At 71.7% G+C, this 55,822-nt stretch carries 52 protein-coding genes and 1 pseudogene (1 of these 53 cut by a window edge); 23 read left to right on the top strand and 30 right to left on the bottom strand.

Annotation, left to right across the window (positions count from 1 at the left end; translation table 11 throughout):
* Together LCH29_RS29180 and LCH29_RS29175 are read left to right on the top strand one after the other, a co-directional pair.
* Nucleotides 1-700, top strand: partial view of a hypothetical protein gene (locus tag LCH29_RS29180; RefSeq protein ID WP_446464682.1) — the 3' portion only. 380 nt of this gene lie to the left of the window's left edge; the window shows 700 of its 1,080 coding nt (coding positions 381-1,080); its start codon lies off the left edge, out of view; its stop codon occupies nt 698-700.
* 229 nt (nt 701-929) lie between these two features.
* On the top strand, nt 930-1,238 hold the full coding sequence (locus tag LCH29_RS29175) for a hypothetical protein (RefSeq protein WP_446464681.1): 309 nt from the start codon (nt 930-932) through the stop codon (nt 1,236-1,238).
* A 47-nt stretch (nt 1,239-1,285) separates the two neighbouring features.
* On the opposite strand, the gene LCH29_RS29170 is transcribed toward LCH29_RS29175, so the two are convergent.
* The gene (locus tag LCH29_RS29170) at nt 1,286-2,284 is read right to left on the bottom strand and encodes a Gfo/Idh/MocA family protein (protein WP_446464680.1); all 999 of its coding nucleotides are present in this window, start codon (nt 2,282-2,284) and stop codon (nt 1,286-1,288) included.
* A gap of 84 nt (nt 2,285-2,368) precedes the next feature.
* On the opposite strand from LCH29_RS29170, the gene LCH29_RS29165 reads away from it, so the two are divergent.
* Both LCH29_RS29165 and LCH29_RS29160 read left to right on the top strand, forming a co-directional pair.
* The gene (locus LCH29_RS29165) at nt 2,369-3,697 is read left to right on the top strand and encodes a multidrug effflux MFS transporter (RefSeq protein WP_446464679.1); all 1,329 of its coding nucleotides are present in this window, start codon (nt 2,369-2,371) and stop codon (nt 3,695-3,697) included.
* Complete coding sequence (locus LCH29_RS29160) at nt 3,658-4,740, top strand: serine hydrolase domain-containing protein (RefSeq protein WP_446464678.1); 1,083 nt, start codon at nt 3,658-3,660, stop codon at nt 4,738-4,740. Before LCH29_RS29165 ends, LCH29_RS29160 begins: the two co-directional genes overlap by 40 nt.
* 1 nt (nt 4,741) lies before the next feature.
* On the opposite strand, the gene LCH29_RS29155 is transcribed toward LCH29_RS29160, so the two are convergent.
* Nucleotides 4,742-5,764, bottom strand: a complete 1,023-nt coding sequence (locus LCH29_RS29155; protein ID WP_446464677.1) for a small ribosomal subunit Rsm22 family protein — start codon at nt 5,762-5,764, stop codon at nt 4,742-4,744.
* An 86-nt stretch (nt 5,765-5,850) separates the two neighbouring features.
* Here LCH29_RS29155 and LCH29_RS29150 point away from each other — a divergent pair, with 86 nt between their 5' ends.
* Entirely contained in the window at nt 5,851-6,477 is a 627-nt protein-coding gene (locus LCH29_RS29150; RefSeq protein ID WP_446464676.1) for a TetR/AcrR family transcriptional regulator, read from the top strand.
* Here the strand turns inward: LCH29_RS29150 and LCH29_RS29145 are convergent.
* The gene (locus LCH29_RS29145) at nt 6,464-7,351 is read right to left on the bottom strand and encodes a glycerophosphodiester phosphodiesterase (RefSeq protein WP_446464675.1); all 888 of its coding nucleotides are present in this window, start codon (nt 7,349-7,351) and stop codon (nt 6,464-6,466) included. The genes LCH29_RS29150 and LCH29_RS29145 overlap by 14 nt on opposite strands.
* 169 nt (nt 7,352-7,520) lie before the next feature.
* Between LCH29_RS29145 and LCH29_RS29140 the strand changes: the two genes are divergently transcribed.
* Nucleotides 7,521-8,258 (top strand): bifunctional DNA primase/polymerase, encoded by a 738-nt coding sequence (locus LCH29_RS29140; protein WP_446464674.1) that lies wholly within the window; start codon nt 7,521-7,523, stop codon nt 8,256-8,258.
* Between the two features lie 128 nt (nt 8,259-8,386).
* Here the strand turns inward: LCH29_RS29140 and LCH29_RS29135 are convergent, their stop codons facing one another.
* The 6 genes from LCH29_RS29135 to map all read right to left on the bottom strand — a co-directional run bounded on the left by LCH29_RS29135 (nt 8,387) and on the right by map (nt 14,482).
* Nucleotides 8,387-9,295 carry a hypothetical protein gene (locus LCH29_RS29135; protein ID WP_446464746.1) on the bottom strand — a complete coding sequence of 303 codons (909 nt, stop codon included), beginning with the start codon at nt 9,293-9,295 and terminating at the stop codon, nt 8,387-8,389.
* Nucleotides 9,246-10,217 carry an iron uptake transporter permease EfeU gene (gene efeU, locus LCH29_RS29130; RefSeq protein ID WP_446464673.1) on the bottom strand — a complete coding sequence of 324 codons (972 nt, stop codon included), beginning with the start codon at nt 10,215-10,217 and terminating at the stop codon, nt 9,246-9,248. The genes LCH29_RS29135 and efeU overlap by 50 nt, the downstream gene beginning before the upstream one ends.
* A gap of 31 nt (nt 10,218-10,248) precedes the next feature.
* Nucleotides 10,249-11,523, bottom strand: a complete 1,275-nt coding sequence (gene efeB / locus LCH29_RS29125; RefSeq protein ID WP_446464672.1) for an iron uptake transporter deferrochelatase/peroxidase subunit — start codon at nt 11,521-11,523, stop codon at nt 10,249-10,251.
* 10 nt (nt 11,524-11,533) lie between these two features.
* A complete protein-coding gene (gene efeO, locus LCH29_RS29120; RefSeq protein WP_446464671.1) occupies nt 11,534-12,667 on the bottom strand; it encodes an iron uptake system protein EfeO in 1,134 nt (377 codons plus the stop codon).
* A gap of 225 nt (nt 12,668-12,892) precedes the next feature.
* Nucleotides 12,893-13,552, bottom strand: coding sequence for a biliverdin-producing heme oxygenase (locus LCH29_RS29115; protein ID WP_446464670.1), 660 nt, complete (start codon nt 13,550-13,552; stop codon nt 12,893-12,895).
* Between the two features lie 72 nt (nt 13,553-13,624).
* Nucleotides 13,625-14,482: a type I methionyl aminopeptidase gene (gene map, locus LCH29_RS29110; RefSeq protein ID WP_446464669.1), complete on the bottom strand. Its 858-nt coding sequence runs from the start codon at nt 14,480-14,482 to the stop codon at nt 13,625-13,627.
* An 81-nt stretch (nt 14,483-14,563) separates the two neighbouring features.
* On the opposite strand from map, the gene LCH29_RS29105 reads away from it, so the two are divergent.
* Nucleotides 14,564-14,806, top strand: a complete 243-nt coding sequence (locus tag LCH29_RS29105; RefSeq protein WP_446464668.1) for a hypothetical protein — start codon at nt 14,564-14,566, stop codon at nt 14,804-14,806.
* A 72-nt stretch (nt 14,807-14,878) separates the two neighbouring features.
* Here LCH29_RS29105 and LCH29_RS29100 read toward each other — a convergent pair.
* The 3 genes and pseudogenes from LCH29_RS29100 to LCH29_RS29090 all read right to left on the bottom strand — a co-directional run.
* Nucleotides 14,879-15,049, bottom strand: a pseudogene (locus tag LCH29_RS29100) (DUF4037 domain-containing protein); the annotation flags it as partial.
* Between the two features lie 68 nt (nt 15,050-15,117).
* Nucleotides 15,118-15,576 (bottom strand): GNAT family N-acetyltransferase, encoded by a 459-nt coding sequence (locus LCH29_RS29095; RefSeq protein ID WP_446464667.1) that lies wholly within the window; start codon nt 15,574-15,576, stop codon nt 15,118-15,120.
* A 10-nt stretch (nt 15,577-15,586) separates the two neighbouring features.
* On the bottom strand, nt 15,587-16,900 hold the full coding sequence (locus LCH29_RS29090) for an MFS transporter (RefSeq protein WP_446464666.1): 1,314 nt from the start codon (nt 16,898-16,900) through the stop codon (nt 15,587-15,589).
* 125 nt (nt 16,901-17,025) lie between these two features.
* Between LCH29_RS29090 and LCH29_RS29085 the strand changes: the two genes are divergently transcribed.
* On the top strand, nt 17,026-18,030 hold the full coding sequence (locus LCH29_RS29085) for an aldo/keto reductase (RefSeq protein WP_446464665.1): 1,005 nt from the start codon (nt 17,026-17,028) through the stop codon (nt 18,028-18,030).
* Between the two features lie 30 nt (nt 18,031-18,060).
* Here the strand turns inward: LCH29_RS29085 and LCH29_RS29080 are convergent, their stop codons facing one another.
* Nucleotides 18,061-18,669 (bottom strand): hypothetical protein, encoded by a 609-nt coding sequence (locus tag LCH29_RS29080; RefSeq protein ID WP_446464664.1) that lies wholly within the window; start codon nt 18,667-18,669, stop codon nt 18,061-18,063.
* Nucleotides 18,670-18,893: 224 nt separating this feature from the next.
* On the opposite strand from LCH29_RS29080, the gene LCH29_RS29075 reads away from it, so the two are divergent.
* The 6 genes from LCH29_RS29075 to LCH29_RS29050 all read left to right on the top strand — a co-directional run bounded on the left by LCH29_RS29075 (nt 18,894) and on the right by LCH29_RS29050 (nt 24,805).
* Nucleotides 18,894-20,003: a sialidase family protein gene (locus tag LCH29_RS29075; RefSeq protein WP_446464663.1), complete on the top strand. Its 1,110-nt coding sequence runs from the start codon at nt 18,894-18,896 to the stop codon at nt 20,001-20,003.
* Nucleotides 20,000-21,346, top strand: coding sequence for an ABC transporter substrate-binding protein (locus LCH29_RS29070; RefSeq protein WP_446464662.1), 1,347 nt, complete (start codon nt 20,000-20,002; stop codon nt 21,344-21,346). The genes LCH29_RS29075 and LCH29_RS29070 overlap by 4 nt, the downstream gene beginning before the upstream one ends.
* 44 nt (nt 21,347-21,390) lie before the next feature.
* On the top strand, nt 21,391-22,311 hold the full coding sequence (locus LCH29_RS29065; RefSeq protein WP_446464661.1) for a carbohydrate ABC transporter permease: 921 nt from the start codon (nt 21,391-21,393) through the stop codon (nt 22,309-22,311).
* Nucleotides 22,312-22,778: 467 nt separating this feature from the next.
* Entirely contained in the window at nt 22,779-23,732 is a 954-nt protein-coding gene (locus LCH29_RS29060; RefSeq protein ID WP_446464745.1) for a carbohydrate ABC transporter permease, read from the top strand.
* A 24-nt stretch (nt 23,733-23,756) separates the two neighbouring features.
* The gene (gene npdG / locus LCH29_RS29055) at nt 23,757-24,494 is read left to right on the top strand and encodes an NADPH-dependent F420 reductase (protein ID WP_446464660.1); all 738 of its coding nucleotides are present in this window, start codon (nt 23,757-23,759) and stop codon (nt 24,492-24,494) included.
* Nucleotides 24,495-24,628: 134 nt separating this feature from the next.
* Nucleotides 24,629-24,805 (top strand): hypothetical protein, encoded by a 177-nt coding sequence (locus LCH29_RS29050; RefSeq protein WP_446464659.1) that lies wholly within the window; start codon nt 24,629-24,631, stop codon nt 24,803-24,805.
* A 162-nt stretch (nt 24,806-24,967) separates the two neighbouring features.
* Here LCH29_RS29050 and LCH29_RS29045 read toward each other — a convergent pair whose 3' ends face one another.
* The gene (locus LCH29_RS29045) at nt 24,968-25,765 is read right to left on the bottom strand and encodes a site-2 protease family protein (RefSeq protein ID WP_446464658.1); all 798 of its coding nucleotides are present in this window, start codon (nt 25,763-25,765) and stop codon (nt 24,968-24,970) included.
* Nucleotides 25,766-25,918: 153 nt separating this feature from the next.
* Between LCH29_RS29045 and LCH29_RS29040 the strand changes: the two genes are divergently transcribed.
* Together LCH29_RS29040 and LCH29_RS29035 are read left to right on the top strand one after the other, a co-directional pair.
* Entirely contained in the window at nt 25,919-26,473 is a 555-nt protein-coding gene (locus LCH29_RS29040) for a Uma2 family endonuclease (protein WP_446464657.1), read from the top strand.
* A 43-nt stretch (nt 26,474-26,516) separates the two neighbouring features.
* Nucleotides 26,517-29,909: a BTAD domain-containing putative transcriptional regulator gene (locus tag LCH29_RS29035; RefSeq protein ID WP_446464656.1), complete on the top strand. Its 3,393-nt coding sequence runs from the start codon at nt 26,517-26,519 to the stop codon at nt 29,907-29,909.
* 9 nt (nt 29,910-29,918) lie between these two features.
* Here the strand turns inward: LCH29_RS29035 and LCH29_RS29030 are convergent, their stop codons facing one another.
* From LCH29_RS29030 to panB, 4 genes are all read right to left on the bottom strand, one after another.
* The gene (locus LCH29_RS29030; RefSeq protein WP_446464655.1) at nt 29,919-30,743 is read right to left on the bottom strand and encodes an ABC transporter permease; all 825 of its coding nucleotides are present in this window, start codon (nt 30,741-30,743) and stop codon (nt 29,919-29,921) included.
* Nucleotides 30,740-30,862 (bottom strand): hypothetical protein, encoded by a 123-nt coding sequence (locus LCH29_RS29025; protein ID WP_446464654.1) that lies wholly within the window; start codon nt 30,860-30,862, stop codon nt 30,740-30,742. Before LCH29_RS29025 ends, LCH29_RS29030 begins: the two co-directional genes overlap by 4 nt.
* A complete protein-coding gene (locus tag LCH29_RS29020) occupies nt 30,859-31,881 on the bottom strand; it encodes an ATP-binding cassette domain-containing protein (protein ID WP_446464653.1) in 1,023 nt (340 codons plus the stop codon). Before LCH29_RS29020 ends, LCH29_RS29025 begins: the two co-directional genes overlap by 4 nt.
* Before the next feature lie 117 nt (nt 31,882-31,998).
* Nucleotides 31,999-32,877: a 3-methyl-2-oxobutanoate hydroxymethyltransferase gene (panB, locus tag LCH29_RS29015; RefSeq protein ID WP_446464652.1), complete on the bottom strand. Its 879-nt coding sequence runs from the start codon at nt 32,875-32,877 to the stop codon at nt 31,999-32,001.
* A 202-nt stretch (nt 32,878-33,079) separates the two neighbouring features.
* Between panB and LCH29_RS29010 the strand changes: the two genes are divergently transcribed.
* The 4 genes from LCH29_RS29010 (at nt 33,080) to LCH29_RS28995 (ending at nt 37,928) form a co-directional block, all read left to right on the top strand.
* Nucleotides 33,080-34,675 (top strand): MFS transporter, encoded by a 1,596-nt coding sequence (locus LCH29_RS29010; protein ID WP_446464651.1) that lies wholly within the window; start codon nt 33,080-33,082, stop codon nt 34,673-34,675.
* Nucleotides 34,672-35,340 (top strand): TetR/AcrR family transcriptional regulator, encoded by a 669-nt coding sequence (locus LCH29_RS29005; protein WP_446464650.1) that lies wholly within the window; start codon nt 34,672-34,674, stop codon nt 35,338-35,340. Before LCH29_RS29010 ends, LCH29_RS29005 begins: the two co-directional genes overlap by 4 nt.
* 216 nt (nt 35,341-35,556) lie before the next feature.
* Complete coding sequence (locus LCH29_RS29000; RefSeq protein WP_446464649.1) at nt 35,557-36,582, top strand: endonuclease/exonuclease/phosphatase family protein; 1,026 nt, start codon at nt 35,557-35,559, stop codon at nt 36,580-36,582.
* Between the two features lie 140 nt (nt 36,583-36,722).
* A complete protein-coding gene (locus LCH29_RS28995; RefSeq protein ID WP_446464648.1) occupies nt 36,723-37,928 on the top strand; it encodes an MFS transporter in 1,206 nt (401 codons plus the stop codon).
* Between the two features lie 63 nt (nt 37,929-37,991).
* Here the strand turns inward: LCH29_RS28995 and LCH29_RS28990 are convergent, their stop codons facing one another.
* Complete coding sequence (locus LCH29_RS28990) at nt 37,992-38,924, bottom strand: NADP-dependent oxidoreductase (protein WP_446464647.1); 933 nt, start codon at nt 38,922-38,924, stop codon at nt 37,992-37,994.
* Between the two features lie 59 nt (nt 38,925-38,983).
* Between LCH29_RS28990 and LCH29_RS28985 the strand changes: the two genes are divergently transcribed.
* A complete protein-coding gene (locus LCH29_RS28985; RefSeq protein WP_446464646.1) occupies nt 38,984-39,625 on the top strand; it encodes a TetR/AcrR family transcriptional regulator in 642 nt (213 codons plus the stop codon).
* Between the two features lie 10 nt (nt 39,626-39,635).
* Nucleotides 39,636-40,418 carry an alpha/beta fold hydrolase gene (locus tag LCH29_RS28980; protein WP_446464645.1) on the top strand — a complete coding sequence of 261 codons (783 nt, stop codon included), beginning with the start codon at nt 39,636-39,638 and terminating at the stop codon, nt 40,416-40,418.
* 5 nt (nt 40,419-40,423) lie between these two features.
* Here LCH29_RS28980 and LCH29_RS28975 read toward each other — a convergent pair whose 3' ends face one another.
* The 4 genes from LCH29_RS28975 to LCH29_RS28960 all read right to left on the bottom strand — a co-directional run bounded on the left by LCH29_RS28975 (nt 40,424) and on the right by LCH29_RS28960 (nt 45,890).
* Complete coding sequence (locus LCH29_RS28975) at nt 40,424-41,569, bottom strand: RNA polymerase sigma factor (protein WP_446464644.1); 1,146 nt, start codon at nt 41,567-41,569, stop codon at nt 40,424-40,426.
* A complete protein-coding gene (locus LCH29_RS28970) occupies nt 41,562-41,984 on the bottom strand; it encodes a YciI family protein (RefSeq protein WP_446464643.1) in 423 nt (140 codons plus the stop codon). Before LCH29_RS28970 ends, LCH29_RS28975 begins: the two co-directional genes overlap by 8 nt.
* Before the next feature lie 433 nt (nt 41,985-42,417).
* Nucleotides 42,418-44,178 (bottom strand): NAD+ synthase, encoded by a 1,761-nt coding sequence (locus LCH29_RS28965; protein WP_446464642.1) that lies wholly within the window; start codon nt 44,176-44,178, stop codon nt 42,418-42,420.
* 110 nt (nt 44,179-44,288) lie between these two features.
* Entirely contained in the window at nt 44,289-45,890 is a 1,602-nt protein-coding gene (locus LCH29_RS28960; protein WP_446464641.1) for a multicopper oxidase family protein, read from the bottom strand.
* A gap of 434 nt (nt 45,891-46,324) precedes the next feature.
* On the opposite strand from LCH29_RS28960, the gene glnA reads away from it, so the two are divergent.
* Nucleotides 46,325-47,686 (top strand): type I glutamate--ammonia ligase, encoded by a 1,362-nt coding sequence (glnA, locus tag LCH29_RS28955; RefSeq protein ID WP_009718478.1) that lies wholly within the window; start codon nt 46,325-46,327, stop codon nt 47,684-47,686.
* Between the two features lie 75 nt (nt 47,687-47,761).
* Here glnA and LCH29_RS28950 read toward each other — a convergent pair whose 3' ends face one another.
* From LCH29_RS28950 to LCH29_RS28920, 7 genes are all read right to left on the bottom strand, one after another.
* Nucleotides 47,762-49,027, bottom strand: coding sequence for a tyrosine-type recombinase/integrase (locus tag LCH29_RS28950; RefSeq protein ID WP_446464640.1), 1,266 nt, complete (start codon nt 49,025-49,027; stop codon nt 47,762-47,764).
* A gap of 88 nt (nt 49,028-49,115) precedes the next feature.
* Nucleotides 49,116-49,343 (bottom strand): helix-turn-helix domain-containing protein, encoded by a 228-nt coding sequence (locus LCH29_RS28945; protein WP_446464639.1) that lies wholly within the window; start codon nt 49,341-49,343, stop codon nt 49,116-49,118.
* A 473-nt stretch (nt 49,344-49,816) separates the two neighbouring features.
* Nucleotides 49,817-51,292 (bottom strand): ATP-binding protein, encoded by a 1,476-nt coding sequence (locus tag LCH29_RS28940; protein ID WP_446464638.1) that lies wholly within the window; start codon nt 51,290-51,292, stop codon nt 49,817-49,819.
* Nucleotides 51,293-51,294: 2 nt separating this feature from the next.
* Nucleotides 51,295-52,170: a DNA primase gene (locus LCH29_RS28935; RefSeq protein WP_446464637.1), complete on the bottom strand. Its 876-nt coding sequence runs from the start codon at nt 52,168-52,170 to the stop codon at nt 51,295-51,297.
* 90 nt (nt 52,171-52,260) lie between these two features.
* Entirely contained in the window at nt 52,261-53,058 is a 798-nt protein-coding gene (locus tag LCH29_RS28930) for a deazapurine DNA modification protein DpdA family protein (RefSeq protein WP_446464636.1), read from the bottom strand.
* Between the two features lie 14 nt (nt 53,059-53,072).
* On the bottom strand, nt 53,073-53,384 hold the full coding sequence (locus LCH29_RS28925) for a hypothetical protein (RefSeq protein WP_446464635.1): 312 nt from the start codon (nt 53,382-53,384) through the stop codon (nt 53,073-53,075).
* Between the two features lie 229 nt (nt 53,385-53,613).
* Entirely contained in the window at nt 53,614-55,770 is a 2,157-nt protein-coding gene (locus tag LCH29_RS28920; protein WP_446464634.1) for a hypothetical protein, read from the bottom strand.
* Nucleotides 55,771-55,822: the final 52 nt, after the last annotated feature.

Raw genomic sequence — 55,822 nt, 5'->3', positions numbered from 1 at the left:
TGGACCCGAGCGGTTCTCACGCCTGGTCGCAGCGCATCTCCTGGACCTCGGATACAGCGCGAGCCACCTGCTCGCGTGGGCGAAGAGGCTCTACGTCGACCGCGCGGACATCACCCGTATCGCTGATAGTGCTGCTGCCCTCGCGCGGACGGCTCGTGAACCGTTCGAAGTTCTCGTAGCCCTGTCCGGGGTGCCTCAGCGCGAGCTGGCCGAGCCGCTGCCGAACTGGCTGCCCAAGGGGAAAGTGGTGGCCTGGTTACGGGAGCACGGACACGACACCGCCGGCGTGCGGCCGGGTGGTGGCTTCTTGTACCGGTTCAGCGCGCGGGATGCCCACGGCGCGGCTGAGCAGGCGCGACAGATGGTGGAGCGGATGGTTGCCCGCTCCTCGTTTCTGCGCCGCCACCGGGGTGGGATCACGCCGCTTCCCTTCATATGGGTAGCCGGACATTCGCAGCCGATCCCGTTCACGCCACCGGCCCGTGGCGCCGATGTGCTGACGCTCGTCAACGAAGGTCACCTATACCGCGTCAGTGGCTCACGCAGCCGTATCGACGATGCGCTTGAACTGGCCGCTCCCATCAACCAGGGAAGCTTTCGGCCCCGCGGTCGCCGGTGCGTGGGCAGCCATCGAGGCGCTTCTGTCGCATCCCGACGATCCGCAGGAGACAGAGCGGTCCGGGAAGGCCATTGCTGCTGATCGACTGGCAGCGATCATCGCCTGCTCCTGGCCACGAGCCGAACTCACGGCTCTGGCCCATCGCCACAAACCCCAGCAATCCGATGACCTCGCCAGGCGACTCGCCGCATGCGGGACAAACCTCGAACGGGCATCGTGTGTGTCCGAAGTGCTGCGTGCGTCCGGCGGTAGAGCTCTGGATTTCTCGGGCGCACGTACCAAGCACAGCGACCGTCCAGCAGCGGAACGTATGGTCGCCCTGCTGATGGAACCTCGTCGTGTCCTCGGGGAAGTGATGAGCACTTATCGCATCGCACTACGACGCCTCTACCGCACCCGTAACATCGTGCTGCACGGGGGATCCACCCAAGGTGTCGCCCTGCACGCTTCCCTTCGGACAGCCGCACCGCTGGTCGGCGCAGGGCTCGACCGGATCGTCCATGCCGATCAGGTCCATCAGGCCACGCCACTTGATCTGGCCGCTCGTGCAGAGGTGGCGCTTCGGCTCGTCGGTGGAGAGACAGGCGTGTCGGTTGTCAGCCTTCTCGAGCCCGCGTAGTCGGGAGAAATCCCGGGCCACCGCGGCACAGAGCCAATGAAACGCCTTCAGCCCTCGCTCGGGTAGCGGACGCCGATCCTGGATCGGGCCGTGTCCAGGGTGCGCATCACGGCCAGGGTGCCCGACAGGGGGACGAGGGGGGATTCGCGTTCGTTCGCGCGCAGGCAGCGCATCACCTCGGCTGCCTCGCGCTGGTAGGCGCGCAGGCCGTCCGGGGCCGTGAACTCCTCCGGGTCGTGGCCCGGGCGGTGCAGGACGAAGTGGTCGGGGTGGAAGAAGCCGCGGGGGAACTCGATGCGGCCCGCGGAGCCCGTCACCGCCGCCGACCTGGGCGTATCGGCGGTGAGGGAGCAGCCGAGGAGGGCCACCGCGCCGGTGTCCCAGCCCAGCAGGAGGCCCGTGTTCACGTCCACGCCCTCCGGGGACAGTTCGGCGCGGGCCTGGACGTCCGACGGCTCGCCCAGCAACAGATGGGCGAAGGACACCGGGTAGACGCCGAGGTCGAGCAGGGCGCCGCCGCCCTGGGCCGGGTCGCGCAGGCGGTGGGTGGGGGCGATGGGGCCGGGGAGGCCGAAGTCGGCGTGGACCGCGCGGACCTCGCCGATCGCGCCGTCCCGGACGAGGGCGGTCATGCGCCGGACGACCGGATCGCAGTACGTCCACATCGCCTCCATCAGGAAGCGGTCGCGGGTCCGGGCGAGGGCGACCAGCTCGTCCGCCTCGCGTGCGTTCAGGGTGAACGCCTTCTCGCAGAGCACCGCCCGGCCCGCCTCCAGGCAGAGGCCGGCGGCGGTGCGGTGGGCCGCGTGCGGGGTAGCGACGTATATCACGTCGAGTTCCTCGTCGGCGGCCAGCTCGGCCCAGCTGCCGTAGGAGCGGGGTATCCCGAACCGTTCCGCGAACCGCTTCGCGGCCTCCGGGCTGCGCGAGCCCACCGCCATGACCTGCGCGTCTTCCATCTCCAGCAGATCTTCGGTGAACGACGCGGCGATCCCGCCGGTCGCCAGGATCCCCCACCGCACGGGCTCGCTCTTCGGTCCGGGCATCCGCACCCCTGGCTTATTCGGTCGTGAGCACTCCAATTCTGCTGAGAGCATAGACAACGATTCAACGACTCATGGAAGGCAAGCATGCAGCAGCCCGGCCTCACGGCCGCCGCTCCCGACCGGTCCCACAGACCCGACCCCTCTTCTCTCTCCTCCGCCGCCGCGCCCCAGGCCACCGCTCCGTCGACCGCGCAGCGCCGCGCGAGCCTCCTCGTCACCTTCGTCCTCGGCGGGCTCACCGCTCTCCCCGCCCTCTCGATGGACATGTACCTCCCGGCCCTGCCGGAGGTCACCGACGCGCTCCACAGCTCCGCCGCCACCGCCCAGCTCACCCTCACCGCCTGCCTGATGGGCATGGCGCTCGGCCAGCTCGTCGTCGGCCCGATGAGCGACAAGTGGGGCCGCCGCCGTCCCCTCCTCATCGGCATGGTGATCTACGTCATCGCCACCGCCATCTGCGCCTTCGCGCCCACCGCCGGGACGCTCATCGGCTTCCGGCTGCTCCAGGGGCTCGCCGGGTCGGCCGGGATCGTGATCGCCCGTGCCGTCGTCCGCGACCTGTACGACGGCATCGCGATGGCCCGCTTCTTCTCCACCCTGATGCTGATCTCCGGGGTCGCGCCCATCGCCGCGCCCGTGATCGGCGGCCAGATCCTGCGCTTCACCGACTGGCGCGGCGTGTTCGTCGTCCTGACGGTGATCGGCGCCCTGCTCACCCTCGTCGTCTGGCGCTTCCTGCGCGAGACCCTGCCCCCGGAGCGCCGCCACGACGGCGGGCTCGGTGAGACGCTGCGGACGGTGCGCGGGCTGCTCGCCGACCGCGTCTTCACCGGCTACATGCTCGCGGGCAGCTTCGCCTTCGCGGCCCTCTTCGCCTATGTCTCCGGTTCGTCGTTCGTCGTCCAGGAGATCTACGGCGCCTCGCCGCAGACCTTCAGCCTGCTCTTCGGGCTCAACTCGATCGGCCTCATCGGCATGGGCCAGGTCAACGGCCGGATCCTCGTCGGCCGCGTCAGCATGGACAAGGTGCTCGGCGTGGGGCTGACGACGATCGCCGTCGCGGCGACCGCGCTGCTGGCCCTGTCCGCCGGGGTCTTCGGCGACGTCGGTCTCGTACCGGTCGCGGCCTGCCTGTTCGTGCTGATGTCGTCGATGGGCCTGGCCATGCCGAACACCAACGCCCAGGCGCTGATGCGCACCCCGCACGCCGCCGGTTCCGCGTCCGCGCTGCTCGGCACCTCCACCTTCCTGCTCGGGGCCGTCGCCTCGCCGCTGGTGGGGATCGCGGGCGAGACCACGGCCGTGCCGATGGCCGTCGTCCAGCTGGTGTGCGCGCTGGCCGCCATGGGCTGCTTCGTGGGACTCTGCCGCCCGTGGCAGCGACGCACCCAGCAGAGCGTGACGGTGGCCTGACCCGGCTCGTACGCACCGTGGAGGCGCTCCCCGAGGGGGAGCGCCCCTGGTGCGCGGGCGCGGTGGTGACCGCCGGGACGAGCGCCGGGCCCCTCGCGGGAGGGGCCTTCGGCTGGGCGGTGCGGTACGCCGCGTACGACCGCGAGCTGCCGCGCGCGCAGTGGGTCCCGGCGCACGCCGATACGGTCTTCGACCTCGCCTCGCTGACGAAGCTGTTCACCGCGATCGTGGCGGTGGGCTCGCTGGAGCGCGGGGAGATCGCGCTGGACGCCCCGGTCGCCCGTTACGCCCCCGAGTGCACGGCCGCCGCCGACCACGGCATCACGGTGCGGCAGCTGCTCACCCACCGGTCCGGGCTGATCCCGGAGCTGCCGCTGTACGAGTACGACGGGGACGAGGCGCGCTGGGCGCGGCTGTACGCCGAACCGCCCGCCACCCCACCCGGCGCCGCCCGCCGCTACTCCGACCTCAACCTGCTGCTGATGCAGCGGGTGCTGGAGCGGGCGACCGGCGGCTCGCTGGACGGCCTCGTGCAGGACCGCGTCACCGGCCCGCTGGGCATGGCCTCCACCCGCTTCCGCCCGCCCCGCGCCTGGCTGCCGCGCATCGCCGCGACCGAGGACCAGCGGCGCCCCTGGGGCAAGCTCGACCGGGGCATGCTGCGGGGCGTGGTGCACGACGAGAACGCGTACGCGCTCGGCGGCGTCGCGGGCCACGCCGGGCTCTTCTCGACCGCGGCCGACCTGGCGGCGCTGTGCCGCGCGCTGCTCGCGGGCGGCGGGCCGGTGCTCTCGCCCGCCTCGGTGGACCTGATGCTGGCCGCGCCCGGGCTGGGCTTCGAGGTCGACCAGCCGTGGTTCATGGGCGAGTTGGCGGGCGCGGGGGCGGCCGGGCACACCGGGTTCACGGGCACCAGCCTGGTGCTGGACCGCGCCCGGGACTGCTACCTGATCCTGCTGGCCAACACGGTCCACCCCCGCCGCCGCCCCGGCGACAGCGCGCCGCGCGCGGCGGCGGCCACCGCCCTGGCCCGAGCGCTGTGAATCACTCTTCCTCGGGCGGCGGCCAGGTGTCGCCCCAGGCGGTGTCGCGGGCGGCGCGGTAGAGGGGGCCGTGGCGCTTGGTGAGGGTGCGGCGGGTGAGGCCTTCGTCGGGGGTGCACAGGTCCAGGAGGACCTGGCCCTTGCGGGTCTGGGGGTGGCGGGTGACGCGCGACGCGGGCGTCCCACCAGGCACCGGGGCGGCGAAGCGGCTCGCCGCGACGTACGCGAACTTCTCGTCCTCGTGCCCCAGCGAACCCCCCTTCACCTGGCGGTGCAGCGACGAACGGCTCACCCGCGCCGCGAAGTGGCACCAGTCGGCGCCCGGTTCGATGGGGCAGGCGTCGCTGTGCGGGCAGGGGGCCAGGATGTGGAGGCCCGCCGCCACGAGCTGGTCGCGGGCCTCGCGGACGCGCAGATAGCCGTCGGGGGTGCCGGGTTCGACGAGGACCACCGCCTGGGCCGTCCGGGCCGCCTCGCCGACGACCGCGCGGCGGTCGGACGGGGTGAGTTCGCCCAGGACGTAGGAGACGGTGACGAGGTCCGTCGCGTCGGGGAGGGTGAGGTCCGCGGTGAGGGCGCGGCGCTGCCAGCGGGCGTCGCGCAGCGGGGCGGCGGGGGACTGCCGGGTCAGCTCGCGGCCGAGGGCGAGGGCGGGTTCGGCCCAGTCCAGGACGGTGGTGCTGTGCGCCCCGTCCGGCCACGCGGCGGCCACGGCCCAGCTCGCCGCGCCCGTACCGCCGCCGATGTCGAGGTGCGTGGCGGGCGCCCAGTCGGGGGCGCGCTCGCGGAGGGCGTCGAGGGCGGCGCGTACGGCCTCGAACGTCGCGGGCATCCGGTACGCGGCGTACGCGGCCACATCGGAGCGGTCGCGCAGCACGGGCGCCTCGGTCGGGGTGCGGCCCCGGTAGTTGGCGATCAGCCGGTCGACCGCCTGGGCCGCCTGGCGGGGCGGCAGTCCGTCGAGGAGCCCGGCGAGCGCGGTGCGCAGCGTCTCGGCGGTGGGGGCGGCGTGCGGGGCGTGCATTCCGTGGATTCTACGGGGTGGGCGGCGGGGAAAGGGCAGGAGACGATGCGTATCGTCTAGCAGGCGCCTTCGCTACATTGACCGGCATGGCCGGAAAAGCAGTTCCCAACGCGACCCGCCGCAGTGAGCGTTCGCACCGCGCGATCCTCGACGCCGCGCTCGAACTCGTCGCCGAAGTGGGCTATCCCAGACTCACCATCGAGGCCATCGCCGCCCGCGCCGGGGTCGGCAAGCAGACGATCTACCGATGGTGGCCCTCCAAGGCGGCCGTCCTGCTGGACGCCTTCGTCGCCCTCGGCGAGCGGGCCGCGCAGGAGGCGGAGGGGCCGGAGAGCGAGGCGCCGTACGCGTTCCCCGACACCGGCGACCTGGAGGCCGACCTCAAGTTCGTGCTGCGCGCGACGGTGGACGAGCTGCTGTCGCCCACGTACGACCTGCCCTACCGGGCGCTGGCCGCCGAGGGCATCGTGAACCCGGAGATCGCCGCGGAGTTCGTCAGCCGGGTCATGGAGCCGTCGGTCCAGCTCTACGTGGAGCGGCTGCGCGCCGCCCAGCGGGCCGGACAGGTCGCGGCGGACCTCGATCCGCGGGTCGCCATGGAGCTGGTCACCGGCCCGGTCACGGCCCGCTGGCTGCTGCGGACGCTGCCGCTCACGCATGCGTACGCGGATGCCGTGGTCGAGATGGCGCTGCGCGGCCTCAGCCCCCGCTGAGCGGCACCCGGACGGGGGTGGTGATCATCAGGCTCGGCGCGTCGGTGATGATCCCGTCGCACCCCAGCTGCACCATCCGGTCGCGCTGCCCGGGGGTGTTGACGGTGTGCGCCCACACATGGGGCACACCGGAGGCCACGGCCCGCCGTATGTCCGCGTCCCGCGCCCGGTAGTCGACGTCCAGCAGGTCCACGACCCCGCGCCACTCGCCCGGGCGGTCGTGGCGCATCTGCCGGGCGGACCGCCACAGCTGGGCCAGCAGCCCCATCCGGTGGGCCTCGCGGGCGACGTCCGGGTGGTTGGAGTTCACGTAGACCGAGCGGGTCAGGCCCCGGTCGCGGATCATGCGGGCCAGCTCGGGCAGCCCGGCCGGGTCCTTCGTCTCGACCATGAGCGTGGTGCGGCCGCCGAGCCGGTCCAGCGCCTCGGCCACCGTCGGCGGCCGCTCGGGCTTCCAGACGCCGCGCAGGGCGGGGGCGGGGCGAAGGCGTACGGCGCGCCACTGGGCGGCGGTCAGCGCGTTCACGGGCCCGGCCTGGGACGTCGTACGGTCCAGCGTCGCGTCGTGCATGACGACGAGCGTGCCGTCGCGCAGGGAGCGGATGTCGAAGTCGAGGACCTGGGCGTCCTTGCGGGTCAGGGCGGTGGTCAGCCCGGCCATGCTGTTCTCGGGCACTTCGAGGGCGCCGCCGCGGTGGGCCGTGTAGATGATCCGCGGGGGTGCGGGGACGGGGGCGGGCTGATCGCCGAGGTGTCGTTCCGGCAGGTGCGCGGTGGGGGAGGTGGCCGGGCGAGGGGTGGGGTAGGCCAGGACGGCCGCCGGTATGGAAAGGGTGAGGACCGCCACACCGGTCAGAAAATACCTGGTGATCATAAAGGGAACGCTAGGGGTGCTCGTTCGGTTATGTCCTGATATCGGCACCCGGACGTGGGTCCCGTCGTCACCCCGGATGCGGACAGCGGTCACCTCGGGAGCAGGATGGTGGCAGCATTGATCGGGTACCGGCGGTACCGCCGGTCGCGGCGGTGAAGCGAGGCGATAGATGGAACGCAAGAGCAGGTTCACCCAGTGGCTGCGCCGGTCGAGAAGCGCGACGGGCGGCGATACCGGCTCGGGGGCGGGCGCCGCGAGCGCCCGCGAGGACCTGCTCATGGCCGCGGCCGCCGCCGGATTCCCGCTCGCGCCCGCCGCGTACCCCTCCGGCTACGGCTGTTCCTGCGACCGCATCGGCTGTCCGACCCCCGCCCGGCACCCCGTCTCCTTCGCCTGGGCGACCCAGGCCTCGGCCGACCCGGAGAAGGTGCGGCACTGGCTGCGCGCCGATCCGCAGGCCAACTTCATCACCGCCACCGGCCTCGTCCACGATGTGCTCGACGTTCCCGTCGAGGCGGGGCGGCAGGCCCTGGAGCGGCTGGGGGCCTCGGACGTCGAGGTCGGGCCGATCGCGACCAGCGGCGGGGATCTTCGGCAGGGGCGGATGCTGTTCTTCACGGCGACGCGCGGCACGCCGGAGGACGAGGACGAGTGGTGGCCGTGCGAGCTGGACTGCCATCCCGAGACGATGGACGAGCATCCGGGGCTGCGGTGGCACTGCCGTGGCAGCTATGTGCTCGTGCCGCCGGCCCGGTTGCCGGGGGATGGGCGGGTGGCGTGGCTCCTCGGGCCGGAGCGGCCGTTGCCGGATCCATTGACGCTGTTGGAGGCGTTGACGGATGCCGGTCGCGTGCTCGCGGGGGCGGAGGAGGAGCACGAGGGTGCGGCTTGGCCGATAGGGCGCTGAGGTTTCGTTGCCGGGTGCGGGCCGGTGGCCGGTTTGTGCCCACCCGTTCCTCCCCCAGCTACCGCTGGGAGGTGCCCCCTCCGCGGGACGATTGCCCACAAACCGGCGGAACCGCTGCCCACAACCCGTTATTCGCCCTTCGCGCCCGTTACGCCTTCCAGGCGGTTCAGGAAGACCACCTTTGGGTCGGCCGCGTCCTTCGCCGGGACGCGGACGGCCGACTCGGCGACCCGGGTCAGCGTCACCGCCCGCTTCGCCTCGCCCGTCATCAGCGCCTTGACCTGCGGGTCCGGGTTGGGCCGGAAGCCCTTCGCCATGGTCTGCTTCTGGCGGTGGTGCGAGGTGAAGAAGACCACCGCGCCGCCGTCCTCCGTCCGCAGGCCCACCGGCGCCTCGGCGCCGCCACCGGCCGCCGCGGTGTCGATGTACTGCGTCCAGAACTTCGGCGTCTTCTTGAACTTGTCCCGCGAGTCCCGGAGCCCCGTCGTCGCCGAACCGTCCGCGAACGTGTCGCCCTTACCCGTCATCAGGTAGTCGGCGTAGTCGCGGCTCAGCTTGTCCGGCCGGACCGCGAGCCGGGGTGCCGGGCCCGCGGCCTCGACGGGCTTGGCCCAGCCGTCCTTGTCGGTCGCGAAGGCCGGTACCTCGTCCTGGCTGAGAATGGACAGGTACGCGGCCTTCCACGGGTCGTCGGCGCCCTGGCGGGTGAAGACGACCAGCCACCGGTTGGAGTCCCGGTTGCTGTCGGTGTCCGCCACGAAGAACTTCGGCCACCCGATCTGCCGGGGGATGTGGAAGGTCGCGTCCGACAGCTTCAGCGCCGGGTAGTTCGGGTTGCCCTGCGGGGAGTTGGCGTGCTGGGCCTTGAGGTCGGCCCTGCTGATGGCCTCCAGCGGGCCGGTCTCCACCTCGCTCGCCACGGACGGATCCAGCTCGCGGTACGCCTTGTTGTACGTGGCGGTGAACTCCTTGAGCGCCTCGGCGGCCTCAGCCTTGTCCACCGACGGGATGTTCTCCCGCTCGCCGTGCACCGTCATGCACCCCGTCAGCGTCATCCCCAGCGCCAGCACCGCCGCTGCGCTCGGAAGGACGGACGGCCGGCGGGGTGACCTGCGTGTCATGGGGCTGCGGCTCCTTCGGGGCTGCGTTGGACGGCGCCACCCTACCCGGGGCGAAGAAGAAGGTCAGCGTGGGGACCAGATACAGCAGCCACACTGTGACCTGGAGCCACGTGGGATCGGGCTGGAAGTTGAAGACGCCCTTGAGCAGCGTGCCGTACCAGGTGTCCGGCGCGATCGTGGAGCTGATGTCGAACGCCTGGGAGTGCAACCCCGGAAGCCAGTTCGCCTCCTGGAGGTCGTGGAAGCCGTACGCGAGGACGCCCGCCGCCACCACGACCAGCATGCCGCCCGTCCAGGTGAAGAACTTCGCCAGGTTGATCCGCAGCGCTCCGCGGTAGAACAGCCAGCCCAGCAGCACCGCGGTGACCAGGCCCAGGGCCACTCCGATCAGCGGGTCCGCCGAGCCGCCGTTGCTCGCCCGCACCGCGGCCCACACGAACAGGGCGGTCTCCAGGCCCTCCCGGCCCACCGCCAGGAACGCCGTGGCCACCAGCGCGCCGGTGCCCATGGCGAGCGCCGCGTCCAGCCGCCCGTGCAGCTCGTGCTTGAGGTGGCGGGCGGTGCGCCGCATCCAGAACACCATCCAGGTCACCAGGCCGACCGCGATGATGGACAGCGAGCCGCCCAGCGCCTCCTGCGCCTCGAACGTCAGCTCCTGGGTCCCGAACTCCAGTACCGCGCCGAAGGACAGGGCCAGCGCGACCGCCGCGCCGATGCCCAGCCACACCGGCCGCAGCGCGTCCCGGCGGCCGGTCTTGACCAGGTAGGCGACCAGGATGCACACGATCAGGCTGGCTTCGAGCCCTTCGCGCAGCCCGATCAGGTAGTTGCCGAACACGGGGTTCGCCTTCCTCTCGTTCTCGGTCCGGTCAGGTGAACAGCGCCCGGCCCCACCAGTCGTCCGCGTCCCGGACGCCCGGCGGGATGGCGAACAGCGCCGAACCCACGTGCTGGATGTACTCGTTGAGCGCGTCGGTGCGCGCCAGCCGCCGCTGGAGCGGTACGAAGCCTTCGCGCACGTCGTGCTGGTATGCGAGGAAGAACAGTCCCGCGTCCAGCCGCCCCAGACCGTCCGTACCGTCGGTGAAGGAGTAGCCGCGGCGCAGGATGCGGACGCCGCCGTTGGAGTCCGGGTGGGCGAGGCGGACGTGCGCGTCGGGCAGCATCGCCTTGAGGTTGGGCGTATCGCGCTCGTGCTGCTTGCCGTACGGCGCGCCCTCGCCCTTGTCCCGCCCGAACACGTCCTCCTGCTCCTTGAGCGAGGTGCGGTCCCAGGTCTCGATGTGCATGCGGATGCGGCGCGCCACCAGGTACGAGCCGCCCGCCAGCCAGGCCGGGCCCGCCTTCTCGCTCACCCACACGTGCTTCTTCAGGGCGTCGGCGTCGGTGCCGGAGATGTTCCGGGTGCCGTCCTTGAAACCCATCATGTTGCGCGGCGTCTGCGCGTCCGGGGTGGTCGAGGACGTCTTGCCGAAGCCCAGCTGCGACCAGCGGACGGCGACCTTGCCCATGCCGATGCGGGCCAGGTTGCGGATCGCGTGCACGGCCACCTGCGGGTCGTCGGCGCACGCCTGCACGCACAGGTCGCCGTCGCTGCGGGCCGCGTCGAGGTCGTCGCCGGGGAAGACGGGCAGGTCGATCAGCGCCTCGGGGCGGCGCCCCGCGATCCCGAACCGGTCCTTGCCCTTCTTGTCCTTGAAGAGGGTGGGGCCGACCCCGAAGGTGAGGGTGAGCCGGGACGGCTTGAGTCCCAGCGCCTCCCCGGTGTCGTCCGGCGGCGCCTCGATCAGGTCGCTGACCGCGCCGTCGCCGACCGCGTGCCCCTGCGTCATGCGGGCCGCCGCCTTCGTCCACTCCTTGAGCAGATCGATCAGCTCGGCGCGGTCGTCGGTGGTGACGTCGAAGGCCGCGAAGTGCAGCCGGTCCTGGACGGCGGTGGCGATGCCCGCCTGGTGCGCCCCGTGGAACGGGACGGCGCCGCCGCTGTCGCCCACCGGCCGGGCGTCGTCGCCGGTACCGCCGAGCGCGGCGGCCGTGCCCCCGGCGGCCGCGGCGCCGAGCGCGAGCCCGGCACCGCCCCAGCCGATGAGGGCGCGGCGCGAGGGGGAAGGTGCGTTGGTGGAGGGCGCGGCCTCGTCGGTCATGACCTGCCCCTCACTTCGCGACGACGGCGGCGGCGAGCTTGGACAGCGGCTCGGCCAGCGCGTTGACCGCGTCCGACAGCTCCTTGCGCTTGCTCTCCGAGACGGTGTCGTACGAAACGAAGCCGTCGCCCTCGCGGTACCGGTCCAACTGCTTCTTCACCGCGGCGAACTGCTTGTCCAGGTCCTTGGCCAGTGCCGGGTCGTTCTTCCCGGCCACGGACTTGAGCAGCTGGTACGAGGTCTCGGCGCCCTCGACGTTGGCCTCGAAGTCCACCAGGTCGGTGTGGCTGTAGCGCTCCTCCTCGCCGGTGACCTTGCCGGTCTGCACCTCGTCCAGCAGCTCCTTGGCGCCGTTCGCCATGCCGGTGGGGGTGATCTCGGCCGTGCCGACCCGCTTCCGCCAGTCCTTCAGGTCCTTGATCAGCTGGTCGGCGAGGTCATGGTCGGCCTTGGTGATCTTCTTCGTCTGCCACAGCGACTTCTCCAGCCGGTGCCAGCCCGTCCACTTCTGGCCCTTCTCCAGCCCGTCCTCGCGCACATCGACCTTCGGGTCGATGTCGCCGAAGGACTCGGCGACCGGCTCGGTGCGCTCCCAGCCGATGCGGGAGGGCGCGTACGCCTTCTTGGCGGCCTCCAGGTCGTCCTTCTTGACCGCGTCGGCGAACGCCTGGGCCTTCGGCAGCGTCTCGTCGGCCTGCTTCTGCGCGTACGCGCGGTACGCGGCCACCGCCTTGTCCAGCTTCGGATCCCGCTCGGCCGCCGCGCCCTTCCCGGTCGCGGACACCTTCTGGCGGATGCCGTGGCCCTTCATCCCGGGCTTGCAGGCGATCTCGTACGAACCGGACTTCACCTCGGCGTTGATCACGGCCTTGGTGCCGGGCCCGATGTTCTCCCGCTCGGTGACGATCCGGTCGCCGGGGGCGTAGACGTAGACCTCGGTGACCTTGGAGCCCTTGTTCTCCACCGCGAGCTTCACGTGTCCGGCCGGGAACGAGGTCTTGGAAACCTTGCACGCACTGTCCGACGCCGTGACCTGCACCGCGTCGGAGTCCTTGGCGTCGGTCTTCTCGGCGCAGCCGGCGACGGCGGTGACCGTCGTCAGCGCCGATATCGCGGCGACGAAGGAGGTGCGGGCGGCTCTCATACGGGCTCCAGACGTGGCTCGGGGCATGGCGGGCCCATCGGGGCAGGGTGCGTCAATGCCCCGATAAGGCGGACCTAACTTAACTGAGCCTTGCCTGTGTGGCGGCCGGGTAATTCCAAGAATCTCTTTGCGAATGGCAAAGATTCGGCCAATTGGCCGGTTCGCATTATGAGGGCGTTATAGAGACGTGACGTCCCGGGGTGCCCGGGCGTCCTGGGGCCCCGCTCAGGCGCTGAGCGGGAAGCGGCGGCCCAGGTCGCGGAGGATCGCGGTGTTGAGGCCGTACGCGTGCTTGCACTCGTCGACCACGCGCTGCTTCTCCAGGTCGTCCACCGGCAGGGCGTCCAGGAGGGCGCGGTAGTCGCGCTTGAAGGAGGCGGGGTTGGGGATCGACTCGAAGACGTAGAACCGCACCCCGTCGCCCTTGCGGTCGAAGCCCCACGTCTTCTCGGCCATCCCGCGGACGATCTGGCCGCCGGAGAGGTCGCCCATATAGCGGGTGTAGTGGTGGGCGACCAGCCCGGCGGGCCAGTCCCGCACGCACTCCGCTATGCGGTCCGCGTACTCCGCCGTGGCGGGCAGCGGCTCCAGGCCGGAGCGCCAGCGCGGGCCGCCGAGGTGGGTCAGGTCGCGCTCCAGCTCCTCCGTACGGGCCAGGTCGAGCCGTAGGAACGGGCCCGCGACCGGGTCTTCGGCGAGGTGGCCGGGGGTGGACTCCAGGGCCCGGTACACGAACCAGAGCTGCTCCGTGTACTGCCGGTACGCGTCCACGCCCAGCCGCCCGCCGAGCAGGTCCCCCATGAAGGCCGACCCGGCGACCTGGGTGTGCTGCTCGTGCGAGGCGGCGCGGAGGAGCGCGGAGAACGGCGTGGGCGTGGCGTCCAAGACGGCCTCCGGGGTGGGTTGGGGCGACCTGACCCCACCCTTTCCCGACGCCCTGTCGGCAAAACCTCCGGTTCAGGGAAGCGTCAGGATCTCCGCTCCGGTGTCCGTCACCACCAGTGTGTGCTCGAACTGAGCCGTCCGCTTGCGGTCCTTGGTGACGACCGTCCAGCCGTCCTCCCACATGTCGTACTCGTACGTGCCGAGCGTCAGCATCGGCTCGATCGTGAACGTCATGCCGGGCTTGATCTCGGTCGTGTGGTGCGGGCTGTCGTAGTGCGGCACGATCAGGCCGGAGTGGAACGAGGTATTGACGCCGTGGCCCGTGAAGTCGCGGACCACGCCGTAGCCGAAGCGCTTGGCGTACGACTCGATGACCCGGCCGATGATGTTGATCTTCCGGCCCGGCTTGACGGCCTTGATCGCACGGTTGAGCGACTCCCGCGTCCGCTCCACCAGCAGCCGCGACTCCTCGTCCACGTCGCCGCACAGGTAGGTGGCGTTGTTGTCGCCGTGCACGCCGTGGATGAAGGCCGTGACGTCGAGGTTCACGATGTCGCCGTCGCGCAGGACGGTGGTGTCCGGGATGCCGTGGCAGATGACCTCGTTGACCGAGGAGCACAGCGACTTCGGGAAGCCGCGGTAGCCGAGCGTCGACGGATACGCGCCGTGGTCGCACATGTACTCGTGCGCGACCCGGTCCAGCTCGTCCGTCGTCACCCCCGGCGCGATCAGCTTCGCGGCCTCCTCCATCGCCCGCGCGGCGATCCGCCCCGCGATCCGCATGCGCTCGATCGTTTCGGCGTCCTGCACCTCGGGCCCCTCATACGGCGCGGGGCCCTCCTTCCCGACGTACTCGGGCCGCGGGATCGAGGCGGGGACGGGGCGGGTGGGGGAGATGCTCCCCGGAACAAGGAGTGACTGGCCAGACATATCAGCGAGTGTATCGGCGCCGGATCGGGCACCATGGCCGCGAGGAAGACCGCGGCGTGAGCTATCGAGACGGAGGCCGGGATGGCGCTGTTCAGGAAGGGTCCCGTCGGAAAGCCGGGCGAGTGGTACTACTGCGTCAAGCACCACAAGGTCGAAGAGGGCCCCGAATGCCGGGCGGCCGACCGCCTGGGCCCGTACGGCACCCCCGAGGAGGCCGCCCGCGCCCTCGAAACGGCCCAGGAGCGGAACGCCCAGTGGCAGAACGACCCCCGCTGGCAGGACGACGCCCCGAGCGACGACGCCCCGCGGGGCGGCACGCCCTAGGCGTGATTGCCGACGCCGCCTTCAGGGTGCCGAGTCGGTTCCTGGCAGCGGGGGCCGAGCGCCGACAGTTGCGTGGTCGGCGGAGCGGGCGGTATCGAATCCGAGGACCTCCGAGTCGCTGCCGAGGCGGGCGGCGGAGTGCGTCGTCCCGGGGGCGGCCTCGTCCAGCAAAGGCCGCACGGCTTCGAGGTAGAAGCGGCGGGAGAGCTCCAGCCCGGGGACGAAGGGCGGCGGCGTGGTCATGCTGGGGAGGGTGCCGCATCGGCGTCCGGTCGGTCGAAGGCTTTTACGCGTCCGGCGGGCGGCGTTGATCATTCGTCGGGTACGCCCAAGGCCGGTGTACGCACCATGAACACGTCCACCGGGTCCTCGCTCTCCAGGGCGAATCCGTGCCGTTCGTACAGCCGCCTGGCCGGACTGCCCTGGAGCACGTTCAGCCGGACCAGGGTGCCGTCGCGGTCACACCGCTCCAGGAGTCGGCGCAGCACGGCCGTACCGATGCCGCTCCCCTGGAGGTGCGGGGCCAGGTAGAAGTGCTCCAGCCAGTGGGCGTCCTCGGCCGGGCGCAGCGACACGCAGCCGGCGAACGCGCCGCCCACCTCGATCACCCAGGTGTGCGCGGGAACGAACCCGTTCCGCAGGCGCTGCCGCACGCGCTGCTCCTCGTAGCGCCCGAGTCGTTCCAGATCCGCCCGCAGCACCACGGCCCGCAGCTCGGCCACCGCCTCGACGTCCGCCACCGACGCCGGTCGCATCTCCCAGTCCGCCATGATCGTCAGACTACGGGTGGGGCGCGGCCGCGCGGACGGCTCTCGCGTGCTCGTCCGTACGCGCGTCGTACGCCATCAGGCGGGGGAGTGCCAGGGCCAGGAGGGCGACCGATGCCACGCAGGCCAGCCCGCCCGACCAGACAGCGGCCCGGGCGCCGGTGAGACCGGCCGTGGTGCCCGCGCGGACCTGGCCCAGTTGGGGGCCGGTGGCGTACGAGAGCAGTTCGATGCCCGCCAGGCGGCCCCGGAACTTGTGGGGGATCGTCTGGTTCCAGATCGTGGCGCGGAACAGTCCGCTCACCATGTCGCCGCCGCCCGCCACCGCCAGGCACAGCAGGACCAGCCAGACGTTCGACAGCCACCCGGCGGCGGCCATCGCCAGACCCCAGACCGCCGCGCCCAGGACCACCATCCGGCCGTGGCGGTGGATGCGGGACGTCCAGCCGCTGGTCGCGCTGACCGCCACCGAGCCGACCGAGCCCGCCGCGTACATCAGGCCGAGCGCCCAGGGGGCGTCCAGGTCGTCGGCGAGGAAGGGGAAGATCGCGTTCGGGAAGGCGAAGAACATCGCGGCCATGTCCACCGCGTACGTCCCCAGCAGCTCCTTGCGCCGCCAGGCGTACCGCGCGCCCTCGCCGATCGCCCGCAGCGACGGCGGATCGGCGTCATGGGCGGGCGGGGCCGGGGTGAGGCCGAGCGAGAGGACGAGGGAGGCGATGAAGGTCAGCAGGTCGAGGCCGTAGGCGAGCGGCAGGCCCGCGTACGCGACGACCACACCGGCGAGCGAGGGGCCCGCGATGGCCGACAGCTGCCAGCGCATCGAGTTCAGCGCGGCCGCGGCGGTGAGCTGGTCGTGCGGGACGATACGGGCCACGACCGCGTCGATGGCCGGGCGCTGGAGCCCCATCAGCGCGCTGGTCAGCGCGGCGACCACGTACAGCGGCCACAGCATGGGGTCCGGCAGCAGGCTGTTGACCAGCAGCAGGACGGAGAGCAGCCCGAGCCCGGCCTCCGTAGCGAGGATCAGCTTCCGGCGGTCGACGGCGTCGGCGAGCGCCCCGCCGTACAGGCCGAAGACGATCAGCGGAACCAGCTCCACCGCCCCGATCGCCCCCACCGCCACTGCGGAGCCGGTCAGCTCCTTGATCTGGAGCGGCAGCGCCACCATCGTCAGGAAGCTGCCGAAGGCGGTCACCAGGCCCGCCGTCCACATGAGGCGGAAGTCGCGGGAGGAGCGCCAGGGCGCGAGGTCCGGCAGCAGCGCTCGGGTGCGCCTCCGCGGGGGTTCCGGCGGGGTGGGGTCGTCCTCGGCGGTCACGGTCATGAGTGCACATGCTCCGGCCGCGCCGACGCGCACGGCAACCGAATTACGCCCCGCGGACGGGGCCTTGCCCTTGACCTTGAGCGCACTCCAATTGCCAGGGTCGGGCGACGACGGAAGGAGTGCGGATGGAAACGCGTCAGCTGGGGCGTTCGGGACCCGCCGTGTCCCGATTCGCCTTCGGGACGATGACGTTCGGCGGGGACACGGACGAGGCGGCGGCCCACGAGATGCTCGACGTGTACGTCGAGGCGGGCGGCACGCTGATCGATACGGCCGACCTCTACGGGAGCGGTGCGTCGGAGCGCATCGTCGGCCGGTGGCTGAGCGCCCGGCCGGGCGTGCGCGAGCGCGTCCTGCTCGCGACCAAGGGCCGCTTCGGGTTTCCCGGCGCGAGCCTGACCCCGGCGTACCTGCGCACCGCGCTGGACGCCAGCCTCTCCCGGCTCGGCGTCGATCGGGTCGACCTCTACCAGGTGCACGGCCCGGACGACGAGCACCGGGTCGACGAGATCGTCGAGTTCCTCGCCGAGATCGTCACCGCGGGCAAGGCCCGCCACGTCGGCGTGAGCAACTTCGCCGGATGGCAGGTCGCCAAGCTCGCGCGGCTGCTGGGGGAGCGGGGCGGCCCGCCGCTGGTCTCCCAGCAGATCCAGTACAGCCTGCTGGCCCGTGCGGTGGAGTGGGAGGTCGTTCCGGCCGGTGTCGACGCCGGGCTGGGCACGTTGCTGTACGGCCCGCTGGGGCAGGGGTGGCTCACCGGCAAGTACCGGCGCGACCAGCGTCCACCGGCCGGTACCCGGGTCGCCCGGGCCGAGGACGTGACGAGCGAGGCGTGGCACCGGCGGAACACCGAAGAGGTGTGGTCGGTCATCGACGTGCTCCGCGACGTCGCGCACGCGCACGGCGTGACGCCAGGTCAGGCGGCCCTGGCGTGGGCCGCCGACCGCCCGGGCGTCACCGCGCCGATCGTCGGCGCGCGGACCGTGGCGCAGCTGCGCGAGTCGCTCGCCGCGGCCGCGCTGCACCTCGGGGAGGAAGCGACGGCCCGTCTCACCGAGGCCAGCGCGCCGCCGACGCCGAACTACCCGTACGGGATGCTCGAACGGATCGCGGGCTGGCACGGCGGATAGCGGCGGCGACGCCGCGGGAAAGAACCGCGCTCACCAGCCCGGTGGGGGTGGGGACGTCAGTTGGTCGGCCAGGCGGGCCAGGCGGTCGCGGATGCGGCGGCGGCCGGGGCGTGGGGGCAGGGTGTTCTCCCCGGCGGCCGCGCTGACCAGGTGCTGGACCGTGTCGAGGTCGAGGTCGGCGCCCTCGGGGGCGGACAGCGCGTCGTGGGACAGGGCGTGCAGTTCGGGGTCGCCGCCGTCGAGGGCGAGGACGGTGGCGCCGCCGCGGCGGGCGTCGTTGACGCGCTCCAGCAGCCCGGCGCCCGGGTCGCCGGGGGTGACGACGAGGAGGGTCTCGCCGCGTCCCGCCGCCTCCAGGCGGCCCAGGCCGACCGACAGGTGGGCCGGGACCGCGCGGCCCGACGGGACCCGGTGGCGGACCAGGGTGGGGGACAGCTCGGGCAGGCCGGACCAGGCGGCCTCGTCGTCGAGGTGGGCGGCCAGGTGCCAGGGTTCGTACTCGGCGCTGCCCACGAGCAGCAGCCCGCCCTCGCGCGAGCCGACCGAGGCCCGCAGGGAGCCCGCGAAGCGGCGGGTGGACTGCAACCACTCGGTTCCGGCGAGCACTTCGCGCAGCAGCGCGACCCGTACGGCGTCCATGCGTCCGGATCCTGCCGTGCCCGAGGGGCGGTTACCGGGGAAATAGGGGGCACTCACCCCTTTGAGGGCATGCGCGGCGCGCCGCGGCGACAACTGTTCATTGCGCCGTCTCTTGACGCTCTGTGAGGCAAACCCTATGGTCGCCGGACACAAGGGACGTCCTACGTCCCATTTGGTCCGGCTGAGCACTCGATCGATTGCAACGGCGCATCGGGAGGGTCCGCATGGCACGCCCGTACGAGGTTTCGGTCCCGTTCCGGGCCGGGACCGGGGGATACGCGAGCTACCGGATTCCGGCGGTGGTGGTGACGCACGCCGGGACGCTGCTGGCCTTCGCCGAGGGGCGGGTGGGGTCGTCCGCCGATCACGGGGACATCGACCTGGTGCTGAAGCGGTCCGCCGACGGGGGCCGGACCTGGGGCGCGCCCCAGGTCGTCGCCCGGAACGGCGACGGAACGGCCGGGAACCCCGCGCCCGTCGTGCTGGAGGACGGCGCCCACGCGGGCCGGGTCGTGCTGGTGCACGTCCGCAGCGCCGCCGCCGCGACCGAGGACCGGATCCGCCGCGGCGAGGTGTCCGCGGAGGACGGGCGGCGGGTGTGGCTGACGTACAGCGACGACGACGGCGTGAGCTGGAGCGCGGCCCGCGAGATCACCGCGCAGACGAAGCGCCCGGAGTGGCGCTGGTACGCCACCACCCCGGGGCATGCGCTGCGGTTATGCCACGGCGACCACGCGGGCCGGATCGTCGTACCGGCCAACCACTCCCTCCCGCCGACGGTCCCCGGCGACGTCGGCACCGAGGGCCGGTACAACGGCGGGCACGACCTGCTGAGCGACGACGACGGCGAGACCTGGCGCATCGGGTACGTGGACGACGACCCGGACGGCTACATCAACGTCAACGAGACGACCGCCGCCGAACTCCCCGACGGCCGGGTCTACTTCAACACCCGTAACGACGCGACCGCGCCCGGCACCCGCGCCGACGCCTACTCCTACGACGGCGGCGCGACCCTGGCCACCCCCTTCCGGCCGCAGGCCGGGCTGGTGACGCCGGTGGTCGAGGGGTGCGTCCTGCACCTCGGCGAGCCGGATGTCCTGCTGTACTCCGGGCCCGCCGCACCCGGCTTCCGGGCGCTGATGACGGTGCGGGCGAGCCGCGACGGCGGGGTCACCTGGCGGCCGGTGCACACCGTGGACGGGCTGCCCGCTGCCTACTCCGACCTGGTCAGGATCGATCAGGACACGGTCGGACTGCTCTACGAGACCGGCGACTTCAGCGCCTACTCGACCATCACATTCCGGCGCGTTCCGGTGGAGGAGCTGGTATGAGCATGTCAGAAATGCAGGGAGCGCAGGGACCCCGGCGGCGTGCCGTCCTCGGCGGTGCGGCCGCCGCGGCGGCCGGATTCACCCTCGCCGGCTGCGGCGGGGACGACGGCGGGGGCGACGAGCCCAAGGGCCGCAAGAAGGGCGAGAAGATCACCCTGACCTTCTGGTCCTGGGTGCCGGGCATCGACAAGCCCGTGAACCTGTGGAACAGCAAGAACCCCGAGGTCCGGGTCAAGGTCGAGAAGGTGTCGGCGGTCGAGGGCGCGCAGTACGCGAAGATGCACGCCGCGATCAAGGCGGGCAACCCGCCGGACCTTGGCCAGATCGAGTACCCGGTGGTGCCCAGCTTCCTGATCGACAACGGGCTGCTCGACCTCACCGAGCACGGGATCGACCGGTACAAGGACAAGTTCGTCGGCTGGCAGTGGCAGCAGTCGGTGTTCGGCAAGGGCGTGTACGCCGTACCGCAGGCATCCGGGCCGATGGGGCTGTTCCTCCGTCAGGACCTGTTCGAGAAGTGGGGCGTCGAGCCGCCCGCCACCTGGGACGCGTACGAGGCGGCGGCCAAGGCGATACGGAAGAAGGGCGCCTGGATCGAGACGTTCTCGGCGACCAACGGCAACCGCTTCGCGGGCCTCGCCTGGCAGGCCGGGGCGCGCTGGTTCGGCGCCGAGGGCGACACCTGGACCGTCTCGATCGACGACGAGCCGACCGTCAAGGTCGCCGACTACTGGGACGCGCTGGTCAAGCAGAAGCTGATCAAGACCATCCCGGACCGGCAGAACGCCTGGTACAAGGACGTCCAGACCGGCGCGATGGCCTCCTGGCTCGGCGCCAGCTGGGGCGACGCGCTGCTCGTCGGCAACGCCCCCAAGACCGCGGGGAAGTGGCGGGTCGTCCCCATGCCGCAGTGGAAGCGGGGCGAGGCGGCGTACGCCAACTGGGGCGGCTCCACGACCGCCGTCTTCGCCAAGACCAAGTACCCCGAGGACGCGCTGGACTTCGCGATCTGGCTCAACACCGACCCCGAGTCGATCAAGCTGCTGATCGAGAACGGCTACGGCACCCCCGGCGCCAGGCGGGGCTACGCCACCTCCGATCTCGACGTCCACAAGGACTTCTTCGGCGGCCAGGAGTACAGCAAGGTGTTCGACGACGCGAGCAAGGGCGTGGACACCAGCTGGAAGTGGGGCCCGGCCACCGACACCCTGTACCAGCGGCTCGGCGACGCCTTCACGGCGGCCATCGGCGACGGGTCGTCGTTCCGGTCCGTGCTGAAGAAGGTGCAGCGGGACACGATCGGCGACCTCAAGGAAAAGGGCCTGAAGGCGGAGGCCGGATGACGGGCCGTACGCCGGGTGGGGCGACAGGCCGTACGTCGGGCAGGATGCCGCGCATGACCCGCGCGGAGGCGCGCGGCGCGCGGGCGGCGGCCGGTTTCCTGCTGCCGTTCCTCGCGCTGTTCCTCCTCTGCTTCATCGCTCCCATCGGCTTCGCGCTCTACGAGAGCCTGCTGAAGGTCGAGCGCACCGGGCCGCTCGGCCTCGGCGGGGAGACGAAGGACGTCTGGGCGGGCCTGTCCAACTACGCCCACGCCCTCCAGGACGAGCACTTCACCGCCGGATTCGGGCGGGTGCTGCTCTTCGGCGCGGTCCAGATCCCGGTGATGATCGCCTTCGCGACCGCGCTCGCGCTGCTGCTGGAGGCGGCTTCCGCGCGCTGGGTCGGCTTCTTCCGCACCGCCTTCTTCCTGCCGTACGGGGTGCCCGGGGTGATCGCCTCGATCCTGTGGGGCTTCCTCTACGTACCGGGGATCAGCCCGCTGGTGGAGATGGCGCACTCGGCGGGCTGGGACGTCGACTTCCTGGGCCGCTCCACCGTGCTGTGGTCCATCGCCAACATCGTCACCTGGCAGTTCACCGGCTACAACATGCTGGTGCTGATCGCCCAGCTCAAGGCCGTACCCGGGGAGTTGTACGAGGCGGCGAAGATCGACGGCGCGAGTGCCTGGCAGATCGCCCTGCACATCAAGCTCCCTCTGATCCGGCCCGCGCTCGTCCTCACCACGGTCTTCAGCCTCATCGGCACCCTCCAGCTCTTCGCCGAGCCCAAGGTGCTCAAACCGCTCACCAACTCGATCGACTCCGGCTACACCCCCAACCTGGCCGCCTACAACGAGGCGTTCACCAGCAACAACCAGCACATCGCCGCGGCCGAGGCGGTGCTGCTCGCGCTCGTCGCGTGCGTGCTGTCCTTCGGCTTCCTGCGGCTGGTGGGCCAGCGCGGGAAGGGCGGGGAGGACCGGTGAGCGGCGTGGACGAGTCGGGCGGACGCGGCGCACCGGGGCCCGGCGGCCCCGAGCGCGCCGAGCCGTCGGCCCCGGCCGGGCGGGACGCCCCGGGCCGCCCCGGGGACGTGCCCGCACCACGGCCCGGTTCGGGCGCGGACGCGGAATCGGCCACGGCCACGGGCGCGGCACCGGAGGCGGCTACCGATCCGGACGCGGGCAACGCCGTCGACGCGGACGCCGCCGGGCCGCCCGCCCGCGCGGCGGGCACGGCGAGCGCGGGCGACGGGCCCCCGGGGCCCATGCCCGCCGGGCGGGCGGCCGGTGCGGGCGGGGACGCGCAGGGCGGTCCGGGGGCCGGGGCCGGGCGTTCCGCTGCCCGGGAGGGCCCGGCGACGGATGTGGCAGCGACGGGCGTGACCGCGGTGGCCGGGACGGCGGCGCGCACACGGCGGACCGCCGCCCGCGAGGGGGCGGCATCCGCCGAAATGCCCGCCGCCCCGGCCGCTGCCGGGACCGCCGCGGTGGGCGGGACGAGCGACGGGCCCGGCCCCGCACCGGGTGCCGGACGCCCGGACCGCCGACGCGCGGAGCGCGAGCGGCGGCCCGCGCTGCGGTACCGCATCATCACCGTCTCGCTGCTCGCCGTCGCCGCCCTCTACTTCCTCACCCCCGTCTACTGGCTCGTCGTCTCCGCGACCAAGTCCAGCAGCGACCTCTTCGGCACCTTCGGCTTCTGGTTCCACGATCCGGATCCCCTCGGCCGTCTGCACCAGGTGCTGACGTACGACGACGGCATCTACGCACGGTGGTTCGCCAACAGCCTGATGTACGCCGGGGTCGGCGCCCTCGCCGCCACCCTGCTGTCGGCCGCCGCCGGGTACGCCCTCGCCAAGTTCCGCTTCCCCGGGCGGGAGGGGATCTTCAACGTCATCCTGGCCGGGGTCCTCATCCCCGGCACCGCGCTCGCCCTCCCGCTGTATCTCCTCTTCAGCCGCATCGGCCTGGCCAACACGTACTGGGCCGTCCTCATCCCCAGCGTCGTCAGCCCCTTCGGCGTCTACCTCTGCCGGATCTACGCGGCCGCCGCCGTCCCCGACTCGCTGATGGAGGCGGCGCGGATCGACGGGGCGGGCGAGGCGCGGACCTTCTTCACGGTGGGGCTGCGGCTGATGACTCCGGCCCTGGTCACCGTCTTCCTGTTCCAGTTCGTGCACATCTGGAACAACTTCTTTCTGCCGCTGGTCATGCTCTCCGACTCCGACCTCTATCCGATCCAGCTCGGCCTGACCTCCTGGACGGGGTACGCGGACCGGCAGCCGGAGCTGTACCAGTACACGGTCGGCGGCGCCTTCCTGTCCGTACTGCCGCTGATGGTGCTGATGGGCGTCCTCCAGCGGTACTGGCGCACGGGGCTGACGGAGGGGAGCGTGAAGGCATGACGTGGGCGTGACAGTATCGCTGTCATGACTACTCCTGACGGCACGCCCGCCACGAACGAAGCCCCCGCCAAGAAGGCCCCCGCCAAGGACCCATGGGACCTCCCGGACGTCTCCGGCCTGGTCGTCGGCGTGCTCGGCGGCACCGGCGACCAGGGCCGCGGCCTCGCCTACCGGCTGGCCCGGGCCGGGCAGAAGGTGATCATCGGCTCGCGCGCGGCCGAGCGCGCACAGACGGCGGCCGAGGAGCTGGGCGGCACGGAGCTGGGCATCGAGGGCGCGGACAACGCCGAGTGCTCGCGGCGCAGCGACATCGTGATCGTCGCGGTCCCGTGGGAGGGCCACGGCAAGACGCTGGAGTCGCTGCGGGAGGAGCTGAGCGGCAAGCTCGTCATCGACTGCGTCAACCCGCTGGGCTTCGACAAGAAGGGCGCGTACGCCCTGAAGCCGGAGGAGGGCAGCGCCGCCGAACAGGCCGCGGCCCTGCTCCCGGACTCCCGGGTCACCGCCGCGTTCCACCATCTGTCGGCCGTGCTGCTCCAGGACCCGGAGATCGCGGAGATCGACACGGACGTGATGGTGCTGGGCGAGTCCCGCGCGGACACCGATCTGGTGCAGGCCCTGGCCGCCCGCATCCCCGGCATGCGGGGCGTCTTCGCGGGCCGCCTGCGCAACGCCCACCAGGTCGAGTCCCTGGTGGCCAACCTGATCTCGGTCAACCGCCGCTACAAGGCCCACGCGGGCCTGCGCGTCACGGACATCTGAGCCGGACGTCCGAGCCGGGCGTCTGCCGGGTGCCCGAGCCGGGCGCCCGAGGGCGACCCTCGGCCCGCCGCGGGGCATGGGCGACAATGTCGGAAGCGACACCCCCGACAGGACCCCCACCAGGAGCCACCCCCATGCCCCGCCTCGCCGTCTACGCCCTCCTCGTCTGCGCCCTCACCGTCGCCGCGGCCGTCGTCTCCTTCGCGCGGGGCAGCTGGCTCGGCGTCGTCTGGGTCCTGCTCGCCGGGATCTCGTCCAACATGGCCTGGTTCTACGTACGCCGGGCCAAGGCCGAGCGCGTCGGCGAGTGAGCTGAAGGGGCGCGCCGCTGTCGAAAGGGAGAGCGCGCGGAGACCTCGAGGAACGAGGGGTCGAGCACGGTCGACCGTCGACAGGGGCTTTTGCGCCCCGGAGGCGAACCGAGCCATGACCCGCCGAGCGCGAGGCGACCGGCGCCACGAGCTGAGCCCGCGCTACGAGCCGAGCCCGGGGAACTGCGGCTCGCCCTGCCAGAAGCGGAAGAACTCCTGGCCGAAGTAGGTGTCGAACTGCGACACCCCCATCGCCCGCATGATCGCGTCGACCGCGTCGAAGAAGACCTGGTTGACCTCGGGGATCCACAGGATGCCGAAGACCGCGAGCAGCCCGAACGGCGCGTACGGCTCGACCTGCCGCCGGATGCGGTGGGACAGCCACGGCTCGATCACCCCGTAGCCGTCCAGCCCCGGAACCGGCAGGAAGTTCAGGATCGCGGCGGTGACCTGGAGCAGCGCCAGGAACGCGAGCGCGAAGCGGAAGACCAGCGGCACCTGGTCCGCGCTGCCGAGCCAGAACGGGGCGGTGAGCGCGGCGGCGAACAGCACGTTCGTCAGCGGTCCGGCGGCGGATATCAGGCTGTGCCGCCAGCGGCCCTGGATCCGGTGCCGCTCGATGAAGACCGCCCCGCCCGGCAGCCCGATCCCGCCCATGATCACGAAGATCACGGGCAGCACGATGCTCAGCGCCACATGCGTGTACTTCAGCGGGTTGAGGGTGAGGTAGCCCTTCGCGCCGATCGACAGATCACCGCTGTGCAGCGCGCTGCGGGCGTGCGCGTACTCGTGGAGACACAGCGAGACGACCCAGCCGGAGACCACGAAGAGGAACACGGCGAAGCCGGGGCTGGCCGAGTAGTCCGTCCACACCGCCCACGCGGATACGAGCATGATCGCGACCAGGCCGAGAAAGACGGGGCTGATCCGCCGCTCACGGCGGCTGATGGCGGTGGTCATCGGGTGAGGTCTCCGTACGGGGTGGTGGGCACTGACGGAAGAACGATGATCAGTGTGCGCGGAGTTCCGGTCGAGCGAGGACAGACGTGATCAGCGCCACGCGGACGGGGTCTCCAGCAGCTAGTCTGAGAGCAACCTGGCCAGGGAGGAAGCATGACGATCATGGAGGACCGGGCGGTGGAACTGCATGAGCAGATTCGGCTGCCCCGGAGCATGCGGCTGCGGCTGACCAGGAACGGACTCACGTTGGTACCGATTACCCAAGCGCACTGGAGGACCCAGCGGCGCATTGCAAGCCAGATCGAGGAAGGTCTGCCGGGCTGGACGGCGGTGGGCGAGTTCAGCGTGGTCCCGCCCCGGGAGGGTTACAGCCCGGAGCCCGACGTGTCGGCCGTGCCGAATGACAAGTTCGTCGATGGTGCCAGCAGGTTTCCGGAAGAGCTGCTCAGCTTTGTCGTGGAGATCGTCTCCCCGGAGAGCGAGGAGCGTGACTACAGCACCAAGGCCGATCACTACGCACTGCGCGGCATCGAGGCGTACCTCGTCGTCAACGTGCTCACCGCCCGCTGGACGCTGCTGACCCGTCCTCAGGACGGCACCTACCGGCACACTGTGACCGGAGACTTCGGGGAGAAGATCGAGATCCCTGTGGACGACCAGACGCTCGTCCTCGACTCCTCGCAGTTCGCGCGAGTGGTGCAAGCCTGAGGCCCACGCCCGGCCGTTCCGCCGCATCGACAACAATGGGGCCGTGCGCTACGCCATCCTCGGCACCACCCAGGCCCACCGCGACGACGGCACCCCCGTCGACCTCGGCGGCGCACGCCTGCGCGCCCTGCTGACCGCGCTCGCCCTGACCCCGGGGCGGCTGCGGACGAACGGCGCGCTCATCGCCGAGGTCTGGGACACCGATCCGCCCGCCGACGAGAACGGCGCGCTCCAGGCCCTCGTCGGGCGGCTGCGGCGGGCCGTCGGCAAGGCGGCGATCGCATCAGGACCCGGCGGCTACCGGCTGTGCGCCGAGCCCGACGACGTCGATCTGCACCGCTTCGAGCGGCTCGCGGAGGAGGGCGCCCGCGCCCTCGCCGACGGCGACCCGGCCAAGGCCGCCGCCCGCTACGACGACGCCCTCGCCCTGTGGCGCGGCCCGGCGCTCACCGACCTCCCCGACGGGATGGCCGCGGCCGCCCGTGCCGAGGCCCAGCGGCTGGACGCGCGGCGCGGCCGCATCGCCGCCGCGCTCGCCCTCGGCAACGCCGCCCAGACCCTCCCCGCCCTCGCCGAGCTGTGCGACGCGCACCCGCTGGACGAGCCGCTGCACGGCTTGCGCATCCGCGCCCTGCGGGACACCGGCCGCCCCGCGGAGGCGCTGGCCGCGTACGAGGCGATCCGGGTGGAGATCGCCGACCGGCTGGGTGCGGACCCGGGCCCCGAGCTGCGCGCCCTGCACGCGGAGCTGCTGGAACCGGAGCACCCGAAGGCCCCCGAGCCGCCCGAGCCGCAGCGGGCCGGGCGCAACGGCGGCAATCTGCGCGCCCGGCTCACCAGCTTCGTCGGCCGGGAGGCCGATCTGGCGGCGCTGCGCACCGATCTGTCCGCGCACCGGCTGGTCACCCTCCTCGGGCCCGGCGGCGCCGGGAAGACCCGGTTGTCCCAGGAGGCCGCCGAGTCGGTCGCGACCGCCTGGCCGGACGGGGTGTGGCTGGCCGAACTGGCCCCCGTGGACGACCCGGAGACCGTGCCCGAGACGGTGCTGACCGCGCTCGGCGCGCGCGAGACCGTCATCCGCGGCAGCGCCGCCGAGGGGCTGCGCGCGGCGGCCGACCCGACCGCCCACGATCCGCTCGCGCGGCTCGTGGAGCACTGCGAGCCGCGCCGGATGCTGATCGTGCTCGACAACTGCGAGCACCTGGTCGAGGCCGCGGCCCGGCTCGCCGACTCCCTGCTGGCCCGCTGCCCCGGCGTCACCGTCCTGGCCACCAGCCGCGAACCGCTCGCCGTCCCCGGCGAGCTGGTGCGCCCGGTGGAGCCGCTGCCGGACCCGGTGGCGCTGCGGCTGTTCCAGGAGCGGGGCGCGGCGGCCCGCCCCGGCTTCCGCACCGACGACGATCCGGCGGCGTGCGCCGAGATCTGCCGCCGTCTGGACGGCCTGCCGCTGGCCGTCGAACTGGCCGCCGCCCGGCTGCGGCTGCTCACCCCCCGGCAGATCGCCGACCGCCTGGACGACCGCTTCCGCCTGCTGACCAGCGGCAGCCGCACCGTGCTGCCCCGCCAGCAGACGTTGCGCGCCGTGGTCGACTGGTCCTGGGACCTCCTCGACGCCCAGGAGCGCACCGTCCTCGCCCGCCTCTCGGTCTTCGCGGGCGGCTGCGAACTCCCGGCGGCCGAGGCGGTCTGCGGCGATCCGGACGACCGCGACCCGGACGGCCGCGACCGCGACCCGGACGGCCGCGACCGCGACCCGGACGGCCGCGGCCCGGTCGACCCCCGGGACGTCGCGGCGCTGCTCGGGTCGCTGGTCGACAAGTCGCTGGTGGTCGCCGCTCCGGGAGGGGACGGCGCGGACGGCGGGATGCGGTACCGGCTGCTGGAGACCGTCGCCGAGTACGCGGCGGCGCGGCTGGACGAGGCGGGGGAGCGGGCTGCGATCGAACGGCGGCACCTGGTCGCGTACCGGGAGCTGGCCCGTACCGCCGACCCGCACCTGCGCGGCCGCGAACAGCGCGTCTGGCTGACCCGGCTGGAGGCCGAGCACGAGAACCTGCGCACCGCGCTGCGCCGGGCCGTCGCGGCGGGCGACGAGCAGGAGGCGCTGTGCCTGGTGCTGTCGCTCGGCTGGTTCTGGAACCTGCGCGGCCACCGCGGCGACGGACGCCACTGGTCGACGGCCGCGGCGCGGCTGGGCCCCAACCCGTTCGAGGCGCCCGTCACCCCCGCGCCCCCGCTGTACACGAGCTGCACGGCCGCCCCGCCGCCGATGGAGCCCGAGATGCTGGAGGAGGCGCGGCGCGGGGTGCGGCTGTACGCGCTGGCCAACCTCGAAGGCAACATGACGGCCTTGGAGGACGAGGAGTCCCGGCGGGAGATGCGGGGCATCGTCGAGGCCTACCGCCCGGGGCTGCCGCAGAACTGCCGGGTCCCCGGCGTCATGTGGTTCTTCGCGGTGCTGCTGACGGGCGACCTCGGCCTGATGCGGAAGGTCGTGGACGAGTCGGTGCGCACCAGCCGGAAGCTGGGCTACACCTGGGAGCTGGCCTTCACCCTCCAGATGCGGGCCAAGGTGATGACCCAGCGCGGCGGCGCCGATCCCGGGGAGCAGGCGCGCCGGGACGCCGACGAGAGCCTGGCGCTGTTCATCGAGCTCGGCGACGCCTGGGGCGTGGCCGAGGCGCTGTCCGGGCGCGGCGAGACCCTGGAGCTGATCGGCGACGGCCGGGCCGCGGCCGACGACTACCGCGCGGCGATCCGCTACGCCGAGGAGCTGGACGCGCATGCCCAGGTCTCGCTGCTCCGGGCCCGGCTGGCGGGGCTGCACGTCGAGCACGGGGACGAGACGGAGGCGGCGGAGGGCGAGCGCATCCTGCGCGAGCTGCTGGCGGAGCAGCCGCAGGCGGGCGCCGAGGCCACGTCGTACGTCCGGATGCACCTGGCCCACCGGTGCGGTGTCACGGGCCGGGTGGCCGAGGCCAGGGAGCATCTGGCGGTGCTGCACGGGGAGTTCGCCAGCCGGGCGCTCGACCTGTTCCAGGGCCTGGTCGAGGGGATGCTGGCCTGGCTGGACCTGATCGAGGGGCAGCCGGGGGAGGCGCTCACCCGGATCAGGGGGGCGCTGGTGAAGACCGGCGACTTCATGACCCAGGTGATCGCCCCGCAGGTGCCGGTGATCCAGCTGATGACCGCCGCGCGGGCGCTGGCCGCCCTCGGCGGCGCGGAGCGGGCGGCTCTCGCGGCCCGGCTGCTCGGCGCGTACGACGTGCTGCGGCCCGGCATCCAGCGGGTTCCCGCCAGCGAGCGGGAGGACCGGGAGGCGGGCGAGGCGGCGGTGCGGGCCTGGCTGGACGACGGGAGTTACGAGCGCGCGTACGCGGAGGGCGGCGGCCTCACCGTGCGGGAGGCCGCCGCCCTCGTCGAAACCATCGCCTGACCCCTTCGCTCAGGTCTTGGTGCGGAACTTGCGCACCGCCAGCGGCGCCGTGATCACCGTGATGGCCACCGCCCACACCAGGGCGACGGTCACCGGATGGGCGACCGGGCCCTGACCGCTGGTCAGCGACCGCGCAGCGTCGGCGAGCTGGGAGAGCGGGTTGTAGTCGGTGAAGGACTGGAGCCAGTCCGGCATGGTGGCGGTCGGCGCGAAGATCGACGAGCCGAACTGGAGCGGCATGATCACCAGGAAGCCTATGCCCTGCACCGCCTGCGGCGTCTTCAGCGACAGCCCCAGCAGCATGAAGATCCAGGTCAGCGAGGATCCGAAGGCCAGGGCCAGGACGACCGCGGCCGCCAGCTCGGCCGGGCCGGTCTTCAGCTCGAAGCCCATGATGAAGCCCATGATCAGCAGGATGAGGGTGGACACCAGCATCCGCCCGGTCTCCACGATCAGCTTGGCGACCAGCACCGAGGAGCGGGCGATCGGCATCGTACGGAAGCGGTCCATGACCCCCTTGCGGAAGTCGTCGTTGACGCCCGTGCCGACCGACATGGCGATGTTGAGGCCGCCCATCGCCATCATGCCGGGGATGAAGTAGTTGACGTACTGGTCCCGGTCGCCGCCCGACACCGCGCCACCGAAGACGTAGGTGAACAGCAGCGAGAAGACGATCGGCATCATCAGCGCGTCGAACATCGACTCCGGGTCCTGCTTGATCTGCATGGCGTTACGGCGCACCAGCGCGCCGATGTGCCGGAGATTGGCGCGCAGCCCGATCCGCCCCTCGTCGGGCAGGTTCTTGGGCGAAGCGGTGACCGTTGCCGCACTCATGCTGTGTCCCTTTCGTTCGCCCCGCCGCGGAAGCGGCTGATGTCACTGCCGCCCGCTCGGCGCAGAGGCGCGGCTATCGTCTTCGAGTGCGGCCCGGCGGCCTCGCGTGCGTCGCTCACGCCGCCACCTCCTCAAGGGCCTTGTCGTTCGTGCTGTCCTCGGGGGTCGAGGTCTTCTGGCCGGTGATGGCCAGGAACACCTCGTCCAGGCTGGGCAGATGGGTGTCGATCCCGGCGATCGCGAAGTTGCGCTCGCCGAGCAGCCCGATCACCGCGGTCAGCTGCTCGTCGCTGACGATCGGCACGTTGACCAGGCCCTCCTCCACGTCCGCGGTCGCGCCGCCGACGCCGTCGAGCCCGGCCTGCGCGATGGCGCCGACCATGCGGTTCAGCTCACCGGGGTCGGAGGGGCGGATCTGGAGGGTGCGCCCGCCGACCTTGGCCTTCAGCTCGTTCACCCGGCCCTCGGCGATGATCTTGCCGCGGTCGATGACCGTGAGGTCGTGCGCCAGCTGCTCGGCCTCCTCCATGTACTGGGTGGTCAGCAGCACCGTGGAGCCCTCGGCGACCATGCGCTTGACCTCGTCCCACACCTCGTTGCGGGTGCGCGGGTCAAGACCGGTCGTCGGCTCGTCCAGATAGAGCACCGCGGGGCGGCCGATCATGGAGGCGGCCAGGTCCAGCCGGCGGCGCATACCGCCGGAGTAGGTGGACGCGGCCCGCTTCGCGGCGTCCGTCAGCGAGAACCGCTCCAGCATGGCGTCCGCGCGCGAGCGGGCTTCCTTGCGGGACAGATCGAGCAGCCGCCCGATCATGTACAGGTTCTCCCAGCCGGAGAGCTTCTCGTCGACCGAGGCGTACTGCCCGGTCAGGCCGATCGTGCGGCGCAACTGCCTCGGCTGCCGCACCACGTCGTACCCCGCCACGACGGCGGTGCCGGCGTCCGGCACCAGCAGGGTGGACAGACAGCGGACGAGGGTGGTCTTCCCGGCTCCGTTGGGGCCGAGCACACCGAGGACGGTGCCTTCCGGCACGTCCAGATCCACCCCGTCGACCGCCTTGGTGTCGCCGAAGTGCTTGACCAGCCCCCGAACTTCGACGGCGTTGCCGTCCCTGATCTTGTGTTCCTGTCGCGTCATGTCCTCAGCGTGGCACCCGCCGCCGACAGATCACCGACAAGCGGCAGACAGCCCGCCGACGGGGGACGGTCGGCGGGCTGTCGATGTACCGCGATGGCTCTGTGCGTTGTCCGTACGTCAGTGGAACGAGTGCTCCTCGGCCGGGTACGCCCCGCCGACGACGTCCTCGGCGAAGGCGCGGGCCGCGTCGCCCAGCACCTCCCGCAGCTGCGCGTACTGCTTGACGAAGCGCGGCACCCGGCCGCCGGTCAGGCCCGCCATGTCCGTCCACACCAGCACCTGGGCGTCGCACTCCACGCCCGCGCCGATGCCGATGGTCGGGATGTGCAGCGAGCCGGTGACCTCGGCGGCCAGCTCGGCCGGGACCAGCTCCAGGACGACGGCGAAGGCGCCCGCGTCCTGCACGGCCTTGGCGTCGCGCAGCAGTTGCTGGGCGGCCTCCTCGCCGCGCCCCTGCACCCGGTAGCCGCCGTACGCGTTGACGGACTGCGGGGTGAGGCCGACGTGTGCCATGACCGGGATGCCGGATCGGACCAGCAGATCGATCTGGTGGGCGGAGCGCTCGCCGCCCTCCAGCTTGACCGCGCCCACCCCGGCCTCCTTGATCAGCCGGGTGGCGTTGCGCAGGGCCTGGACCGCGCCCTCCTGGTACGACCCGAAGGGCAGGTCGCCGACGACGAGGGCGCGCTTGGTGCCGCGTACGACCGCGGCGGACAGCAGGGCGACCTCGTCCATCGTGACGGGCACGGTGGACTCGTAGCCCAGATGACAGTTGCCCATCGAATCGCCGACCAGGATGACGGGGATGCCCGCCTCGTCGAAGACGGAGGCGGTCATCGCGTCGTACGCGGTGAGCATGGGCCACTTCTCGCCGCGCTCCTTGGCGGCCGCGATGTCACGGACGGTGATACGGCGGGATGTCGTCCCCCCGTACAGCGCCTTCGACGGCTGCCCTTCCGGATGGTGTGGCTTGTGCGCAGGGCTGACGTGCGTCATTACGACGGCTCCTGTTCGTCATCTCGAGGCGCCCTGACGGCGTCCCCGGACCACCCCCCATGCTGGCACGCCTCCCCACGGGGCGAAAGTGGGGCCACGCCGGTCCCGGAGAGGTCCCGGATGAGTATTCGATGGACAAAAGCTCGCAAAGAGTTCCCGATACGAGACGGGACCGTATCGAAACGGTCTTAGCCTGGGCCGCATGGCAGCAGTACCCTCCGCCGAGGCCATCCACCGCAGACGGTGGGCGATCCTGGTCGTCCTCATGATCAGCGTCCTGGTCGTCGTCCTGGACAACTCGATACTCAACGTGGCGATGAAGACCATCGCCACCCCGAAGCCCACCGGTCTCGGCGCCACCCAGAGCCAGCTGGAGTGGGCCATCAACGCCTACACGCTGGTCTTCGCGGGGCTGCTGTTCACCGCCGGGCTCCTCGGCGACCGGCTCGGCCGCAAGAAGATGCTGCTCGGCGGCATGGCCGTGTTCGGCATCGGCTCGGTACTCGCGGCCTTCTCCGGTTCGCCCGGGGAACTGATCGGCTTCCGGGCGCTGATGGGCCTGGGCGCGGCCTTCGTGATGCCCGCCACCCTGGCCATCCTGGTCAACGTCTTCGAGCGCGAGGAGCAGGCGAAGGCCATCGGCATCTGGGTCGCCGCGGTCGGCCTCGCCATCGCCATCGGGCCGATCACCGGCGGTCTGCTGCTGGAGCACTTCTGGTGGGGCTCGGTCTTCTTCGTCAACGTCCCCGTCGTGGCCGCCGGGATCGTCGCGATGGTGCTGCTCGTCCCCGACTCCCGGGACCCGGCGCCCGGACGGCTGGACCCGCTGGGCGTGCTGCTGTCCGTGGTCGGTCTGGTGCTGCTGGTGTACGGCATCATCAAGGGCGGCCAGCTCGCCGACTTCACCGACGCCCAGGTGCTGGCCACGATCGGCGCCGGGCTCCTCGTCCTGGGCCTGTTCGTCTGGCACGAGAAGCGCAGCGACCATCCGGCCATCGATATCAATTACTTCCGGAACCCCGCCTTCTCGGCCGCCATCGCCGCCGTCGCGCTGGTCTTCTTCGCGCTCATGGGCGTGACCTTCTTCATGGTCTTCTACATCCAGAGCGTGCGCGGCTTCAGCGCCCTGGACTCCGGGCTGCTGCTCCTGCCGCTGGCCGTCGCGCAGCTGCTGTTCGCGCCGCGCGCCCGGCTGGTCGTGGAGCGGTTCGGCGCCCGCGCGGTGTGCACGGGCGGGATGCTGCTGGTGGCCGCCACCATGGCCGGGTTCCTGCTGCTGGAGACCGACTCGCCGCTGTGGGTGCTGGAGGTGCTCTTCTTCTTCCAGGGCGCCGGGATGGCGCACATCATGCCCCCGGTCACCACCGCGATCATGCAGGCGCTGCCCCGTGAGAAGGCCGGTTCCGGTTCGGCCCTGAACAACACCTTCCGGCAGGTCGGCGGCGCGCTCGGGGTCGCCGTCCTCGGCTCGGTGCTCTCCGCCACGTACCGCGAGGGCATCCAGGACACCCTCGCCGCCGTCCCCGGGCTGCCCGCCTCCGCGCGGCACTCGGCGGGCGAGTCCATCGAGGCCACCGTCGCCCTCGCCGAGCGCATGGGGCCCTCGGGGCAGGCGCTGCTGGGCCCCGCGCACGACTCCTTCATCCACGCGATGCACCTCACCGCGCTCGGCTCGTCCGGTGTCGCCCTGTTCGGCGCGCTGGTCGTGGCGGCGTTCCTGCCCGGCAAGGACGCGGACGGCGGCGGCCCCGGCAGCGGGCAGCAGCGGGAGAAGGCCGGGGCGGGGGCCGACCGATGACCGCGCCGCACGCCGAAGCCGGGGCCGACGCCCGCGCCGAAGCCCGGGCCGCATCCGCATCCGCGTCCGGCCCGGCCGGGCCCTCGGTGCGCGGGCGGCCGCGCAACGCCGCCACCGACGCCGCGATCATCGAGGCCGCGCTGCGGCTGCTGGAGGAGGGCGCATCCGTCGGCGCGCTGTCCATCGAGGGGATCGCGCGCGCGGCGGGGGTGGCCAAGGCGACCGTCTACCGCCGCTGGCCGGGCAAGGACGCGCTGATGCTGGACGTCCTGCGGTCGCTGGAGGAGCCGGGCCCCCGCCCGGCCGGAGTCTCGGTCCGCGACGACCTCGTCACCATCCTGGAGTTCATGCGGCGGCGCGGGCTGGCCAAGCGGAACTCCGCCCTGATGCGCAGCATCCTGGCCCAGATGCACGCCCACCGGGAGCTGTGGCGGGCGTACGACGAGAACGTCATCGAGGTCCGCCGGGAACTGCTGCGGTCGGTGCTGCGGCGGGGCGTCGCCAACGGTGAGATCCGGGCGGACACCGATCCCGAGCTGCTGGCCGACCTGTTCACCGGGCCGATGCTGTCGCGCGCGATCCTGCACGAGTGGCGGGAGTTGCCGGAGGGGCTGGCCGAACGGATCGTGGACACCGTTCTGGAGGGGGTCTCGGCACGCGGCTGAGACGGCGTGTGCGAGCGTATGACGGACGGCGCGTCCCGATGCCTTTGTGCCTGTTGCGTCACAACCGCCCCCGTTGTCGCGGGAACCGGAACCCCTGCCCACCGCCCCGGCGTCCACCGGGCAGGGAACGCCCGGTGGGGGCGTCGGGAATGCCCTGGTCATCGCCTAGGGTCGTCAGCGATAGGCGGGCAGCGGCAAGTGAGGGACGGACAACGCATGGTGCAGGCGTACACGCAGGAGACGGGACAGTCCGGGGACGCACCCCAGTGGACCGACTCCCGGTTCGGTCGCCTGCGCGACCGGCTCCGGCACAGCCGCGGAATCTGGCGGCGCGGTCTGGTGCTCGCGGCGTTCGCGGTCCTGCTCGCGCTGATCATGGTCTTCCACGCCGACATCCCCAACCGCGTCGGCAACCTCGGCAGCCTGCTGGAGACCTTCCTGCCGTGGCTCGGGGTGTTCCTCCCGCTGCTGCTGGTGCTCGGCCTGGTGCGCCGGTCGGCGATCGCCCTGCTGGCGCTGGTGCTGCCGGTCACCGTCTGGCTGAACCTGTTCGGCGGGCTGATGTTCTCCGACAAGTCCGGCGGCGACGGCGACCTGACCGTCGTCACCCACAACGTCAACGCCGACAACTCCGACCCGGTGACCACCGCGAAGGACGTGGCCGCCTCGGGCGCGCAGGTGGTCGCGCTGGAGGAGCTGACCGCCAAGGCCGTGCCGACGTACGCGAAGGCGCTCGAGGGCACCTACCGCTACCACGCGGTGCAGGGCACGGTCGGGCTGTGGAGCAAGTACCCGCTGTCCGGGACCAAGCCGGTCGACATCAAGATGGGCTGGACCCGGGCGCTGCGCACCACCGTCACCGCGCCGGGCGGCGAGGTCGCCGTCTACGTCGCCCATCTCCCCTCCGTGCGCGTGAAGTTCAACGCGGGCTTCACGGCCGGGCAGCGCGACGCGAGCGCCGACGCGCTGGGCGAGGCCATCCGTGACGAGCCGCTGGACAAGGTGGTCCTGCTCGGCGACCTGAACGGCACGATGAACGACCGTTCGCTGGCCCCCGTCACCTCGCAGATGCGCTCCGCGCAGGGCGCCGCGGGCGACGGCTTCGGCTTCAGCTGGCCCGTCTCGTTCCCGATGGCCCGCATCGACCAGATCATGGTGCGCGGGGTGGACCCGGTCTCGGCCTGGACCCTTCAGCAGACCGGCAGTGACCACCTTCCGGTAGCGGCGTCGGTCACTCTCTGAGCCTGCCGATCGAAGATCTAACAAGCTGTTCACCTTGAGGTTGGTGCTCAGGAAATAAAGCGCGTGAGAGACTTTGTTCCGGTAGAGAACATATGCACGCTCGCACCCTCTCTTTCCTCACCGCTTGTGAAAGGTCTCTCATGCCCCTGGCACTGCTCGCGCTCGCGATCTCTGCCTTCGGTATCGGCACCACAGAATTCGTGATGATGGGCCTGCTGCCCAACGTCGCCGACGATCTGGGCACCTCGGTGCCGACCGCTGGCTACCTCGTCTCCGCCTACGCCATCGGCGTCGTCATCGGCGCCCCGCTGCTCACCGCCCTCGGTGCGCGCATCCCGCGCAAACGCATGCTCGTCCTGCTGATGGGGCTCTTCACGGTCGGCAACCTCGCCTCCGCGCTGGCCCCCTCGTTCGGGCTGCTGCTCGCCGGGCGGGTGCTCGCCGGGCTGCCGCACGGCGCGTTCTTCGGCGTCGGCGCGGTGGTCGCCTCCCGGCTGGTGAGCGAGGAGAGGCAGGCCCGCGCGGTCGCCACCATGTTCCTGGGCCTGACGATCGCCAACATCGTCGGCGTCCCGGTGGGCACGGCGCTCGGCCAGGGTCTGGGCTGGCGCGCCACCTTCCTGGTCGTCACCGGCATCGGCGTCCTGGCCATGGCCTCGCTCGCCCGGCTCGTCCCGCAGGTGCCGCAGGACCAGCACGGCGGCCTCGCCCACGAGCTGCGCGCCCTCGGCAACCGGCAGGTGCTGCTCGGGCTGCTCACCGCGGTCTTCGGCTTCGCCGGCGTCTTCGCCGTCTACAGCTACCTGGCCTCGATGGTGACCGAGGTCACCGGCTTCGCCGAGTCCTCCGTCACGATCGTGCTCGCCCTCTTCGGCATCGGCATGACCCTGGGCGCGCTGGTCGCGGGGCCCCTCACCGACCGCGCGCTGCGGCCCACGCTGTACGGGTCGCTGACGGCCCTGGCCGTGATGCTGGTGGTGTTCAACTTCACCGTGCACATCAAGTGGGCCGCGCTGGTCTCGGTCGTCCTGCTCGGCGCGGTGGGCTTCATGACCACCACCCCGCTCCAGATGCTCGTCATGAACAAGGCGAAGCACGCCCCGACCCTCGCCTCCGCCTCCAACCACTCCGCCTTCAACCTCGCCAACGCGGGCGGGGCCTGGGTCGGCGGCGTCGCCATCTCCGCCGGCTGGGGCTGGACCTCCCCGACCCTGGTCGGCGCGGTGCTCGCGGTGGTCGGCCTGGCGATAGCGGCGACCGCGGGACTGCTGGACCGCGGGCCCTCGGAGAAGTCCCGGATCGTCGCGGGCAGCGACTCGGTGCCCACGCTGTCCGAGGTGCGCTGACCGCTCCGTACGTACGCGGACGCGCCCCGCCGCTGTGGCGGGGCGCGTCCGCGTTTTACGGCCCTACGGCACCGTCAGCACGATCTTCCCCCGGACATGGCCCGCGGCGCTCACCTCATGCGCCTTCGCCGCCTCCGCCAGCGGGAACACCTCGTGCAGCGGCACCCGGAACCGGCCCTCGGCGGCCAGTGCCGCCGCCACCGCGAGCCCCTCGTGGCCGGGCGCGTCCCCGCTTCCGCCCCAGGTCAGATGGACGCCGTGCTCATGAGCGCCCATATCGGCCACCGACACCACGCGCTTCGGGTCCCCCGCGAGGGCGACGAGGTCCGGCAGCGAACCCGAGCCCGCCGCGTCCAGCACCGCGTCGACCCCGCCGGGCGCCAGCGCCGCGACCCGTTCCGCGAGGCCGGGGCCGTAGGTGGTGGGTGTCGCCCCGAGCCCGGCGAGGAACGTGTGGTTCGCCTCCCGGGCCGTACCGATCACGGTGGCCCCGCGGGCGGCCGCGAGCTGGACCGTCGCCGTGCCGACGCCCCCGGCGGCGCCCTCGATCAGCAGCGTCGTGCCCTTCGTGACGCCCAGCAGATTCAGGGCGCGGGTCGCGGTCTCCGCATTGCCCGCCGCACCGCCCGCCTCCTCCCAGCTCAGCGCGTCCGGCTTGGCGGCCCAGGCGGCCAGCACGGCGAACTCGGCCGCCGCGCCCCCGAACCTGGTGAAGCCGACCACCCCGAAGACGGCGTCCCCGACCGCGACCCCCGTGACCCCCTCCCCGATCTCGTCCACGACCCCCGCGGCGTCGATCCCGGGGATGTGCGGCAGGGCGAGCTTGAGCCGCAACTCCTCGGGGAACGCCCCGGAGCGCAGCTTGTGGTCCGCCGGGGTGACCCCGACGGCCCGTACGGCGATACGGATCTCGCCGGGCCCGGCGTGCGGCTCCTCGGCCTCGCCGACGGTGAGGACGTCCGGCGGTCCCAGTTCTGAATACTGAAGTGCGAACATGCGGCCGACGCTAACAACGAATCGGAACACCGCGTCCGTTTGCGCGTAAAGTGAGAGAGGTGATCGACGAACCGTCTCGGAAGCGCACCGACGCCCGCCGCAACCGCCACCGCATCATCGAGGTCGCCGCCGAGACCTTCGCCGCCCACGGGCTCGATGTGCCGATGCGCGAGATCGCCCGCCGCGCCGGGGTCGGACCCGCGACGCTCTACCGCCACTTCCCCGCGAAGGGAGACCTGGTCGCCGAAACCTTCGCCGATCAGCTCGCCCAGTGCGTGGAAACCCTCGATGCCGCTCTCGCCGACCCCGACCCCTGGAACGGTTTCTGCACGCTCATCGAGAAGGTGTGCGCGATGCAGGCCGTGGACCGCGGCTTCACCGCCGCCTTCCTCGCCACCCTTCCGCCCTCGCTGGCCACCGACTTCGAGCGGACCCGCGACCACCACGTACGCCGCTTCGCCGAGCTGACGCGGCGCGCCAAGGCAAGCGGCCAGCTGCGCCGGGACTTCGTACCGGACGACATCAAGCTGCTGATCATGGCCAACGGAGGCATCGGCGCCGCATCCCCCGCCGCCGCGCGGGCCGCCTCCCACCGCCTGGTGGCCCTGCTGCTCCAGTCCCTCCGCGCCCACCCGGCCGACCCGCCCGCCCCCTTGCCGCCGCCGGTCCCGCTTGACTCTCACATGGATGTCAAGCTCTAGCGTCCCCGTCATGACCACCACATCCCCCCTGGGACGCACCGTCCGCGGCACCGGCCCCGGACTCCTCCTCGCCCACGGCGCCACCGGCTCCATCGACGCCAACTACGGCCCCCTGCTGGACGGCCTGGCCGCCCACCACCGCGTCGTCGGCCCCGACTACCCCGGCTCGGGCCGCACCCCGCGCGCGACCGGGCCCCTGGACCTGGACGGGCTCGCCGACGCGCTCGTCGCCACCGCCGTCGAGGAGGGCCTGGACACCTTCGCCGTCGCGGGCTATTCCCTGGGCACCCCGCTCGCCGTCCGCGCCGCCACCCGCCATCCCTCCCGGGTCACCGCCCTCGTCCTCACCGCCGCCTTCGCCCACCCGAGCGCGCGGATGCGGCTCCTGCTGGACGACTGGCTGCGGCTGCTGCGCGCCGACGACGGCCACGAGGCGGTGGCCCGCTGGACGACGCTGATCGCCGCCGGAGCGCCCTACCTGGACCGGATGCCCGCCGACGAACTGACCGCCACGATCGCCGCGACCCGCGACTCCATCCCGCCGGGCGCGATCGACCAGGTGCTCCTGTGTACCCGGGCCGACGTCCGCGCGGACCTGTCCCGCCTCGCGGTCCCCACCCTGGTGATCTCCACGACCCACGACGCGATGGTCACCCCGCACCACCACCACGAGGTCGCCGCGGGCATCCCCGACGCGCAGCTGGCCGAACTCCCCACCGGCCACCTCCCCTTCGTGGAGGCCCCGGCGGAGTGGCTGACCCTGATACGCGACTTCCTGGCCGCCACCGCGTAGCCCCGTCAGCGGCCTCGGGTGTTGAGGCGGGCGGCCTGGCGCGTCAGGTGGTCGCGCTCGGCGAGGTTGGGCGCGGTGTGGGCCGCCTCGGCGTACAGCCGCGCCGCCGTCGCCAGGTCGCCGTCGCGCTCGTGGAGGTACGCCGCCACCGCGGCGCGACGGGGCAACGAGGCGTCGTCCACCTCGGCGAGCGCCGCCAGCCCGGCGCGCGGTCCGTCGGCCTCGCCGACGGCCACCGCGCGGTTGAGCCGGACGACCGGGCTGTCCGTCAGCCGCACCAGCTCGTCGTACCACTCCACGATCTGCACCCAGTCCGTCTCCTCTGCGGTGGGTGCGTCGGCGTGGAGCGCCGCGATGGCGGCCTGGGCCTGGAACTCGCCCAGCCGGTCGCGGGCGAGCGCCGCCTGAAGGATCTCCACGCCCTCGGCGATCGAGCGGGTGTCCCACCGGCCGCGGTCCTGCTCGGCGAGCGGCACCAGGCTGCCGTCGGGCGCGGTCCGGGTGGCGCGCCGGGCGTGGTGGAGCAGCATCAGCGCGAGCAGCCCCGCCACCTCGGGGTGGTCGACCCGGGCCGCGAGCTGCCGGGTGAGCCGGATGGCCTCGGCGGCGAGGTCGACATCGCCGGAGTAGCCCTCGTTGAAGACCAGATAGAGGACGCGCAGCACGGTGCCGACGTCGCCGGGCTGATCGAACCGCACACCGGACACGGTGCGCTTGGCACGGCTGATCCGCTGCGCCATGGTCGCCTCGGGCACCAGATAGGCCGCGGCGATCTGGCGGGTGGTCAGCCCGCCAACCGCGCGCAGCGTGAGCGCGACCGCGGAGGACGGCGTCAGCGACGGGTGGGCGCACAGGAAGTAGAGCTGGAGCGTGTCGTCCACCGCGGGCGCGGGGCCGGGCGCCGGTTCCTCGTCGACGCGGTCCTCCCGGCGGCGCCGGGCGGCGTCCGCCCGGGTCGCGTCGAGGAACTTGCGCCAGGCCACGGTGACCAGCCAGCCCTTGGGATCCCGCGGCATGTCGGTGGGCCAGCCGCGGACCGCCTCGACAAGAGCCTCCTGAACGGCGTCCTCGGCCGCCGCGAAGGAGGCTCCGCGGCGGACGAGGACGGTGAGCACGCTGGGCGTGAGGCTCCTGAGGAGGGCCTCATCCATGGCCGAGGCACTCCGTGATGGTGGGCGTCGCGGTCAGGAACGGGCGCACCTCCAGCCACTCGTGGATCGGCTTCCCGCCCGCCCCGGGGGCGGCCGACAGCTCCCCGGCCAGTTCGACGGCGCGCTCGTAGCTGTCGACGTCGATCACCATCCACCCGGCGATCAGGTCCTTGGTCTCCGCGAACGGGCCGTCGGTGACCGGCGGGCGCCCCTCACCGTCGTACCGCACCCACGTCCCCTCGGGGGCGAGCGCCTGCCCGTCGACGAACTCGCCCGTCTTCTCCAGCCGGGCCGCGAAGTCGTTCATGTACGCGATGTGCGCCGTGACCTCCTCCGGCGCCCACTGGTCCATGGGCACGTCGTTGACCGCTGCCGGGGCGCCGCGGTAGTGCTTGAGCAGCAAGTACTTGGCCATGATGGTTCTCCTCGGTGCCGGTGCGACCCATTGTGGTCGCCTTCACCCCGAGGACGGAGCCGCTCACGGGTTCTCGACATGGCCGCCGGATTTTTTTCGGCGCCCGCCGCCCCCGGCACAGATCGGGGGCGCTCCGGAGTCGGGGCCACCGGCCGGTGGTCGCCGCTCTACGGGAGGGGGCGGGGTCGCAGGGGTGGGGTCCTGGACGCCACGTGTATTTGTGGCGCCGATCGCCCGACGTCCACGACACGCTCTACGTCAGCGGCGCCGTAAAGAGACGATCCAGGGCCCCGCCCCGGAGGCGCCGCACCCGGCACCCACACCCCAGCGACCGCGCACCCGCCACGCAGCCGCACCCCGGGGCACCGGGCGCGGGGCCCGGGGGCCGGGGCAGAGCCCCGGCGGGGGTCCGGGGGCGGAGCCCCCGGGAAGCTCACCCGTGTTCGCGCCAGCGGTTCGTGATCGGCAGGCGGCGGTCCTTGCCGAAGCCCTTGGCGGAGATCTTCGTCCCCGGCGGGTACTGGCGGCGCTTGTACTCCGCCGTGTCGACCAGCCGCAGGATCCGCGTCACCAACTCGTCGTCGTAGCCCGCCGCGACGATCTCCTGGCGGCCCTGGTCGCGGTCCACGTACAGCTCCAGGATGCGGTCGAGCACGTCGTAGTCCGGGAGGGAGTCGGTGTCGACCTGGCCCGGCCGCAGCTCGGCGCTCGGGGGCTTGGTGATGGAGTTCTCGGGGATGGGCGGGGTCTGGCCCCGCTCCTCGGCGGCGCGGTTGCGCCACTTGGCCAGCCGGAAGACGGACGTCTTGTAGACGTCCTTGATGGGGCCGTACGCGCCCACGGAGTCCCCGTAGAGCGTCGAGTACCCGCACGCCAGCTCGGACTTGTTGCCCGGGGCGAGGACGATGTGGCCCTCCTGGTTGGAGATCGCCATCAGCATCGTGCCGCGCAGCCGCGACTGGAGGTTCTCCTCGGCGAGCCCGGTGAGGTGCAGCGACCCCATGTAGGCGTCGAACATCGGGGCGATCGGGACGGTGCGGAAGTTGAGCCCGGTGCGCCGCGCCAGCTCCGTCGCGTCGCCGACCGAGTGCTCGGAGGAGTAGCGGGACGGCATGGCCACGCCGTAGACGTTCTGCGCGCCCACCGCGTCGCACGCGATCGCCGCGACGAGGGCGGAGTCGATGCCGCCGGAGAGCCCGATCAGCACACTGCGGAATCCGTTCTTCGCGACATACGCCCGCAGCCCCACCACCAGCGCGGTGTAGATCTCCTCGTCGTCGCCGAGCCGCTCCGCCTCGCCGCCCGCGAGCCCCGGCTCCGGGTCGTAGGCCGGGAGCGGGGCGGCGGAGAGGGTGCGGTGGTCGATGCGCAGCCCGTCGTCCACGACCCCCTCCGGGACCGCGTCCGGGTCGGCGGCGGGCAGGTCGAGGTCGACCACGACGCAGCCCTCCGCGAACTGCGGAGCGCGCGCGATCACCTCGCCGTCGCGGTCGACGATGATCGAGTCGCCGTCGAAGACCAGCTCGTCCTGGCCGCCGATCATCGCCAGGTACGCGGTGGTGCAGCCGGCCTCCTGGGCGCGCTTGCGGACCAGGTCCAGCCGGGTGTCGTCCTTCTCCCGCTCGTACGGCGAGGCGTTGATCGACAGCAGCAGCCCGGCCCCGGCGGAGTGGGCGGCGGGCACCCGGCCGCCGTCCTGCCACAGGTCCTCGCAGATGGCGAGCGCGACGTCGATGCCGTGGACGCGGACGACGGGCATGGTGTCGCCGGGCACGAAGTAGCGGAACTCGTCGAAGACGCCGTAGTTCGGCAGATGGTGCTTGGCGAAGGTGAGCGCGATCGAGCCGCGGTGCAGCACGGCGGCGGCGTTCTGCGGGGAGCCGGCCGGCTGGCCGTACCGCCGGGCCCGCTCGCTGCGGTCGAGATAGCCGACGACCACCGGCAGCTCGCCGAGACCCTCGGCGTCCAGCCGCTCGGCCAGCGCGCGCAGCGCGGTGCGCGACGCCTCGACGAAGGAGGAGCGCAGCGCCAGGTCCTCGACGGGGTACCCGGTCAGCACCATCTCGGGGAACGCCACCAGATGGGCGCCCTGCTCGGCGGAGTGCCGGGTCCAGTGGACTATCGACTCGGCGTTTCCGGCGAGGTCGCCGACGGTCGAGTCGATCTGGTTCAGAGCGAGGCGAAGTTGAGGCACGGCGCCCAGTGTAATCGTCTGTCTGACGCGATGGCCGGTGCGTGTCCGAGGTCTCCTCGCCCGGGCCGGAGCCGAGCCCTCGCCCGGGCCGGACCTGGCCCGGGCCGTCGTTACTTCTGGTAGCCAAGGATGGTCATCATCCCCGATTCCGAGTGGTAGACGTTGTGGCAGTGGATCATCCACAGCCCCGGGTTGTCCGCGTCGAAGTCGAGGCTCACCTTCCGGTGCGGCAGCAGGATCGTGGTGTCCTTGCGCGGTCCGCCGTCCGGCAGCTGGTAGGTGTGGCCGTGCACATGCACCGGGTGCCACATCGGGGTGCCGTTGATGAAGGTCAGCCGCACCCGCTCGCCCGCCCGCACCGGATAGCGCTGCGTCGGGTCGTACGGTCTGCCGTTGATCGCCCAGTCGAACTTCCGCATCGAGCCCGTGAGCCGCAGCCTGAGCTCGCGGTCCGGCGGGCGCGGCTCCAGCCGTACCGATTCCGCGGCCTTCAGCTGTGCCGCCCAGATCAGCTTGCCGTCCAGCTCCTTGGGGCGCGTGAACTTCCTGGACTTCTTGCCGCTCGTGTGGAGCACGGCCAGCGTGGACCGCTTCTTGCCCTCGGCGAGGGCGGCGAGCGGGAACACCCCGCTCTTCGCGGTCACCAGCACGTCGTACCGCTCGCCCATGCCCAGCAGCAGCGCGTCGGTGGTGGTGGGCCGCACGGGGTAGCCGTCGGTGTGGGTGACGGTCATCTTGTGGTCGCCGAGCGCCACCCGGAATGCGGTGTCGCCGCCCGCGTTGATGATCCGGATCCGGATGCGGTCGCCGCGCTTGGCCCGGAAGACCTGCGGGGAGTCGGGGGTGCGCCCGTTGATGAGGTAGTACGGGTACCTGACGTGGCCCGCCTCGCCGCCCAGCAGCTCGCTCGTGGCGGCGGTCGCCGGGCGGGACGGTGCCCGGGGGGTGGGGGAGGGGGACGGCGTGCCGCCGTGCCGGGACGTCAGCGGCACGCCGCTCGCGCCCGTCTCCATGCCGTGGGCCATGGTCCGGCCGCCGTTCAGCTGCCGCAGCACCTTGTCCGGGGTGCGGCCGCCCACCCCGTCGAGCCAGTCGTCGAGGACGACGATCCACTCCTTGTCGTACGTCAGCGGCTCCTTCGGGTCCTCGACGATCAGCGGCGCGTACAGCCCCCGGTCGAGCTGGACGCCGGCGTGGGGGTGGATCCAGTACGTGCCCGGGTTGACCGCCGTGAAGCGGTAGTCGAAGGCCGTGCCGGTCTTGATGGGCGGCTGGGAGATGCCCGGGACGCCGTCCATGTCGTTGCGCAGCCGGATGCCGTGCCAGTGCAGCGTGGTGGGCTGCGGCAGCTGGTTGACCAGGGTGAGGGCGAGGGTCTCGCCCGCCGTGACCCGGACCGCCTGGCCGGGCACCTGGTCCTCGTACGCCCAGGACTTCACCTTGCGGGCGCCGAGGTCCAGCGTGGTGGCAGTGGCGGTGAGCTGGACCCGCCGGACCGGTCCTGGCCCCCGCCGGTGTTCCCGGTCCCGGACCTCCGGGCCGTGCGGGGAGATGTACTCCGCCGGGGTCGCCGCGGCCGGTCCCGCGTGCCCGCCCAGTCCCGAGTTGTCCATTCCGTAGTCGCCGCCCGAGGGACTACAGGCGCCGAGCAGGCCACCGCCCGCGACGGCGATTCCCGCGCCGAGCACGGCGCGGCGAGAGGGTTCGTGCATGAGTGAGCACCCCAATGCTGGTGGGAGATGTGCGCATGAGCGGTCGGCGCGTCCACCGCCTCCCTCGCTCCCCTTATCGGGGCGGGACGCGGCGGACGCGCCGCTCTATGCGCTGCACCAGCAGCCGGTGGCGTTCGCGCACCGACGTCTCCCCGGGCTCCGGTCTCATTTCTCTGATGATCACGACAATACGACAGATTACCCCTAAGAGGTATGAAAGGGTGCATTGTGGAACCGGAGGCGGGCTGGAGTCGCCGAACGCACGGGTCCGGGAGCGGGCCGCAGATGCGTACGATGCACACATCGTGTCGGAGCGCGAGGAGCGGGTTCGGGCGGGTCCGAAACCTCGCCGAAACCCCGTCGCGTGATACTGGGGCCGACGAGGTGCCCCGCGCCCGCTGAAAGAGCCGTTTGACCTGCAAGGATAGGGGACCATGGATAAGCAGCAGGAGTTCGTGCTCCGTACCCTGGAAGAGCGCGACATCCGGTTCGTGCGGCTGTGGTTCACCGACGTCCTCGGCTTCCTCAAGTCCGTGGCCGTCGCACCCGCGGAGCTGGAGGGCGCCTTCGACGAGGGCATCGGCTTCGATGGCTCCGCGATCGAGGGCTTCGCCCGGGTCTACGAGTCCGACATGATCGCCAAGCCGGATCCCGGCACCTTCCAGATCCTGCCCTGGCGCGCCGAGGCCCCCGGGACCGCCCGGATGTTCTGCGACATCCTGATGCCGGACGGCTCCCCCTCCTTCGCCGACCCGCGCTACGTGCTCAAGCGCATCCTCGCCAAGACCTCCGACCTCGGCTTCACCTTCTACACCCACCCCGAGATCGAGTTCTTCCTGCTCAAGCAGAAGCCGATGGACGGCACCCGCCCGGTGCCCGCCGACTCCTCCGGCTACTTCGACCACACCCCGCAGAACATCGGCATGGACTTCCGCCGCCAGGCCATCACCATGCTCGAATCGATGGGCATCTCGGTCGAGTTCTCGCACCACGAGGGCGCCCCAGGTCAGCAGGAGATCGACCTGCGCTACGCCGACGCGCTCTCCACCGCCGACAACATCATGACCTTCCGCCTGGTCATGAAGCAGGTCGCGCTGGAGCAGGGCGTTCAGGCCACCTTCATGCCGAAGCCGTTCTCCGAACACCCCGGCTCGGGCATGCACACCCACCTCTCCCTCTTCGAGGGCGACCGGAACGCGTTCTACGAGTCGGGCGCCGAGTTCCAGCTCTCCAAGGTCGGCCGCTCCTTCATCGCCGGGCTGCTCCGTCACGCCGGGGAGATCTCCGCCGTGACCAACCAGTGGGTCAACTCGTACAAGCGCATCTGGGGCGGCTCCCAGCGCACCGCGGGCGCGGGCGGCGAGGCCCCCTCGTACATCTGCTGGGGTCACAACAACCGCTCCGCCCTCGTCCGGGTCCCCCTCTACAAGCCCGGCAAGACCGGCTCCACCCGCGTCGAGGTCCGCTCCCTGGACTCCGGCGCCAACCCCTACCTCGCCTACGCCGTCCTGCTGGCCGCCGGACTCAAGGGCATCGAGGGCGGCTACGAACTCCCGGCCGGCGCCGACGACGACGTCTGGGCGCTGTCCGACGCCGAGCGCCGCTCGCTCGGCATCGAGCCGCTGCCGCAGAACCTGGGCGAGGCCATCACCCTCATGGAGCGCAGCGAACTGCTCGCCGAGACGCTCGGCGAGCACGTCTTCGACTTCTTCCTCCGCAACAAGAAGCAGGAGTGGGAGGAGTACCGCTCCGAGGTGACCCCCTTCGAGCTGCGCAAGAGCCTGCCGGTGCTGTAGGCACAGGTCAGCGGGCGTTTCCCGCTGATGCGATGATCCGGGCCAGCGTCGTGACGACGCTGGCCCGGAGTCGTCTCAATCCTCCTGGGCCGTCTGTGGGCCGTCCGGCGAGGATTCGGCCCCCTCGTACAGCCGGTCCACGGCCTTCCGGGTGCGCCCTTCGCTGCTGGGCAACAGGTGCGTGTACGTCCGGAGCGTGAAGCCGGGGTCAGTATGCCCGAGGTAGCCGCTCAGAGCCTTGACGCTCTCCCCGGCGTCCAGCAGGACCGACGCGTAGAAGTGCCGCAGGGCGTGCATGCCGTGCTCCCGGGCCGCTTCATGGCGCTCACCCTTCTCGGGCTCCGGGATCACCCCGGCCGCGACGAGCGCGGGTTTCCACAGCCGGGTGTTGAAGTCGGTCCGCCGGACCGCGCCGCCCCCTACGAGGGAGAACAGCAGGCGCTTGGTGATGGGCGGGCCGTCCGGCCGCAGCCAGGGAAGCGTCACCTCGGCGGGCGGGAAGTACTTCCGATGCTCCTTGAGTACACGACCGACGCGGTCCGGCAGCGGCACGTCTCGTTCCTTGCTGCGCTTCGGCGGCGCGAAGACCAGGTGCCCGTTGACCACCTTCACCTGATAGGCGACGTGGAGCCATCCGGCCTCGTAGTTCACCTCATCATCAGGAAGGCCGAAGATCTCGCCCTGCCGGAGACCACAGCCGCCCCCGATGTCGACCATCGCCTGATAGCGCTTGGGGAGCGCGGCCCGCACTGCGAAGACACGCTCGGTGGGCCATGGACGTACACGAGGGGCCCCGCGCTCGGGCGCCCGCACCGATCGCGCTTTGCACGGATTCTTGAGCAGCAGCGTGTCATCTACGGCAGCGTTCAGCACCGACGAGACGTTCGCGAAGATCACCCGGCGGTACGACGATGCCGGTACTGCTCGTTCCAGCTCGGCCAGCCACTCTCGGATGTGCCCAGGCTGGAAGGAGTCCAGCGGGCGCGATCCGATGTACGGGAAGGCGTGAAGCCTGAGCTGCACACCCACCGGTACGCGCGTGTTCGGGTCGGTGGTCTGCGCGGCGAGCCACTTCTCGCCGTACTCGCGGAACGTGATGCGTCCGGCGCGAGGGTCGATGTACTGCCCGCGCGACATGTCGGCCTCGGTGTTGGTGAGCCACTTCTCGGCGAGGCGCTTCTGCTTGTCGGGGAAGGACTTGGACTTCTCGGTACCGTCCGGGCCGATGTATCGGGCGCGGTAGCGCATGCCCGTCCCGTGACGATCGGTCTTGACGCGGTGGGGTTTTCCGTCAGCGCCGATCTCGGTCTTGTACCAGCGGTCTTGGATGTGACCTGCCACCGAATGTGTTCCCTTCTCGGGCAGAGCAGAGCAGGGGCGGGGCCACATGGGCCCGCCCCTGCGGGTGGTGAGTGCGCTTGTGGGTTCGTCAGGCGGCGATGTCGTCGGCCATACGCTCAGCGGTCCAACGCTGGACGGCGGCGGGGTCGTAGCGGATGTACTTGCCGACGCGGAAGCCGGGCGGGCCGATGCGCTTCTTGCGCCACTGGTAGACGGTCTCTTTGGGCACTTCGAAGAGTTCGGCGATGTCGTCGGAAGTCAGGTAGCGGTCCGGGAGTCCGGCCCGCAGTGTGGCTATGGCGGATGCCTCTGCCATGTGGCGGTCTCTCCTACGCAGTGCGGTGGGCGGGGTCTTGGGGCTTTGCAGGGCTCGCGTCTGTCCGAGGTGCGGATTTCTGCGTCATTGCGTCATCAGCGTCATTCGGGCCCCTGACCTGCGGTTTTGCGTGACGCAGAGGTTCAGGGGTGCGTCACTGGCGCGTCATGGGCTGCGTCATCCGGTGACGCAGATGACGCAGGATGACGCAGACACCGCCGTCTGCGTCATCCCTCTATCCGCAGGTCGGGGGCCGTTTTCCCGCCTGCGTGACGCAGATGACGCAGCGTCTCTCTTCTTAGGACAAAAGAGGGGGTGGTGTCTGTTGTGGTGCGGTGCCGCTTCAAGCGTGAAGAAGGAGCCGCTGCGCGGCGCGACCATTGCAGGGCGGCGCCGCCGCCGAACAGCAAGAGGAGCACGCCTGCGCGCTGGTGCTCCTCTTGCTTGTCCGGACGAGCGCGGCGCGGCGCGGATCAGAACATCCGCTTCGCCTCGTGCGGCGGCGCGGCTTGCAGACGGGTCATTTCGAGATAGCGGCCCTCGCTGGTGCGGCCCGAGTCGATGAGAACACCACGAGCGGTAAGCGTCGGCTGGAGGCGCTTGAGCCGGTCGGACAGGACCTTGCCCGTGGTCGGCCAGCCTTTGGGCAATGGACGCAGTTCGTCGCCGCTGTAGAGACGGCTGAGGCAGTGCAGCCACTCGGTCGACGTCATGCGCTGCGCAGCACCCGGTTCGATGTGGTCGGCGTGCTTGAGGACCGTCTGTGCGAGGAGGTCACCTTCGATCACGTCGTCATTGAGGTCATCCAGGCTGGCCCGATAGGCATCCAGCGACCGGAGGCCGGTCGCCGCGTCGAGCTGCGCGCACAGGTGCGCGAAGTCGGCCATGCGCAGGTCGGTGGGGGTCTCCGCCTCGACTGCGCGGACCTTGACCGTGAGGTCCAGGAGCGAGCCGAGTACGACGGGCAGAATCTCCGCGTACTCCGCCCACAGCTCAGCCTCGGTCCGCCGGACCTTGGGCCGCTCCAGACGCAGCGGCAGCAGCCGTTCGGCAAGGTCACCTCGGATGAGGCCCACGTCGATACCGGTCAGCAGCAGAGGTCGCCGGTAGCCGACGCGGAAGACGTCCCCGTCCGTGAACAGAGCACGCTTGACGTTCTCGGCCCCGGTGACAACGCAGCACACCGCGTCGGATAGGTCCGGCGTCAGATGGGACAGGTTGTCCAGGGCTGTGACCCAACCGGCCGCCACCGCCGCGATCAGGTTCTCCTCATCCTTCGGGGCCCGGCGAAGGTCACCACTCATGCCCTCGATGATCCGCACGAGCATGCGGCCCCCGGTGGACTTGCCAGCCCCCTGCGGGCCGGTGAGGAACGGCGCGGGGACGGGCGCGGACGGCCCAAGGCAGCCGATCAGCCAGGCGATGGCCAGGCACTCGGTCTCCGCGTTGGCGAAGTTGCACAGCCTCAGCAGGAGGTCGATTCCCTTGCCGTCGGTGTCCTTGGCGGGCAGGGGCAGTTCCCCGGTGAGCTGGGTGCGCCGCCAGCAGACCTCACGCGGGTCGGGGATGGCGATGTCCCAGCCGGTGGGGTGGATACGGACGGACTGTCCGTCACTGCGGCCCAGGTCCAGCCACGTCGCCCCGTCGAATCCCGGGGCGACGCGGATGTTCACGGGCTGAACGTCTTCGTCTAGCGCGAGGGCTTCGATCAAGTCCAACGCCTCCTTGAGAGCGGTCCCGTTGAACACGCCGCGTCCGTCCTTGAACAGGCCGACCATGAGTTCCTGGCGGTGGCTGCCCGTGGTGCCCTGTGAGCGGATGGGGCGGGCCACGGGGTGGCCGTTCTTCTGCGCGTACACGGTCCCGTCCGCGGTGCGGAAGTACCGGAAATGCGCCTGCGCGTAGTCCGTGATGACTTCGCGGGCCGGGGTCTTGTCGTCGTCGGACATGGTCACAGTCCCAACTTGGCGCGGGCGTTGGTCCACGCATCGGTGCAGTGCCGGGGGGATTCGCCCTTGGCCTGAGCGGCGGTGAACAGCCGCTCGATGTGCTCCTCGGTGAGGCAGCCGCACCGGCCGTGCGTGGAGAGCACGGCCAGGAAGGTGCGGTAGACGGTGGCGTGGATCGCGTTGCGGGCATCGGTGATGCGCTGCTCGGCCATGGCGATGCCACGCTCCAGGTAAGCGGGCGTGCGGTGAGGGCACGCCCCTTCCCCGGCCGGTGCGGGCACGGTGACGGCGCACGGTGCCGCTCGGACCGTGGTGGGGCTCTTCGCTGCCAGTGCGCGCACGACGTCGGGCAGGGCCGTCATGGTGCCGGTGCCGGGACCACGCCACCGTGCGTAGGCCATGGTGGACTTGAGGTCGACACCCTCACGGACGCCGTTTACCGAGCGCATGGCGCCCTGGTAGATCCAGTGCTCCCCGCGGGTGGTGGGCACGGTCCGGGTGGCGGGGAGGGTCTGGCGGGCCCAGGCGACGGCCGCCGGGTTGTCGAGGTCCACGACGGTCAGCCCGGCGCCGCCGGGGTGGTAGGCAACGGCCACTGCCTGTCGCCACGCCGAGGCCCAGGCGGGGGAGGTGATGACGGCGGGGTCGATGGTGGCGGCGGCCCACGCGTGGCAGGGACCGGGGCACTGGCAGGGGCCCGGGTCCTTCATGTTCGGCCGACCACCGCAGACGTTCTGCGCGCACGCCGGGCAGTTCCCGAACGGGACCTTGCCGCGCCGCAGAGGCAGCACCGGCACACCGGCCGCGCTCAGCTCCAGCGCCGTCCGCAGGGGCGAGGTCGCGGGATGGTCTCGTCGGACGACGGCGGGTTGGGTCATGCTGGATACCTCCAACAGGTCTGTTGTGGGCTGGTTGGGCCGGGGCGACCGCGCTTCTTTGGCGAGAGTGGGCGGTCGCCCCGGGCGAAGTCAGGCAGCGGTGTCGAGTGCGGGCTGCTGCCACTGGGGTATGCGGTCCAGGACGCGGGTGCGCCATCGGAGCGCGTAGGGCAGGCAGTTGGCGCAGTTCTTGTGCGTGTGGCCGTGCATGGGTGGGCGGCGGCGGGCGTGGTAGCTCCATGCGGCGGAGTCGGCGGAGGCCATGAGGTGGCCGACGCGTTCCAGGCCGATGGTCTTGAAGCCGAACCCGTGCAGCCGTGCGCCGTATCCGGCGAGGGTGGTGACGATGGCGACTGCTTCGCGTGTGGCCTGGCGTCGGCAGACCGAGCCGAGTCCCACGGTGGGTTCCCGGGTCAGGTCGACTCCGGCCCGTTCGTACAGGGTCAGGCAGCGTTCGTAGTCTGGGAGCTCCCAGCCCTGGAGCACCGGGACGATCGGCAGGTCCGGCGCCAGTTCCCGCAGTTCCAGGTAGTTGGCCACGGTGCGGTGCTGGTGCTCGGCGATGCTCAGGTGGGTGCCGACGAAGTGCTGTCCGCCGACCGTGCCGCCGTGAATCATGATCGGTTCACACATCCAGTCCTGTGGCGCGGCCCAGTCGAACGGGCCGACGCACTCCCAGATGCGGCGCAGATCATCGACGTACTGACGCGCGCTGCGGGTCCAGCAGCCATGCCGCTGGAGCTCCGAGAAGCCGCCGGAGTCCACCGCGTACGGGCCGCGGGCCGGGTTCAGCTTGACCGCCTTAACGAAGTGCTCGGACTTCAGGAACAGCGGCTTGTCGGTTAAGCGGACCCAGTGACGTTTGTGGGTCGTGAGGTAGAACCGCATCGATCAGCCCCCGTCTACTTGTTCTTGGAGCTGAAGAGCTTGAGGGTGACGCCACCGACTCCGATGGGTCCGGCGACGGCCCCAGCGATCGCGGTTGCGGTGTGGGCGGCGACGTCCATCAGCCAGCACAGGGCGGCGGCCAGGCCCCAGCCCCCGGCGACGACGGCCCCGGCGATCGCGAAGGGGATCAGGATGCGCCGCCAGGGGAAGCCGGTCGGCTCGTTGTTGACGACGATGACGACCGGCTGTCCGGTGGCCTGCGCGCGCTGGTAGGCGTCGGCGGGTATGTGCGGGGCGAGGTTCCCGGGGGGTTCGTGGTGGTGCATGTGGTGCTCCCTTCCAGCGGTCCGGGGACAGGGCAGGCGCCCGCCGGAAGGGTTCCGGCGGGCGCCTGCTGATAACGGTGTGTAGTTGTAGTTGTAGTGGTTAGTGGCTACTGCCTACTGGCTACCGGCAAAAGGCCCGGTAGAGCCCTGTGAGGGGCTGTAGGGGGCCGTTCTACTGGCTACTGGCAACCTTTGCGGTAGCCAGTAGCCAGTAGCGGTGTGTGGCCGTTCAGGCGTGGTCGGGGTGGACGTAGACCGAGTGCGGTCCGTTGTCCCGGTAGACCAGCTCGCCGCGTTCGGCGGCGGCTTTGAGCGCGTCCCTCACGGCCTGTCGGCTGCGGCCGACGAGATCGGCAACAGCGGAGGGCTTCATGCCGGACGCACCCGCGGACTGGATTGCCTTGATCGCTTCGGTCAGCCATTCCGGGCCCGCGGCGGCAGTCTCGTCGGTGTCGTCGCTGTCGCGGAGCGCGGACAGGTTCAGCCCGCCCTGCGCGCGCTCGGGCCGCTGCTGCTTCGCGTCGTGCTCGGCGGTGGGGTCGGGGGTGGTGCCGAACCGTTCGTCGATCTCGCGCATGAACTGCTGCGCGAGCCGATCAGCATCCGGCCCATCCCCGGTGCCTGCGTCGCGGCCCTCGTCGCGCAGCGCCGACAGGTTCAGCCCAGCACCCGACCCCGGACGGGGCGCGGGGCCGCTGGTCGCGTCCGCGGTGGGCTCGGCGGGGGTGTGCTCCCGCATCCATGCCGTGCGGTCGCGGTCCCACCGGTCGGCGTAGATCGTGCCCGCGGCCTGCGCGGACTTCGCGTCGAGGGTGGGGTGGCGGTCGCTGGTGGCTGCCACGATGTCGCGGATCTGGTTGGGCAGAATCCGCCACGACTTGAACAACGCCACCGGGGATTCCGGGGTTCCCATGAACCCCGAGCCCTTGTACGGGGCTTGGTCGGTGCGCAGGCCGCGGCTGCCGGGGAACTGCTTGGACAGGTCCATGCCCTCGGTCTCTCCGCCGGTCAGGGCGACGCGCACTTTGGCCTCACGGCGGATCATCAGGTTCCCCAGCACAGAGCCGGTAGCCCCCAGCGCGGTGAGTACGGTGCGGATGCCCATGGCGCGGAACAGGCGGATGACCTCCAGGATCTTTTCCGCGAGCTTGCGCATGGGCCGGTCGTTGCTGACCAGGATCTCCGCGCCCTCATCGATCACCAGCATGATCTGAGGAATCTGGGCGCTGATGGGCAACAGGTCCGTGTTCGCCTGCGCCATGAGGTCCTGATAGACGGTCTTGCGGTACCGCCCGATCCGGATCGCGGCATCCAGCATCCGCACCGCTTCCTCATGGCTGCCCGCCAGCCAGTCGACCCCCGGCCGCAGGTTCTCCACCGGGGTGCCATCGGGCTGGAGAGCGGGGCGGACCCAGGGCAGGCCAGCCGATCCGGCGTTGAGGTCGATCACCCAGGTGATCACGTCGGTGGTGCGGGCGAACCCGGCCAGGATGGTGTGGAGCATGTTGGTTTTGCCTGAGCCGGTGGGGCCGACCACGAGTGCGCACTGCTCGCGCAGGTAGGTCAGGACCTGCTCGGCGGTGGTGCGCACGCCCCAGGGGATGCCGGTGTGCACCGACAGCGGCCCGTAGTCGGACGGGTAGCTGATCTCCTGCTCCAGCACGCTGGCCGTGGCGACGTCGATCAGTACCCGGCCCTGGTGGATGCCGGGCCCAGCGGCGACGGTGCAGCCGTGCGGCAGGTGCGCGTCCGCGCCCAGGCGGGCGGAGTGCTTGGCGATGTGGTCGTAGGTGGTGCCGCCGGGCAGTTCGGCGTCGATGGTGAAGCCGCACCCGGTGGCCCACATCTCCACCGCCAGCACCCGCAGCCGGATACTGGCGATCCGCTCGATCCGCTCGGCCCACTCCGCGGCGATGCCCCGCCGTTCGGCGGACAACTCGGCCGCGATCTGCCGTTCCACCGCGGCGGCGGCTTCGTCCTCGCGGGCTTCCTCGTACAGGCCGGTGGCGCGGGCGGCGGTGCCGATCCCGATACCGATCGTGGCCAGCGACCCGAGCGCGGTCCAGGTTAGGGGGCCGTGGGTGATGGCCCAGGTGGTCCAGCCGGAGCCCAGCAGCCAGGAGGCGGCGCGGGCGGTGATGGTCCGCCCGGCGTTGCGCCAGCGCAGTCCGGCGGCGGTGTGGCCGATGGCGCCCACCGTTCCGGCGGCCAGGGCCCAGCCCGGGGGCATGCCGGTGGCGGCACCGGTGGCCGCGAGGGCGAAGGCGCCGGTGGTGGCGGACAGGGCGCCGGTCACGGGTCCGTGACCGGCCGCCCAGTCCAGCACCGGCCCACCGGGCTCGGCCTGCTTCTTCTTGCCGGTCGTGGTGCCGGTGGTGGTAGTCATCTCAGACGTTCCAGCCCTTCTCGGCCTCGGACCCGTTGCGGGGGTCCTCGTG

It is taken from the genome of Streptomyces sp. BRA346, assembly GCF_052851135.1.
This window is presented reverse-complemented; position numbering and strand designations above follow the sequence as displayed.

Bases quoted from the DNA above. Each gene is read 5' to 3' on its own strand.
- LCH29_RS29175 (WP_446464681.1), top strand. From the start codon at position 930: ATGGTCGCCCTGCTGATGGAACCTCGTCGTGTCCTCGGGGAAGTGATG.
- LCH29_RS29170 (WP_446464680.1), bottom strand. From the start codon at position 2,284: ATGCCCGGACCGAAGAGCGAGCCCGTGCGGTGGGGGATCCTGGCGACC.
- LCH29_RS29165 (WP_446464679.1), top strand. From the start codon at position 2,369: ATGCAGCAGCCCGGCCTCACGGCCGCCGCTCCCGACCGGTCCCACAGA.
- LCH29_RS29155 (WP_446464677.1), bottom strand. From the start codon at position 5,764: ATGCACGCCCCGCACGCCGCCCCCACCGCCGAGACGCTGCGCACCGCG.
- LCH29_RS29150 (WP_446464676.1), top strand. From the start codon at position 5,851: ATGGCCGGAAAAGCAGTTCCCAACGCGACCCGCCGCAGTGAGCGTTCG.
- LCH29_RS29145 (WP_446464675.1), bottom strand. From the start codon at position 7,351: ATGATCACCAGGTATTTTCTGACCGGTGTGGCGGTCCTCACCCTTTCC.
- LCH29_RS29140 (WP_446464674.1), top strand. From the start codon at position 7,521: ATGGAACGCAAGAGCAGGTTCACCCAGTGGCTGCGCCGGTCGAGAAGC.
- LCH29_RS29135 (WP_446464746.1), bottom strand. From the start codon at position 9,295: ATGACGGTGCACGGCGAGCGGGAGAACATCCCGTCGGTGGACAAGGCT.
- efeB (WP_446464672.1), bottom strand. From the start codon at position 11,523: ATGACCGACGAGGCCGCGCCCTCCACCAACGCACCTTCCCCCTCGCGC.
- efeO (WP_446464671.1), bottom strand. From the start codon at position 12,667: ATGAGAGCCGCCCGCACCTCCTTCGTCGCCGCGATATCGGCGCTGACG.
- map (WP_446464669.1), bottom strand. From the start codon at position 14,482: ATGTCTGGCCAGTCACTCCTTGTTCCGGGGAGCATCTCCCCCACCCGC.
- LCH29_RS29105 (WP_446464668.1), top strand. From the start codon at position 14,564: ATGGCGCTGTTCAGGAAGGGTCCCGTCGGAAAGCCGGGCGAGTGGTAC.
- LCH29_RS29095 (WP_446464667.1), bottom strand. From the start codon at position 15,576: ATGGCGGACTGGGAGATGCGACCGGCGTCGGTGGCGGACGTCGAGGCG.
- LCH29_RS29090 (WP_446464666.1), bottom strand. From the start codon at position 16,900: ATGACCGTGACCGCCGAGGACGACCCCACCCCGCCGGAACCCCCGCGG.
- LCH29_RS29085 (WP_446464665.1), top strand. From the start codon at position 17,026: ATGGAAACGCGTCAGCTGGGGCGTTCGGGACCCGCCGTGTCCCGATTC.
- LCH29_RS29080 (WP_446464664.1), bottom strand. From the start codon at position 18,669: ATGGACGCCGTACGGGTCGCGCTGCTGCGCGAAGTGCTCGCCGGAACC.
- LCH29_RS29075 (WP_446464663.1), top strand. From the start codon at position 18,894: ATGGCACGCCCGTACGAGGTTTCGGTCCCGTTCCGGGCCGGGACCGGG.
- LCH29_RS29070 (WP_446464662.1), top strand. From the start codon at position 20,000: ATGAGCATGTCAGAAATGCAGGGAGCGCAGGGACCCCGGCGGCGTGCC.
- LCH29_RS29065 (WP_446464661.1), top strand. From the start codon at position 21,391: ATGCCGCGCATGACCCGCGCGGAGGCGCGCGGCGCGCGGGCGGCGGCC.
- LCH29_RS29060 (WP_446464745.1), top strand. From the start codon at position 22,779: ATGCCCGCCGCCCCGGCCGCTGCCGGGACCGCCGCGGTGGGCGGGACG.
- npdG (WP_446464660.1), top strand. From the start codon at position 23,757: ATGACTACTCCTGACGGCACGCCCGCCACGAACGAAGCCCCCGCCAAG.
- LCH29_RS29050 (WP_446464659.1), top strand. From the start codon at position 24,629: ATGCCCCGCCTCGCCGTCTACGCCCTCCTCGTCTGCGCCCTCACCGTC.
- LCH29_RS29045 (WP_446464658.1), bottom strand. From the start codon at position 25,765: ATGACCACCGCCATCAGCCGCCGTGAGCGGCGGATCAGCCCCGTCTTT.
- LCH29_RS29040 (WP_446464657.1), top strand. From the start codon at position 25,919: ATGACGATCATGGAGGACCGGGCGGTGGAACTGCATGAGCAGATTCGG.
- LCH29_RS29030 (WP_446464655.1), bottom strand. From the start codon at position 30,743: ATGAGTGCGGCAACGGTCACCGCTTCGCCCAAGAACCTGCCCGACGAG.
- LCH29_RS29020 (WP_446464653.1), bottom strand. From the start codon at position 31,881: ATGACGCGACAGGAACACAAGATCAGGGACGGCAACGCCGTCGAAGTT.
- panB (WP_446464652.1), bottom strand. From the start codon at position 32,877: ATGACGCACGTCAGCCCTGCGCACAAGCCACACCATCCGGAAGGGCAG.
- LCH29_RS29010 (WP_446464651.1), top strand. From the start codon at position 33,080: ATGGCAGCAGTACCCTCCGCCGAGGCCATCCACCGCAGACGGTGGGCG.
- LCH29_RS29005 (WP_446464650.1), top strand. From the start codon at position 34,672: ATGACCGCGCCGCACGCCGAAGCCGGGGCCGACGCCCGCGCCGAAGCC.
- LCH29_RS29000 (WP_446464649.1), top strand. From the start codon at position 35,557: ATGGTGCAGGCGTACACGCAGGAGACGGGACAGTCCGGGGACGCACCC.
- LCH29_RS28995 (WP_446464648.1), top strand. From the start codon at position 36,723: ATGCCCCTGGCACTGCTCGCGCTCGCGATCTCTGCCTTCGGTATCGGC.
- LCH29_RS28990 (WP_446464647.1), bottom strand. From the start codon at position 38,924: ATGTTCGCACTTCAGTATTCAGAACTGGGACCGCCGGACGTCCTCACC.
- LCH29_RS28980 (WP_446464645.1), top strand. From the start codon at position 39,636: ATGACCACCACATCCCCCCTGGGACGCACCGTCCGCGGCACCGGCCCC.
- LCH29_RS28975 (WP_446464644.1), bottom strand. From the start codon at position 41,569: ATGGATGAGGCCCTCCTCAGGAGCCTCACGCCCAGCGTGCTCACCGTC.
- LCH29_RS28970 (WP_446464643.1), bottom strand. From the start codon at position 41,984: ATGGCCAAGTACTTGCTGCTCAAGCACTACCGCGGCGCCCCGGCAGCG.
- LCH29_RS28960 (WP_446464641.1), bottom strand. From the start codon at position 45,890: ATGCACGAACCCTCTCGCCGCGCCGTGCTCGGCGCGGGAATCGCCGTC.
- glnA (WP_009718478.1), top strand. From the start codon at position 46,325: ATGGATAAGCAGCAGGAGTTCGTGCTCCGTACCCTGGAAGAGCGCGAC.
- LCH29_RS28945 (WP_446464639.1), bottom strand. From the start codon at position 49,343: ATGGCAGAGGCATCCGCCATAGCCACACTGCGGGCCGGACTCCCGGAC.
- LCH29_RS28940 (WP_446464638.1), bottom strand. From the start codon at position 51,292: ATGTCCGACGACGACAAGACCCCGGCCCGCGAAGTCATCACGGACTAC.
- LCH29_RS28935 (WP_446464637.1), bottom strand. From the start codon at position 52,170: ATGACCCAACCCGCCGTCGTCCGACGAGACCATCCCGCGACCTCGCCC.
- LCH29_RS28930 (WP_446464636.1), bottom strand. From the start codon at position 53,058: ATGCGGTTCTACCTCACGACCCACAAACGTCACTGGGTCCGCTTAACC.
- LCH29_RS28925 (WP_446464635.1), bottom strand. From the start codon at position 53,384: ATGCACCACCACGAACCCCCCGGGAACCTCGCCCCGCACATACCCGCC.
- LCH29_RS28920 (WP_446464634.1), bottom strand. From the start codon at position 55,770: ATGACTACCACCACCGGCACCACGACCGGCAAGAAGAAGCAGGCCGAG.